At 66.0% G+C, this 43,065-nt stretch carries 24 protein-coding genes, 1 tRNA gene and 1 pseudogene (1 of these 26 running past the window's edge); 16 read left to right on the top strand and 10 right to left on the bottom strand.

Annotated features, from left to right (window positions below):
• Positions 1-72: 72 nt before the first annotated feature.
• The 3 genes and pseudogenes from ACIQCN_RS09035 to ACIQCN_RS09025 form a co-directional block, all read right to left on the bottom strand.
• Positions 73-1,650, bottom strand: a pseudogene (locus ACIQCN_RS09035) (DUF3488 and transglutaminase-like domain-containing protein); the annotation flags it as partial.
• Positions 1,647-3,038: a DUF58 domain-containing protein gene (locus ACIQCN_RS09030; protein ID WP_400610511.1), complete on the bottom strand. Its 1,392-nt coding sequence runs from the start codon at positions 3,036-3,038 to the stop codon at positions 1,647-1,649. The gene ACIQCN_RS09030 and the pseudogene ACIQCN_RS09035, both read right to left, overlap by 4 nt.
• A gap of 8 nt (positions 3,039-3,046) precedes the next feature.
• Positions 3,047-4,120 carry an AAA family ATPase gene (locus ACIQCN_RS09025; RefSeq protein WP_400605897.1) on the bottom strand — a complete coding sequence of 358 codons (1,074 nt, stop codon included), beginning with the start codon at positions 4,118-4,120 and terminating at the stop codon, positions 3,047-3,049.
• 161 nt (positions 4,121-4,281) lie between these two features.
• Between ACIQCN_RS09025 and ACIQCN_RS09020 the strand changes: the two genes are divergently transcribed.
• The 5 genes from ACIQCN_RS09020 (at position 4,282) to ACIQCN_RS09000 (ending at position 10,447) form a co-directional block, all read left to right on the top strand.
• The gene (locus ACIQCN_RS09020; RefSeq protein ID WP_400610509.1) at positions 4,282-5,196 is read left to right on the top strand and encodes a TatD family hydrolase; all 915 of its coding nucleotides are present in this window, start codon (positions 4,282-4,284) and stop codon (positions 5,194-5,196) included.
• A gap of 257 nt (positions 5,197-5,453) precedes the next feature.
• Complete coding sequence (locus ACIQCN_RS09015; protein WP_400610507.1) at positions 5,454-6,632, top strand: transglycosylase family protein; 1,179 nt, start codon at positions 5,454-5,456, stop codon at positions 6,630-6,632.
• 115 nt (positions 6,633-6,747) lie between these two features.
• The gene (gene rsmA / locus ACIQCN_RS09010) at positions 6,748-7,620 is read left to right on the top strand and encodes a 16S rRNA (adenine(1518)-N(6)/adenine(1519)-N(6))-dimethyltransferase RsmA (RefSeq protein ID WP_400605903.1); all 873 of its coding nucleotides are present in this window, start codon (positions 6,748-6,750) and stop codon (positions 7,618-7,620) included.
• A complete protein-coding gene (locus tag ACIQCN_RS09005) occupies positions 7,617-8,579 on the top strand; it encodes a 4-(cytidine 5'-diphospho)-2-C-methyl-D-erythritol kinase (protein ID WP_400605906.1) in 963 nt (320 codons plus the stop codon). Before rsmA ends, ACIQCN_RS09005 begins: the two co-directional genes overlap by 4 nt.
• A 35-nt stretch (positions 8,580-8,614) precedes the next feature.
• Complete coding sequence (locus tag ACIQCN_RS09000; RefSeq protein WP_400605909.1) at positions 8,615-10,447, top strand: ABC-F family ATP-binding cassette domain-containing protein; 1,833 nt, start codon at positions 8,615-8,617, stop codon at positions 10,445-10,447.
• A gap of 157 nt (positions 10,448-10,604) precedes the next feature.
• Here the strand turns inward: ACIQCN_RS09000 and ACIQCN_RS08995 are convergent, their stop codons facing one another.
• The gene (locus tag ACIQCN_RS08995; RefSeq protein ID WP_400606412.1) at positions 10,605-11,204 is read right to left on the bottom strand and encodes a TetR/AcrR family transcriptional regulator; all 600 of its coding nucleotides are present in this window, start codon (positions 11,202-11,204) and stop codon (positions 10,605-10,607) included.
• A gap of 175 nt (positions 11,205-11,379) precedes the next feature.
• Here ACIQCN_RS08995 and ACIQCN_RS08990 point away from each other — a divergent pair.
• The 10 genes from ACIQCN_RS08990 (at position 11,380) to ACIQCN_RS08945 (ending at position 26,177) form a co-directional block, all read left to right on the top strand.
• Positions 11,380-11,451: transfer RNA gene (locus ACIQCN_RS08990), tRNA-Gln, on the top strand.
• A gap of 98 nt (positions 11,452-11,549) precedes the next feature.
• Positions 11,550-13,028, top strand: coding sequence for a bifunctional UDP-N-acetylglucosamine diphosphorylase/glucosamine-1-phosphate N-acetyltransferase GlmU (gene glmU / locus ACIQCN_RS08985; protein ID WP_400605912.1), 1,479 nt, complete (start codon positions 11,550-11,552; stop codon positions 13,026-13,028).
• 2 nt (positions 13,029-13,030) lie between these two features.
• Positions 13,031-14,011 (top strand): ribose-phosphate diphosphokinase, encoded by a 981-nt coding sequence (locus tag ACIQCN_RS08980; protein WP_400605913.1) that lies wholly within the window; start codon positions 13,031-13,033, stop codon positions 14,009-14,011.
• A 254-nt stretch (positions 14,012-14,265) separates the two neighbouring features.
• Entirely contained in the window at positions 14,266-14,892 is a 627-nt protein-coding gene (locus ACIQCN_RS08975; RefSeq protein ID WP_400605915.1) for a 50S ribosomal protein L25/general stress protein Ctc, read from the top strand.
• A 90-nt stretch (positions 14,893-14,982) separates the two neighbouring features.
• Entirely contained in the window at positions 14,983-15,570 is a 588-nt protein-coding gene (pth, locus tag ACIQCN_RS08970) for an aminoacyl-tRNA hydrolase (RefSeq protein WP_400610505.1), read from the top strand.
• 123 nt (positions 15,571-15,693) lie between these two features.
• Entirely contained in the window at positions 15,694-18,429 is a 2,736-nt protein-coding gene (locus tag ACIQCN_RS08965) for a LuxR C-terminal-related transcriptional regulator (protein WP_400610503.1), read from the top strand.
• A 70-nt stretch (positions 18,430-18,499) separates the two neighbouring features.
• The gene (locus tag ACIQCN_RS08960; protein ID WP_400610501.1) at positions 18,500-21,070 is read left to right on the top strand and encodes a LuxR C-terminal-related transcriptional regulator; all 2,571 of its coding nucleotides are present in this window, start codon (positions 18,500-18,502) and stop codon (positions 21,068-21,070) included.
• Between the two features lie 348 nt (positions 21,071-21,418).
• Positions 21,419-22,744, top strand: coding sequence for a cysteine desulfurase (locus ACIQCN_RS08955; protein WP_400605923.1), 1,326 nt, complete (start codon positions 21,419-21,421; stop codon positions 22,742-22,744).
• A gap of 24 nt (positions 22,745-22,768) precedes the next feature.
• Positions 22,769-23,218: a Fe-S cluster assembly sulfur transfer protein SufU gene (gene sufU / locus ACIQCN_RS08950; RefSeq protein ID WP_400605925.1), complete on the top strand. Its 450-nt coding sequence runs from the start codon at positions 22,769-22,771 to the stop codon at positions 23,216-23,218.
• 238 nt (positions 23,219-23,456) lie between these two features.
• On the top strand, positions 23,457-26,177 hold the full coding sequence (locus tag ACIQCN_RS08945; protein ID WP_400610500.1) for a LuxR C-terminal-related transcriptional regulator: 2,721 nt from the start codon (positions 23,457-23,459) through the stop codon (positions 26,175-26,177).
• An 88-nt stretch (positions 26,178-26,265) separates the two neighbouring features.
• Here the strand turns inward: ACIQCN_RS08945 and ACIQCN_RS08940 are convergent, their stop codons facing one another.
• Positions 26,266-34,785: a malectin domain-containing carbohydrate-binding protein gene (locus tag ACIQCN_RS08940; RefSeq protein WP_400610498.1), complete on the bottom strand. Its 8,520-nt coding sequence runs from the start codon at positions 34,783-34,785 to the stop codon at positions 26,266-26,268.
• Between the two features lie 374 nt (positions 34,786-35,159).
• On the bottom strand, positions 35,160-36,671 hold the full coding sequence (locus tag ACIQCN_RS08935) for a polysaccharide biosynthesis tyrosine autokinase (protein ID WP_400610496.1): 1,512 nt from the start codon (positions 36,669-36,671) through the stop codon (positions 35,160-35,162).
• Between the two features lie 382 nt (positions 36,672-37,053).
• Here ACIQCN_RS08935 and ACIQCN_RS08930 point away from each other — a divergent pair, with 382 nt between their 5' ends.
• A complete protein-coding gene (locus ACIQCN_RS08930; protein WP_400610494.1) occupies positions 37,054-38,295 on the top strand; it encodes a hypothetical protein in 1,242 nt (413 codons plus the stop codon).
• A 36-nt stretch (positions 38,296-38,331) separates the two neighbouring features.
• Here the strand turns inward: ACIQCN_RS08930 and ACIQCN_RS08925 are convergent, their stop codons facing one another.
• The 4 genes in view from ACIQCN_RS08925 to ACIQCN_RS08910 are tightly spaced (at most 44 nt apart) and all read right to left on the bottom strand, a layout consistent with a single transcriptional unit that may run on beyond the window.
• Positions 38,332-39,210 (bottom strand): glycosyltransferase family 2 protein, encoded by an 879-nt coding sequence (locus tag ACIQCN_RS08925; protein WP_400610492.1) that lies wholly within the window; start codon positions 39,208-39,210, stop codon positions 38,332-38,334.
• Positions 39,149-41,134 carry a WecB/TagA/CpsF family glycosyltransferase gene (locus ACIQCN_RS08920; protein ID WP_400610490.1) on the bottom strand — a complete coding sequence of 662 codons (1,986 nt, stop codon included), beginning with the start codon at positions 41,132-41,134 and terminating at the stop codon, positions 39,149-39,151. The genes ACIQCN_RS08925 and ACIQCN_RS08920 overlap by 62 nt, the downstream gene beginning before the upstream one ends.
• 6 nt (positions 41,135-41,140) lie before the next feature.
• Positions 41,141-41,983 (bottom strand): glycosyltransferase family 2 protein, encoded by an 843-nt coding sequence (locus tag ACIQCN_RS08915; protein WP_400605941.1) that lies wholly within the window; start codon positions 41,981-41,983, stop codon positions 41,141-41,143.
• Positions 41,984-42,027: 44 nt separating this feature from the next.
• Positions 42,028-43,065 carry the 3' portion of a lipopolysaccharide biosynthesis protein gene (locus ACIQCN_RS08910; RefSeq protein WP_400605943.1) on the bottom strand. The gene runs 195 nt beyond the window's last position, so 1,038 of the gene's 1,233 nt are visible here — the last part of the coding sequence; its start codon lies beyond the right edge, outside the window; its stop codon occupies positions 42,028-42,030.

The raw sequence follows: 43,065 nt of genomic DNA, 5'->3' as shown, positions 1-43,065 counted from the left end.
GATGGGCAGTGTGAGAACTTCCATCCTGGAAGACCTCGACGTCTATCCACGAACCAGCCGCCGACCCTCGACTACACCCTCAACTGCGAAGAGCCCCATTACCGCCATAGCCGACGCGTAGTGGACGCAGTAGCCACTTTTCCGGTCCAGGAAATCCGCCAGGACCGAGAGCCCGTTGCCGTCGTAGCCGCCCTGGACCGGGGACTCCAGCGAGTAGGTGAACGCGGCCGAGCGGAGATAGCGCTGGATCGCCATGGCCTTCTCGTAGGGGCTTTCTACCGGCCCGGCCACTTCGGTGGCAGTGGCCCGCACGATGTCCGGCACGTTGCCCGGAACGCGGATGAAGTCCTCCGCGATGCCTTCCACCCGCCGCGGTGAGCCCGCCAGCAGCGCTGCGGTGACGGCCGGAGCGGTGGAGACCACCACGTACTCCTGCCGGCGGGAAGTGGTGTCTGTCCCTTTGATGCTCAGCGTGGCGGGGTCCCAGGTCCAGCGCCCGCTAAGTCCCAGCACCGCTTCGGGTGCGTACGGAGCCGGCAGGTACGGGCTGGTGAAAGTGCCGGCATCAACTGCGGTAATCACGCGCCGCTGCTCTCCGGCCAGGACGTCGTAGCCAGGGTCGATGCGCCCGGACAGGGGCACACGGGAGGCGGTGCGGTCGTCCGGGCCCCAGGACTCGCCGTCGAAATGGTCAACCGTGACCGAGCGCAGGTACACAGGTGCCGTGGCACTGGTGGCGTAGGTGATCCTGCCGCTTCCCTCGGGGGTGCGCAGGCTGGTTCCCAGTGTGATCATGGGGTTCAGCCCCGTGGATGCGCCCCACGGGTTCAGCCGGGAGCCCTGGGGAAAGGTGCCCTGGTCGAATCCCGGCATCACGGAAGAAAGCACCAGCGTGGCGGCCAGGGCCGCGGAGCCGGTGAGCGCCGCGCGGCGCGCCTGGCCGGGGGTGCGTGCCATGCCCTCCCCGGCCAGCGGTTGCGGGACGAACCACTGGCTGAATGCCAGGATCATCAGATATCCGGCTGCGGTCACTGCGAAGGACCACGGGCCTACGCTTTGGGGTTTGATCACCGCCGGCACCACCATCAGGGCCAGGAGCCCAACCCCCGTGGCCGCGGGCATGCGCAGGGGAACTGCGAGGGCGTCCACCAGGATCACGGCAAGGCCCAAAATGGCGCAGCACACCATCACGATGCCCGGGTTCGGGGCCACGGGGGCGGTTTCGGCAAGGACGGTCTCGCTGGCCCGGCGCAGCAGCCGGTCCAGTTCGTCCATGGTGGCCCCTGCCGGGATGAAGCCGGCGATGCTGCTGCGGCGGAAGAAAGTGAGCGTGAGGACGGCGCCCAGGGAAAGGAATCCGCCCGCAGTGACAAGGATGGGCTGGGCCCGCAACGAGCGCAGCGCTGCCAGGGTGAAGCACACGGCCAGGACCGTGGTGAGCGCCGGCAGGTACCAGCCCCAGCCGCGGAGTACACCGTTCAGGGAGAGGGCAGCACCGCATACTGCCACGGCCACGGCGGCGGCCATCGCCCAGGGAAACGCTCCCACGCGGGGCCGCAGGGCAGCGGGGGGTGCAGCTCCGGGTCCGCTCCCGGAACCAGCCGCCGGATTCCTTCCCTGCCCGCGGTTCCGGGCGGGTGCGATGGTCATAGCCCGGCTCCGGCTCTCCGGCGCGCGTCGGATCCCGGTTCCGTCCGGGCTGCCCGGCCGGCGTCCAGACGGCCCCACGCGTCGGCGACGGAAGTCCTAGGCGCCGCCGCCACGGCACGCCAGCCGGCGGCGCGCAGGAGTTCCAGCGCCTCAGCGGCCTCCGCCGGTACTTCCGTGACCACCACCGCCATGGCTGTGGTGGCGTATGTGGCCGCGGGTGCCAGGGCACGCGCGTCCGCGGCGCTGATCCGTCCCAGTACTGCAACGAGCGGACCCCGCATGCGGTGCGCCGACAGCTTGTCCATCAGGCCGTCGTCGAACGGTGCGGGCTGGGATTCCGGATCGGGACGCCGCGGCAGCGCGGTTCCCCGGCCATCCCGGTGCGCGGCGGCGGGCAGAATGGCGGCCAGGCTCTCGGCGATGGACTGCAGTCCGGACGGTCCCGCGTATTCCTCTGTCTCCGGTTCCGGCGCGGACGGCGAATGCCGGAACGCCGGTGCGCCGTGCTGGTCCAGCAGCCTGAGCGCGTAGCTTCGTCCGGCCAGGTGGGAGCTGAGGGACATGGCGGCCACCACTGCCCACTCGAACGCCGGGCTGCCTGCTTCCACGCCTTCGTCATGGTTCCCGCCGGGAAAGGCTGCCGCCCGCAGATCCAGGAGGATAGTGGCCTCGGGAGTGGTGACGGATTCCTCCTGCCGCACCATCAGTTCGCCGTGGCGCGCCGTCGCGGCCCAGTGGACCCGGCGCATGGGATCGCCGTGGCGGTATTCCCGGGTCATGACGTCGTCGTCGCTGGGGTTGGCGCGGCTGCGGGTGGCGGTGATGCCGTCGTGGCCCCGCGCTCCTGCCAATACGGTCCGCGGAAGCACGACGGCGGCCGGAGTCACGGTCAGCGTCTCGCCGTCGTCGATCGCCTGCCTGTGCAGGGAGAGGCCGAAGGGGTCGGTGAACTCGGCGGTGACCGGGCCGATCAGGAACTGGCCGCGCTGCGGCGGGCGCAGCCGGTACTCGTACCGGCTGGCGCCCCCCGTGGCCGCCCGCGAGGGAAAACGAAAGGACGGGGATTCGCCGAACCGGGCCGGCAGGCGTTCCTCCATCACGGCGCGTCCCGTCCCGGGACCGGTCCGGGCCACCATGAGGTGCACCCGGACCGGAGCGGAGGTCTCCACCGGGGAGGGGGTGAAGGTCCTTGCCACCCGGAACCGGGGATGGACCAGGCGGAGGCCGGCCAGCGAAGCCAGGGGCAGCATGATCAGCAGGATGGCCAGCGCCAGCAGATCCCGGCGGCCCATGATGTGTGCGGCCGCGAGGGACGCTGCACCCGCTGCAAGCATGCCCCAGCCGCGCCGGGTGAACAGGTGTCCGGGCAACCAGCCCTGCTGCGCCATGGCTGGCCCTAGCGGTTCCTGGTGGCTGGAGCGGCGCCGGCGGCTACCGGCAACCGGGACAGGATAGCGCGCACCACGCTCTGCGGCGTTTCGCCGGCTGCCGCTGCCTTACGGTCAAGGATGATGCGGTGCGCCAGCACCGGCTCGGCGACCTGGCCCAGGTCGTCCGGAAGCACAAAGTCCCTGCCGTCCAGCGCGGCCGTGGCCTTCGCCGCCCGGAGCAACTGCAGCAGGGAACGGGGGCTTGCGCCCAGGCGCAGGAGCGGGCTCTCCCGGGTGGCCCGGCCCACCGACACGGTGTACTCCTTGATCGCCTGCGAGACGTACACCTGCTGCACCGTGGTGATCATCGAGGCCACCTCCGCAGCGGTAACCACCGCAGTGACGCTGTTCAGGGGCGACGCCGCCTGGTGGGTCTCAAGCATGTCGATCTCGGCCTCCCGGTCCGGGTACCCCATGGAAATACGTGCCATGAAGCGGTCCCGCTGGGCCTCCGGCAGGGGATAGGTGCCTTCCATCTCGATCGGGTTCTGGGTGGCCACCACCATGAACGGCTCGTCGAGGTGGTAGGACGTGCCGTCCACCGTGACCTGGTGTTCCTCCATGCATTCGAGCAGGGCGGACTGGGTCTTGGCCGACGCCCGGTTGATCTCGTCCCCGATGACGATGTTGGCAAAGACCGCGCCCGGCCGGAATTCGAAGTTCCTTGATGCCTGGTTGTAGACGGACACGCCAGTGACGTCCGACGGCAGCAGATCCGGCGTGAACTGGATCCGGTTCACCGTGCAGTCCACGGTGCGTGCCAGCGCTTTGGCGAGCAGGGTCTTGCCTACCCCGGGGACGTCCTCCACCAGGAGATGGCCCTGGGCCAGCAGCACCGTCAATGCCAGCTGGGCGGCATCGGGTTTGCCGTCGATGACCGTATTGACCGTGTCCAGGATGCGGCGGGTGGCATCGTGGAACGGGCCGGCTTCCATCGGGACCGGCCGGTGCCCGTTCAGCCGGACGGCCGCACCCGCGGGGACCGCCACCGGGCGGCTGCCGGAGCCCGGCGTGTCAGCAGTGCGTTGGTGGGACTCCATCGGCAACCTTTCAACGGGTATTACCTGGACGGGTCAGCAAGCCTGCCGTTACCAGCCGTAGGCGCTCGCATCTGTATCTTCCAGACTACTAACACAACTGCTGCGGCCGGGAGTGAGTTCCGGTAAATCTGGCGGACCGCCGGCGGCATTAAGCTGGACGAATGTGTGATGACGCTGTTCCCGCCGCCTACCGCGGTGCGGGCACCGAAGAGACTGCCGGTCCGGGCCCCTCCGGGGTGGCCAAGGCGCGGGCCTTCCCGCCGGCTCCGGAGCCCCTGCCGGTTCCGGTGATGGACAACCATACCCATTTGGATTTCCCGGACGGAAACGCCCCGGTGGGCATTGCCGCCGCGATGGATGCCGCCGCAGCAGTAGGGGTGCAGGGTGCCGTGCAGGTAGGCTGCGACCTGGAGTCCTCCAGGTTCACCGCTGCCGCCGTCGACCTGGATCCGCGGCTGCTCGGTGCCGTGGCGCTGCACCCGAACGACGCGCCACGGTACGCGGAACGCGGCGGGTTGGAAGAGGCTCTTGCGGAGATCGAACGGCTCGCAGCGCATCCGCGCATCCGGGCCATCGGGGAAACCGGGCTCGACTTCTTCCGCACGTCCGGGGAGGGCCTGGCGCACCAGCGCTATTCTTTCCGCCGCCACATCGATATCGCCAAACGCCTGGGCCTGACCCTGCAGATCCACGACCGCGACGCGCACCGCGAGGTTGTCCAGGTCCTCCGCGAGGAAGGGGCACCCGAGCGCGTGGTGTTCCATTGCTTCTCCGGCGATGAGGAACTGGCCCGGATCTGCAATGAAGAAGGCTGGTGGATGTCCTTTGCCGGGACGCTGACCTTCAAGAACGCCGCCAACCTGCGCGGTGCGCTCGCCGTGGCGGATCCGGGGCTGCTGCTGGTGGAAACGGATGCGCCGTTCCTCACTCCCCACCCGCACCGGGGCCGGCCGAACGCGAGCTACATGGTCCCCTACACCGTTCGGACCATGGCGGAATTGACAGGTTCGGACCTCGCCGGGCTGTGTGCGGCAATCAGCGAAAATACCCTGCGGGCCTACGGATCCTGGGACTGACCGGCAACGCTGCGGAGCGCCGCTTGTGCATACCCGGTATGTATATTTGTTGGTCCGTTTATAACGCTACGGTTACAGTGGATAACTGTTAGCCGGGGTCGGGGAAGGCCAGCGGGTAATTTCACTCCTTATTGCACCGTGTGGTGCCGGGCCTGGGCCCGGCCTGTCCGAGGGGCAGGAGTGTGGCGGCGCAAGGGTGCCCGGACAGCCCCGTGAGTGGTGCTTCCGGGAGTTTAATGCGCTATCCCCGTGCCCGGATGGACCAAAAGTTACGGGCAATCGTGGTCAAGTTTTTTACGTCGGACGGCAAGTTCAGCTTCTTGAAGGTTGGTGCACAGCTCCTGGTGCTGTGCGGTCTGGTGGCAGGCCTGGTGGCCTTCGTCGGCAATAACAAAACCATCACGCTCAACGTTGATGGCAAAGTCTCTTCCGTCCAGACGTTCGGTGGAACCGTGGGGCAGGTGGTCAAGAGCGCCAGCCTGGAGCTGTCGCCCGAAGACCGGGTGACCCCGGCCATCGACGAATCCGTCCGCAACGGGACCGTGATCAACGTCAACAAGGCCAAGGAAGTTCAGGTCAGCCTGGACGGCTCCGAACAGACCGTTAACACCACCGCGCCGGACGTGGCAGGACTGGTGACCCAACTCGGCGTGGCCAGCGCCTCCTCGGTCTCGGTGCCCAAGGACTCCCGGCTCGCCGTGGAAGGGTCCTTCGTTTCCATCTCGACGCCCAAGAAAGTCAGCATCGTTGCCGATGGCAAGGTGGACACGGCCACCACCACTGCAGCTACCGTCCGGGAGGTCCTGGATCGAGCGGGTGTAAGCCTCGGTGCCAATGACCGCTCTTCCCAGCCGGGCAGCGCGCACGTGGTGGACAACATGGTCATCAAGGTCTCCCGCGTGCAGAAGGGCAAGACCGTGGTGGCCACCGAGGAAGTTCCCTTCGAGACACTCACCACCCGAAGCGCAGAACTGCCCAAGGGCGAAGAGGAAGTGACCCGCGAGGGCACCCCCGGCAAGCTGCAGAAGACGTTCAAGCTGGTCCTGGTGGACGGCCGCGAAGCTTCCCGCGCCCTGGTGGCCGAAACCGTCCTAGCCAAGCCCGTGGCCCGCAAGGTCACCGTGGGAACCAAGGAAGCCCCGAAGCCTGCTGCCGCCGCCAGCAACACCGGTGCAGCGGCTCCGGCCATGATGAATGAAGCCATGTGGGACGCGATTGCCCAGTGCGAGTCCGGAGGCAACTGGAGCATCAACACCGGAAACGGCTACTACGGCGGGCTGCAGTTCGACATCCAGACCTGGATCGGCGCCGGCGGCGGTGCCTACGCCCCCAACGCCAGCCTGGCCACCAAGGCCCAGCAGATCGACATCGCCAACCGCGTCTATGCCCAACGCGGCCTGCAGCCCTGGGGCTGCGGATGGGCCGCCACGGCCTGACCCGTTGCACCGCCTGCCCGGCTGAGGGCACCGTGGCCGGACCCGGACTCCCGGGCCCGGCCACTGGCGTTAAGGACGACGGCGGCCCGGTCACGCCCCGGGATAGGATACCTACGTGACTGAACCGACCCCTGCCGCGCCCGCACCCCTCTTCGGTGCCTCCGACATCCGCAGGCTGGCGGAGGAAATCGGTGTCAGGCCCACCAAGACCCTGGGCCAGAACTTCGTGATTGACGGCAACACCATCCGCAGGATCGTGGCCGCCGCCGACATCGGACCCGGCGAGGCGGTCCTGGAAGTCGGCCCGGGCCTGGGCTCGTTGACGCTGGGGCTCCTGGACGCGGCCGGCACCGTGGTCGCCGTCGAAATCGATCCGGTGCTGGCCGCCAAGCTTCCGGAAACCGTGGCCCACTGGCGCCCCGGGGCCGTCGATGCCTTCCACCTGGTCCACGCAGACGCCATGAAGGTCACCGAACTGCCTGTGGAGCCCACCGCGCTCGTGGCGAACCTGCCCTACAACGTTGCCGTGCCCGTAGTGCTGCACCTGCTGCAGCACTTCCCGACCCTTCGGCACGGCCTGGTGATGGTGCAGGACGAGGTGGCAGACCGTTTGGCCGCCGGCCCGGGCTCCAAGACCTACGGGGTTCCCTCGGTGAAGGCCGCCTGGTACAGCGACATGCGCAAGGCCGGAGTGATCGGCATGAACGTCTTCTGGCCTGCGCCGAAGATCCACTCCGGGCTGGTGGCCTTCACGCGCCGTGAACCGCCGGCAACCACCGCCACGCGCGAGCAGGTCTTCGCCGTGGTGGACGCCGCATTCGCCCAGCGCCGGAAGACTTTGCGCGCTGCACTCGCCGGCTGGGCGGGAGGGGCACCGGAGGCCGAACGCTGCCTGGTGGCTGCCGGTGTCGACCCCACCGCCCGCGGCGAGGTCATCGACATTGCCGCGTTTGCGCGGATCGCCGAGGCCAGGGAGGCCGCCCGGTGAACGCCGTGCCCGGGCGGTTCGCGCCCCGGACGGTCCGGGTCAAGGCGCCGGGCAAGGTCAACGTCGCCCTGGATGTGGGGCCACTCCGGCCGGACGGCTACCACTCCGTTGCCAGCGTCTACCTGGCCGTCTCGCTTTATGAGGAAGTAGCGGCCACCAGCACGGAAACGCCGGGTATCACGGTGTCGGTCAGCGCAGAAAGCACGCTGGATCTGGACGGTGTGGACATCCCCCTGGACAACCGGAACCTGGCCTATAAAGCGGCTGCCATCATGGCCGATGTTTCCGAGCACGCCACCGGAGTCCATCTTGAAATCACCAAGAGGGTGCCTGTTGCCGGCGGCATGGGCGGCGGGTCAGCGGACGCCGCGGCCACCCTGCTGGCCTGTGACGCCCTCTGGAACAGCGGCCTGTCCCGCGAAGAGCTGGCCCACCTCGCAGCCGAGCTTGGCGCGGACGTGCCCTTTTCGCTTCTGGGAGGCACCGCCGTCGGCCTCGGACTGGGCGACGACCTGTCCCCGGCCCTGGCGAAAGCGCAGACACACTGGGTGCTGGTGGCCGCCGACTTTGGCCTCTCCACTCCCGAGGTGTACCGCACCCTGGACCGGATGCGGGCGGCCGAAGGCGTGGAGGCCGCCGAACCTGCAGGGGTTGATCCCCGGATCCTCACGGCCCTGCGCGGTGGCGACGCCGACGCCCTGGGCACGGTGCTGGTCAATGACCTGCAGCGCGCCGCCATCGAGTTGGCGCCTTCCCTGCGGGATACGCTGGGAATCGGCGAATCCCACGGAGCGGTGGCCGGCATCGTTTCCGGCTCCGGCCCCACGGTGGCCCTCCTTGCCGAGGACTCCATAGCAGCCGAAGGACTGGCTGCGGACCTGCGCCGCTTCGGCCTGACCGCCCTGCCGGTCCACGGCCCGGTACCCGGCGCGCGCATCATGTCCGACACCCTCCTCTAGTTTTTCCGAACCCCCGCAGCAGAAAGCAGCTCCCTTTGGCACACCTTCTTGGCGGCGAGAACCTCACCGTCTCGTACGCAACCCGCACTGTCCTGGACGGCGTCACCCTGGGACTGGAAGAGGGCGACCGGATCGGCATGGTGGGCCGCAACGGCGACGGCAAATCCACGCTGATGCGGCTCCTGGCCCTGCGGTCGACCCCCGATTCAGGGCGTGTCACCAAGCGCGGCGACGTCAACATCGGCTACCTGGACCAAAGCGACGTGCTCGACGGCGACCTGACCGTGGGTGCCGCAATCGTGGGGGACCAGGCGGACTACGAATGGGCGCGCAACCCCCAGATCAGGGAAATCATGGGCGGACTGGTGTCCGACGTGGACTGGCACGCCAACGTGCACGCACTCTCCGGGGGCCAGAAGCGGCGCGTGGCCCTGGCCAAGCTGCTCATCGAGGACCACGACGTCATCATGCTGGACGAGCCCACCAACCACCTCGATGTCGAAGGCGTCGCCTGGCTGGCACGGCACCTGAAGAGCCGCTGGCGTGCCAACCAGGGTGCGTTCCTGGTGGTCACGCACGACCGCTGGTTCCTCGACGAAATCTGCACCAGGACCTGGGAAGTCCACGACGGCATCGTCGACCCGTTCGAAGGTGGCTACGCGGCCTACGTGCTGGCGCGCGCCGAGCGGGACCGCATGGCGTCCGTCGTCGAAAGCAAACGCCAGCAGCTCGTGAAGAAGGAACTGGCGTGGCTGCGCCGCGGCGCCCCGGCCCGCACGTCCAAGCCGAAGTTCCGCATCGAGGCGGCCAACGCCCTGATTGAGGACGTTCCGGCGCCCCGCGACTCGATGGCCCTGAGCAAGATGGCGACGGCGCGGCTGGGCAAGGATGTCCTGGACCTGGAGAACGTGTCCCTGAACTTTCAGGATGACGACGCCGGCCGGAAGCTTTTCGACAACATCACCCTCCGCCTGGCCCCGGGTGAGCGGTTGGGCCTGGTGGGCGTCAACGGTGCCGGCAAGACCACACTGCTGAAGCTGCTCAACGGGGAGATCACCCCGGATGCGGGCAAGGTGAAGCGGGGCAAGACCGTGGTGACGGCGGTCCTCACGCAGGAGGTCAAGGAACTCGACGACGTGGCCGACCTGCGCGTGATCGAGGTCATCGAGCGGGAAAAGCGGTCCTTCAATGTGGGCGGCCGGGAATTCACAGCCGGCCAGCTGGTGGAGCAGCTCGGGTTCACCAACCAGAAGCAGTGGACCCCCGTCCGCGACCTTTCCGGTGGCGAACGCCGCCGCCTGCAGCTCCTCCGGCTCCTGGTGGGCGAACCCAACGTCCTCATGCTTGATGAACCCACGAACGACCTCGACACGGACACCCTCGCCGCGGTGGAGGACGTCCTTGACGGCTGGCCCGGAACCCTCGTGGTGGTCAGCCACGACCGGTACCTCCTGGAACGCGTGACGGACCACCAAATGGCACTGCTGGGGGACGGCAAGCTCCGCGGCCTCCCCGGCGGCGTTGACCAGTATTTGGAACTCCGCGAGTCCGCGCTGGCCGGTTCCACGGTGGCTGGCGGCGGCAACCCCGTCACCAGCGCCGGCGCCGGCAACGCAAGCGCCGCGGCAGCAGGCGGCCCGTCGGAGGCAGAGAAGCGGGACGCACGCAAGGCCCAGAACCGGATTGAACGCCAGCTCAAGAAACTGGACCAGCAGGAAAAGAAGCTCCACGACGACATGGTCAAGAGCACGGAGAAGTCCGACTTCGACGCCCTGGCGGAACAGAACAAGCAGCTCAAGGACCTGGGCGAGGAAAAGGAAGCACTGGAAATGGAGTGGCTCGAAGCCTCGGAGCTCCTGGGCGACTGACAAAGACGACGCGGGCACCAGCGGTGCAGGAGTCCTTCGTGTAGTCGCGCATCGCGGCGCATCGTGGCGTGGAGGTCGCCCAGCGACCGGAACCTCACCTATGCGATGTGTCTAAGCGACGGCGAAGGGCTCCTGTGCCGCGGACGGAACCAGGGAGTTACCCTTCGGACTGCAGTTCCGGGTCCTTCTTGAGGCCGGTGAGGCCGTTCCAGGCAAGGTTGACCAGGTGCGCTGCGACGGTTTGCTTGTCAGGCCGCCGGCTGTCCTGCCACCACTGGCCCGTCATGGCCACCATGCCCACCAGCATCTGCGCGTACATTGCACCGTCCTCCCCACTGAGCCCGCGGCGGGAAAATTCGTCGGCCAGCATATGTTCCACGCGGGCGGTGACGTGCGAGAGCAGGGTGGAGAATGCGCCTTCGGGCTGGGACGGCGGCGCGTCCCGCATGAGGATGCGGAAGCCTTCCGTGCGGTCCTCGATGTAGGTCAGCAGGGCCAGGGCGGCGCGCTCGACGAGGACGCGCGGTTTCGCCTCGTCGCCGAGGGCGGCATTGATGGCGTCCAGGAGGATGCGGAACTCGAAGTCCACCACCTCGGTGTAGAGGCCTTCCTTGGAACCGAAGTGCTCGTAGATGACGGGTTTCGACACCCCCGCGCACACCGCAATTTCCTCGATGGTGGTCCCGTCCAGCCCCCGTGCGGCGAAGAGGCCGCGTCCGACGTCGATCAGTTGGCTCCTGCGCTGGAGCCCGGTCATGCGCGTCCGGGGGAGGGGGTTGTTGCTCACATTTCCATCATGCCCTACCGCTTCCCCCCGGAATTGCAGGCGGTGGAGCCGCTGAAGGGGCGGGGGAGGTCCCGCCATGTCGCGCACCGCACCGAAGCCGTGGCAAAATAGGGACTTGTGCCCGGGCCTCGAGACTTGGGCATGGTCCGCTCTGGTGTAACGGCAGCACCCCGGCCTTTGGAGCCGTGGAGTATAGGTTCGAATCCTATGGGCGGAACTGCCGGGGCGAGGAGCGCCCCGCAGGATGGCATGCGGTGCCCGCTGGAATCCGGCGGACACGGCCGGCCAGCGAACCGAAGCAAGGAGAGCCCGTACGTGATCCCCGAGAATGCCGGCCCCGCCGCAGTAATCGTTCTGGCAGCAGGCGCCGGTACCCGGATGAAATCGCGTCTCCCCAAGATCCTGCATGAAATCGGCGGCCGTTCCATGGTGGGCCACGCCCTCCTGGCGGCCCGCAGCATTAACCCGCAGCAGCTGGCCATCGTGGTGCGGCACGAACGCGACCTGGTGGCGCGCCACGTCAGCAACCTGGACCCCGCCGCCGTCGTGGTGGACCAGGATGAGGTGCCGGGTACCGGGCGCGCCGTCGAGGTGGCGCTGGAAGCCCTGGACGCACGGGGGCTGCTGGACGGCACCGTGGTGGTCACCTATGGCGACGTTCCGCTGCTGACCGCAGGTCTTCTGGCGGAGCTGGTCTCCACCCACGAACGGGACGCGAACGCGGTGACTGTACTTACCGCCGTCCTGGACGACGCCACCGGTTACGGGCGGATCCTGCGCGCCGCCGACGGCACGGTGACCGGCATCCGCGAGCACAAGGATGCCACGGACGCCGAACGTGAGGTCCGCGAGGTCAACTCCGGCATCTACGCTTTTGACGCAGCCGTGCTCCGCAGCGCCCTCGCCAAGGTCACCACGGACAACGCCCAGGGCGAGAAGTATTTGACGGACGTCCTGGGGCTGGCGCGGGAGGCAGGCGGCCGCGTGGCCGCCGTCGTCACCACCGACCGCTGGCAGGTCGAAGGCGCCAACGACCGCGTCCAGCTCGCCGCGCTCGGGGCCGAACTGAACCGCCGCACGGTGGAAGCATGGATGCGCGCCGGCGTCACGGTGGTGGACCCTGCGACCACTTGGATCGACTCCTCCGTCACGCTGGAGGAAGACGTCCGGATCCTTCCCAACACGCAGCTGCACGGCGCCACTGCCGTGGCGCGGGACGCCGTCGTGGGCCCCGACACCACGCTGACGGATGTCACCGTCGGCGAGGGTGCCAAGGTGACCCGCACGCACGGTTCCGGCGCGCGCATCGGCGCGGACGCCGCCGTCGGCCCCTTCACCTACCTCCGCCCGGGCACCGTCCTGGGCGAGAGCGGCAAGATTGGCGCGTTCTACGAGACCAAGAACGTGACCATCGGGCGCGGCTCCAAGCTCTCGCACCTCGGGTACGCCGGGGACGCCGAAATCGGCGAGGACACCAACATCGGGTGCGGCAACATCACGGCCAATTACGACGGCGAGAAGAAGCACCGCACGGTCATCGGCTCGGGCGTCCGCACGGGTTCCAACACGGTCTTCGTTGCTCCGGTCACCGTGGGGGATGGCGCCTATAGCGGTGCCGGCGCGGTGATCCGGAAAGACGTGCCAGCCGGCGCCCTTGCGTTGAGCATCGCCGCCCAGCGCAATACCGAAGGCTGGGTTCCCGCCCACAGGCCGGGAACCCGCTCCGCGGAACTGGCACAGGCGGCCACCACAGATTCCTCAAGTACCCCGGCATCTACAGAAGAGGGCAAGTAACCATGAGCGAAATTACGGCGCACGGCGAGAAGAAGCTGGTGCTCGCCTCCGGGCGGGCCCATCCGGAGCTGGCACGGGAGATCGCCAAGGAGCTCGGTACGGACCTGCTGCCCGTCGACGCCTACGACTTCGCCAACGGGGAGATCTACGTGCGCGCCGGCGAGAGCGTGCGCGGCACGGATGCGTTCGTCATCCAGGCGCACCCGGCCCCGCTGAACAACCACCTCATGGAACAGCTGATCATGATCGATTCGCTGAAGCGCGCCTCCGCCAAGCGCATCACCGTGGTCTCCCCGTTCTACCCGTACGCCCGGCAGGACAAGAAAGGCCGCGGCCGCGAGCCCATCTCCGCCCGCCTTGTGGCCGACCTGTACAAGACTGCCGGCGCCGACCGCATCATGAGTGTCGACCTGCACACCTCCCAGATCCAGGGCTTCTTCGACGGCCCCGTGGACCACCTCATGGCCATCCCGCTGCTGGCGGACTACATCCGCACCCGCGTGGACGCCGAGAACATCACCGTGGTCTCCCCGGACACCGGCCGCGTCCGGGTTGCCGAGCAGTGGGCCGAACGCCTGGGCGGTGCACCGCTGGCCTTCGTGCACAAGAGCCGCGACCTGACCGTGCCCAACCAGGCCGTCTCCAAGACCGTGGTGGGCCAGATCGAAGGCCGCACCTGCGTGCTCATCGACGACATGATCGACACCGGCGGAACCATCTCCGGGGCTGTCCAGGTTCTGAAGAACGCCGGCGCCAAGGATGTCATCATCGCCGCCACCCACGCCGTGTTCTCCGAGCCGGCCGCGCAGCGCCTGTCCGAGTCCGGCGCCCGGGAAGTTGTGGTCACCAACACGCTGCCGCTGTCCTCAGCGCAGCGCTTCCCGCAGCTGACGGTGCTGTCCATCGCACCGCTGATTGCGCGCGCCATCCGTGAGGTGTTCGACGACGGCTCCGTCACCAGCCTGTTCGACGGCAACGCCTAGCCGCTTTCGGCCGGTTTCAGTTATGGGGGCGGGCGCTGGTAAGCTGGTCAGCGATACCTTGGCGAGGGAGAGCAGCGCGGCAACCGGTATAAACCGGACGTCCGGCTGGCAGTTCTCCGTTATCGACTGGGTCTGAACTGCCCTTCCAGCGGAAGGGTGCCTTCTTGAAGGGCCGCCTCCGGGCCGTCCGGCGTTGAAGGTCGTACAGACCTCCGCCCTTGCTGAACACCGTTTCATCTTCAAGGAGATAATCCATGTCTGAGCAGAAGCTCGCAGCAGAACTGCGCACCGAATTCGGCAAGGGCTACGCCCGCCGCGCCCGGATGGCCAACCTGATCCCCGCCGTTATCTACGGCCACGGTGCAGAGCCCATCCACGTCACCCTGCCCGCCAAGGCCACCACCCTGGCCGTCCGCACCCCGAACGCCCTGCTGTCGCTGGACATCAACGGCGAAGGCCACCTGGCACTGGTCAAGGACGTACAGCGCGACCCGATCAAGCAGATCATCGAGCACATCGACCTTCTGACCGTCCGCAAGGGCGAAAAGGTCACCGTTGACGTTCCCGTCCACGTCGAAGGCGAAACCGCTCCCGAGACTGTCCACAACCTCGAACTGACCTCCGTGTCCGTCGAAGCAGAGGCAACCCACCTGCCCGAGTCCGTTTCGGTCAGCATCGAAGGCCGTGGCGCCGGCGAGCACATCCACGCTTCCGACCTGGTCCTGCCGAAGGGCACCGTCCTGCTGACGGACGCCGACGCGCTTGTGGTCAACATCTCCGAAGCCACCGTTGTTGCCGAGGAAGAGACCGAAGGCGAAGAAGCAGCTGCCGAGGAGACTCCCGCAGCCGCCGAAGAGGCTGAAGAAGCAGCAGCCGAGTAATCACCCGGCGCAAGTCAATGGCCGGACCCTGCGGGGTCCGGCCATTGCCGTGTCCGGCCCTGTCCGCCTCCAGCACCCTAGGATGGATCCATGACTGACACCTGGCTGATCGTTGGCCTCGGCAACCCCGGCGCCCAGTACCAGGGCAACCGGCACAACGTGGGACAGATGGTCCTGGACGAGCTCGCAGGCCGCATGGGTGCCGGGTTCAGGACACACAAGGCGCGGGCACAGGTCCTCGAAGGACGGCTCGGCATCGGCGGTCCCCGTGTGGTGCTCGCCAAGCCGATGAGCTACATGAATGTCTCCGGCGGGCCGGTGTCAGCACTGGCGAACTTCTACGGGATCGAACCCGGCCACGTGGTGGCGGTGCATGACGAGATCGACATTCCCTTTAATACAGTGAAGCTGAAGATCGGCGGAGGCGAGGGCGGGCACAACGGGCTCCGCGACATCTCAAAGGCCCTCGGCACCAAGGATTACCTGCGCGTGCGCGTGGGAGTGGGCCGGCCTCCGGGCAGGATGGACACCGCCGATTATGTCCTCCGTGATTTCGGCACCGCAGAGCTCAAGGAGCTGCCGTTCCTGCTGGATGAGTCTGCGGACGCCGTGGAATCGCTGGTACGGGAAGGGCTGCCGGCCGCCCAGCAGCGGTTCCACCCCGCAAAGTCCGGGTAAGGGTCCGGCGAAACTTTAAGCCCATCGGCCCTGTCGTGTTGTCAGGGGGTGGGAGTACTCTTCTTCCTATGCGGGGGAGCAATGGAGCTACATTCCGCTACCGGGGACGTAGGGGATAAGTTCATGTCAATCGAGCCACTCAGCTGGGGACGTGGGTCAGCACCCCACAGTGTTGGGCCGCACGGCCGTGCGGCCGCGGTGCCGGAGGCCCCGCGCTGGTCAGCACCCGCACGGAGCGCCAACCTGGACGCCGTCCGGGCGGCACTCACGCGCGAGGGATCGCTGGGCGCGGTCATCACCGGCCCCCGCGGGGTGGGGAAATCCTCGCTGGCGCGTGCAGCTGTCGCCGACCTGGGAGAAGAGGCCTGGCCGCTCCAGTTGAGGTGCGGCCCCGCCGGCGCGGCCACACCGTACGGCTGCCTGTCCTTCCTCCTGGCACGGCTCCCGCAGGCGTATATGGGCTCGCCCACCGCCATCCTTCGGGGCATCACCTCGCTGATCCGTTCCGATGCCGCCGGCCGCCAGTGCATCATCACGCTGGACACCTGCGGGGCCATTGACGACATGAGCGCCGGCGTCCTGCTGAATGTTCTCATGACCGGAACGGCCAGGATCATTGCCGTGGCACCCAGGAGCAGCGACCTTCCCGTGGATTTCCACTGGCTGCTTGCCGACCGCCGGCTCAGCGAGGTCCGGTTGGACAACCTCAACGAACTGCAGACCCGGCAGGTCCTGCTCTCCCTGCTGGGCCACAAGGTCTCCGCATCCCTGGTCAGCACCTGCCACCACATGGTGGGCGGCAACCCGCTCCTGCTCAAGGCCCTTGTTGCCGAGCAGCAATTGTCCGGCAACCTGGTGCTCTCCGATTCGGTCTGGACCCTCCGCGACAAAGTAGTCCTGGACGGGGCCGCCAGCCTGGAGGACATAGTCCGGTCGCGCTGGTCCAGGGAAACCCCGGAAACCCGCAACGTCATTGAAATGCTCTCCTGTGCGCGGAGGGTGGAGTTGACCCGGCTCAGCGCACTCTACGGCGCGGACGTGGTGGCTGACATGGAGGATGGGGGACTCCTTGGGATCGATGGTTCCGAACACCGCTGGGTCTCGCTGCGGGAAAAATACATCGGGGACGTGGTCCGGACCTGGCTGGGGATAGGCCGCCGCCGCGAACTCCGCGCGTTACTGCTTGAAGGTGCGGAGCCGGACCCGGCCGGGATGACTGTCGAGGAACTGATGGTGTTCGCCGCCTGGACTCACGAGTGCGAGGCGGAGCTGAGCCCGGCACTGGCACTCGCCGCAGCCGACGCCGCAGTGCAGTTGTTCGATCCGAGGTTCGCACTCACCTATGCCGATATGCTGCGCAGGACGGACCCCCAATGGGTGCCCGGGCAGCGCCGGAAGGCTGCCGCCTACCTCCAGCTTGACCTGCCGCTTCAGGCCATGGCGGCCCTGGAAGAAATCTCCCCGCCGGAATTGGATGCCCTGGACGAGGTGGAGTACGCGGAGATCACCGCTGCCAAATGCCGGACCATGCTCTGGCTCCCCGAGCGCACGGCCGGGATCCCCGCGCTCCTGGAACGTGCCGGGCAACGAATCACCAGCGGCGGCGGGCGCCCCCGGTGGCCCGAACCTGTGGCGGTGGCAGCGAACCGGATTGCCCTCAGCAGCCTTGAATACCGGGCCTTCACCGGCGACTACCCGGCCATGATCCCGGACCTGGAAGCCGCCGCGGATCCCGCCCTGAACCCGGACACGGCATACCGGATGCATGCCGCAGTCCTGCTCATGACCGCGCTGGCTGTGTCCGGCCGGGAGATGGACGCGCTCGGCCTGATGCGCCAGCTGGGCGGCCAGCTCAGCGACGCTTCCGAGGTGGTTGGGCTGCGCGAGCGGTACCACCGGGAGTCCTACCTCGTGCTCCTGCTGGCCGGCCAGTGGCGGCGGTGTGCGGACCTCCTTCCCGCCGAAGGAAGCCGGGAGCCCAGTTACCTGCCCTACCGCACCGCCACTGCGGAACTGGCTGCCGGGATCGCCAACACCTTCGCCGGCCGCGGCGCAGAGGCACTGGATCCGCTCGTGTCCGCGGTGGCGCAGCTCGAGCACCAGCCCGTCCAGACGCCCCTGCGGACGGCCTACGCTGCCACCGCACTCGCCTCCGCCCAGACGGGTAACTCGGCACAAGCCCGCAAATACCTCGCCAAGCTGCAGTCCGCCCCGGGCCGAAGCAGCTTCATCGCGGAGACCATCATCGGGTTTTGTTCCCTTGTGGCCCGCCGTTGGCTGGGTGAACCCGACGCGGTGAAGGGGTTGAAGGAACAAGCCCGGCTTAACGCCGAGGCCGGCCGGTACACCATCGCCGGGATCCACCAGCTGGCCGGCACTGTCAACGGCGGGGATGCCGACTTCCGCCTCCTGGAGGACATTGCCGGACACCGGCAAGGGCCGCTGGCGGAGGTGTCGCGCCTGATCGCCGCCGGCAGCCGCACCAAGGACGCAAAAACCCTGCTTGCCGCCGGCGAACTTGCGGCCACCCTCGAGCTCGACGCCGTCGAGGCGCGCTGCATGGCCCTCGCGGTGGACTTTGCCCGCCACGACGGCGACGCCGCCACTGCCCGGACCGCGCAGGCCCGCCTGGACATCCTCGCGGCGACCGTAGCCCACCTTCCCATTGTTCCCACCAGCGGCAGCCCCCTGCTGACCAGCAGGGAACGTCAGATAGCCCGGCTGGCCGGAGGCGGTGCATCCAACCGCGACATCGCCCTGGAAATGGGTGTTTCCGTGCGGACTGTGGAGGGACACCTGTACCAGGTGTTCACCAAGCTGGGCGTGACTTCCAGGGGTGATCTGACTGGACTCGTCTAACGGCCGCAAACCTGCCAGCACGCGCCGCCCTTTGGCCGGCCGTCGTGAGTCTCTTGACCGGATCTGCGCCATGATCCGCAACGGCACCAGCCATGCCGCCTTCATCATGGCCGGCCCCGGCGTAGGGAAATCATCCCTCGCGGATGCAGTGGCGGAGCGGCTGGAGGGGGAGCTCACGGTGGTCAGGGTCCACGGCAGCGCGGCGCTCTCATCGGTGCCGTTCGGAGTCCTCACCCCCTACACCGGAGAGCTGACCGCCGAGGAATCAGTGTCCCCGGTGGCGGTCCTGCGTTCCATCTGGAGCTACTTTGAGGAGCTGAGGGCCGGCGGCAGCGCGCCGGTGCTGCTGGTGCTGGACGACGCCCATTACCTCGATGAGGCATCCGCCGCGGTAGTGGCCGACCTGATCGCAGCGGGGTGGGCCAGCGTGGTGGCGGCGGCGCGGCCGCGTCCCGGCCTCCCGCAGCCGATGAGCCAGCTGTGGTTCGACGGGCTGGCTGAACGGGTGGATCTCAGGCCACTGGACAGGAGCCACGTCCAAGAGGTGCTGGGCCATATCCTCGACGGGACCGTCCCTGATGCCACCGTGGATGCCATCTGGAATGCCACGGGCGGGAACCCGCGGATCCTCGATGCCTTGCTCCACGACGCTGCCGAGGCCGGGACGCTTGCCAGGCGGAACGGCATCTGGATCCTGATGGGCCCGCTGCCGGCTGACGGTCCCCGACTCAGAGCCGTGGTGGCCAAAGACCAGCTCCGTCGCCCGCCGGAAGAACAGGAAGCGCTGAAACTGATCGCGCTGGCCGGACCCGTGGGCCGCAAGGCGATCGAGGAGGCCACCGGGGCGGCGGTGGTCCGGTCACTCCTGGACCAGCAGCTGATCGTGGAGAATACGGGCATCCCGGCGGAGCTGTCGCTGTGGAATGAACTGTATGCACGGGCCATCCGGAACACGGTCTCCGTCTCGCGCAGCCTCCAGCTGTTCGAAAAGACAGCGGCGTACCAGGACACGGCCGGACTGCACGGGGAAGGCCTCCTGCGCCACACCGAATGGGCCCTGGAATCCGGGGTTACCGTGGCGGAACCGGACCTCGCCGCAGCTGCCCAGGAGGCCGTGGACCGGTTCCGCGACGGCAGCGCGGCAGCCATCGCCGCCCGGGTGCACGACCCCTCCCTGGCACCCCTGGCCCGGGCCATCCAGGGCCGTGCCCTTTACAACCAAGGGGCCTATGCGGACGCTGCGGCCTTACTGGACGCCTGTGCTGACAGCCTGGCCGACCATCCCCAGGGTCCTTCCGTGCTGCTGCTCCGCGCCTGCGCCCACCAGGCGGCGGGCCACCCGCCGCCTCCGGAGGCCGCGGGCTCCGCCGCGGACGCCGGCGGGGTGGACGGGCATGAATGGCGGGACGCCCTGCCATGGCTGCTGCACCTCGGGGACAAGGCCCAGCCCCGTGCGCTGGAAGAGGCCATGGACCAACTCCGGGCCGTCCCGCATCCTGGCCCCGGCCATGCGGCCGTCATTGCCATGGGTGATGCGCTGCTGGCCCAGACCCTGGACGCAGCGGGCCGGGCAGTGGACGGGCTTGAGGCTGCCCTGATGGCGGCAGCGGAACTTCCTGGCCTGCAGGACAGCCTCTTTTTCTTTCCCGAGTTCGTACTTGGCAGGCTGGCTGCCAGCTACGTCGCCCTGGGTGAATGGGAATCCGCCGAGCAGGAAATCAGCAGCTACGCCGACACCCATGCCGCCGGCGCAGCCACGTTCAACGGCAGCCTGCAGATCCTCCGGGGCTACGCAATGCTGCGGCAGGGCCGGATGGAGCGTGCGTACCAGTTGCTGCTGCCTGCGGTTGAGGCGCTGCGGTTGAACGATCCACTGCTGCTGTTCCGGTTGGGCTCCGCGCTGGGATTCTACGCTGCAGCGCGACTGGGGGACACCGCCCAGGCCAAGCGGCTGGAGCAGGACTACAAGGATACGTCGGCGGGCGGCCCGGCCTACGACCTGCTGGCCTCCGGATATGCCGCCGCAGCTGCCGAATACCTGGGGCGGGACGGAAAGGGACTTGCGTCGCTGCATACGCTGGCCACCGCAGCTGAGGCCTCGGGCAGGATGGGGACGCTGCTGGAGATCCTTGCGATGTGCTGGGACCTCGGCGACAGCTCGGTTATACCGCAGGTGCAGGCCGTTGCCGGGACGGTGCAGGGCGGCTGGGCGGAGGCGCTGCACAAACTGGCGGCGGACTGGGACCAGGCAGGCGGGGACGGCCTGATGGAAACCGCAGCCGCCCTGGAAGTCGCGGGATTCCTGAACCTCGCCCGGGAAGCCTATGCGCGGGCCAGCACGGTCCTTGACGCGGAAGGCGAACGCAGGCGTTCGCGGCAGGCCGTAGCCCAGCGGGAACGGTGCGACCACGAGTTGGGCGAACGGTTCCGGGAGGGCCGCTTCATCGCTGCGGCACCCAGCGTCCACCTCACGCGCCGGGAACAGGACATCGTGGAACTGGCCGTGCAGGGCTTGACGGACCGCGAGATAGCCCAGCGGCTGATGGTCTCGGTCCGCACAGTGGAGGGCCACCTGTACCGCACCTACGTCAAACTCGGGGTGCGCAGCAGGGAAGAGCTGGAGTCCGCCCTGCCAAACTAGCGGTGTGCCCCCGCCGACGCTGCCGCAAAAGGTGCGCTGCCGCCGCCCCGGGTAGCCTGCGGGGGTGCCGGTAGTCCGTACCGGATGATTAGAGTACTTCCTACTCGTGTGCCCGCCGGCTTCCCGGTCTTTACTTAAAGCGGAAACGATCTTCCGGCTCCCGGGCCGGTCAAGACGGGGCCGGCGACGACAGAGTCTTCTGAGACCGAGACTCTCCCCCCAGCCGCCGCCGGCCCTCCGCTCCGCGGGGTGAAGCCCGGAGCGGTTGTGGCGGCTGCTCCGGGCGGCCGCCACAGCCGTGCTGTGGGACAATTGAATGTCATCCATTGGCAGTTCAAGGAGTTCGTTTTGGCCGTAGTATCAACGCCAGCCACCCTCTCGCCTGCCCTGCCGGCGATGGATAACAGTGAGGTCGCCCGGATCCGGAACGACTTCCCGGTCCTGGACCAGCAGGTCAACGGCCAGCCCCTGGTGTACCTCGATTCCGGTGCCACCTCGCAGAATCCGTTGAGCGTCATCGAAGCCGAGCAGGAATTCTACGAACAGCGCAACGCGGCCGTCCACCGGGGCGCACACCACCTGGCAGTGGAAGCCACGGAGGTTTTCGAGGCTGCCCGCGAAACCGTGTCCGCGTTCATCGGTGCGGACTTCGCCGAGACCGTCTGGACCTCGAATGCCACCGAGGGCCTGAACCTGGTCAGCTATGCCCTGTCCAATGCCGGCCTGTGGGCTGCACAGGGCCGCGGCGACTCCGGGCTGAAGGAGCTGGCACCCGGCCCCGGTGACGAGATCGTGGTCACCGAAATGGAGCACCACGCCAACCTGATTCCATGGCAGGAGCTGGCCTTCCGAACGGGAGCCAAGCTCCGCTACATCCCGATTGACGACGCCGGCCGCCTGCGCATGGACGAGGCCGCCCGGATCATCAACCCCCGCACGCGGGTCCTCGCCTTTACGCACGCATCGAACGTCCTGGGTACCATCAACCCGGTCCATGACCTCGTGGCGCTGGGCCGGAAGGCGGGCGCGCTGGTAGTCCTGGACGCCTGCCAGTCCGCCCCGCACATGCCCCTGGACGTGAAGGAACTCGACGTCGACTTCGCCGTCCTGTCCGGCCATAAGATGCTGGCGCCCACCGGGATCGGTGTGCTCTACGGCAAGCAGGAGCTCCTGGACATCCTGCCGCCGTTCCTCACGGGCGGTTCCATGATCACCACGGTTACCATGGAACGTGCCGAGTACCTGCCTGCGCCCCAGCGCTTCGAGGCCGGAACGCAGCGCATTTCGCAGGCCGTAGCTCTGGCCGCGGCCGTGAACTACCTGACGGAGACGGGCCTGGACCGCATCCACCAGTGGGAGTCGGCGCTCGGCCAGCGCATGGTCGCGGGGCTCGCGGAGCTGCCCGGGATCAGGGTCCTTGGCCCTGCAGCGGGGGAGGACCGGATCGGACTGGCTGCGTTCGACGTCGAAGGCGTGCACGCGCACGACGTCGGACAGTTCCTTGATGCGCGCGGGATCGCCGTCCGCGTGGGCCACCACTGTGCCCAGCCGCTGCACCGCCGGCTTGGCCTGACGGCCACTACCAGGGCGAGCGCCTACCTGTACAACACCACCGACGACGTGGACCGCTTCCTGGACGCCGTGTCCGGCGTGCGGGGATACTTCGGTGCCTAGCAGAGCAGATTCGAAGGTATAACCATGAGCCTTGACCAGCTGTACCAGCAGATCATCCTGGACCACTCCAAAGCCCGCCACGGCAGCGGCCTGGCGGAAACCGCCGCACCGGAAGGCGCCAGCACCGGGCAGTCGCACCAGCTCAACCCCGTATGCGGCGACGAAGTTACCTTGCGGCTGGCCGTCGCCAACGGAAAAGTGGCGCAGGTGTCATGGGACGGTGCCGGCTGCTCCATCTCCATGGCTTCGGCCTCGGTCCTCAGCGAAATGGCCGAAGGCATGACCGTGGCGGAACTGCATGAAGTCATCGACAGTTTCCGGGAAGTCCTGCGGTCCCGCGGGAAGGTGCCGGCGGACGCCGAACTGCTCGGCGATGCCGCGGCCTTTGAAGGAGTGGCCCGCTACGCCGCCCGTGTTAAGTGCGCCATGATCTCGTGGGTCGCCGCCGAGGATGCCTTGAACCAGGCTGCGTAGGCGGAACCGCACCCGGATGAAGCCCGGAAACTACTTGGGCTGCGGGGTCAACAGCCCCGGGCGGCGCGGCCGACTACCTGGTTTTGAATAACAACCCCCTGCCCCTTTACCAAGTACAGGCAAGTACGTACGCGTAACAGCGCGGATTCGAATCGAGTAGTCGTTACGCATGCGTTCCGTCCCCCTTCTCCATAGGTTGATGTGATCATCGATCCAGCTTTCATCGAGAAGGTTCGCTATGTACCAGATGTCCGGGCCGCCACCTGACGCCGAAAAAACCGCAGCCTGCCGGGGCGACTGTATCCGGCATGACGCGATCATGGGCATCGCCTCCGAGCTCGCGTCCGGAACCGGCTGCGGAGTGTTGCTCGTTGGCGGACCTGGATCCGGTAAGTCTTTTATGGCGCGAAGGGCGTTGGAGCAGCTCGGGCAGAACTACTTTGTGGTGCAGGTCAGGGGCACTGCCGCGTCGAAGACGCTCCATTACGGGGCGCTCAGCGTTCTCCTCAACGATCTGGAACCGGTGAACACCCAGCAGCCGCTCATGGTCCTGCGGGGCCTGACCCAGTTGCTGCATAAGAAAGCCCAAGGCAAGGGCATCGTACTTTTTGTGGATAATGCGCATGAGCTCGATGAGCTGTCGGCGATGACGATCGCCCATCTCAGCTCCGGGGGTCACGTGCGTCTCCTGGCAGCCTGCGCAGACCTGCAGTTGGCCGGCGGAGAGATCCAGGCGTTATGCAAGGATGACCTCTTGCGCCGCATCAACGTGTTGCCGTTCGATTTCGACGAAACTGCGGCACTTCTCCGGCTTCGGTTCGGTGGTACTTTTTCGCAAACGGCCGTGCGCGCACTATGGCATGCCAGCGGAGGTAACGCCCTCTTCCTGACGACTGCGGCGAAGGAACAGATCAGACAGGGCACCCTGGTCCGGCAGGACGATACCTGGTTGCTTGGCGATGAGCACGCCGTTCCCGGAGACGAAATAAGGGAGATAGTGAAGGCGAGGCTTAACCTGCTTTCCGCCGGCCAGCGCGATGTCTTCGAACTGCTCGCTCTGGCCGGCTCGGTCCCGCTTCGGGCCCTCATGAGCGTCTCCGACCCTCGGGACATCGACTCCCTGCAGGAAGCATCCGTTATTGCCGTCGGCAGTGACCACCTGCAGACAGTCACCATCGCCGATGCAGTCTCCGCCGGCATCGCTGCCGGAGTCGTGCCTCCCGGACGAAGCTCCGAGTTGCGCCGCCGACTCACTGCCGTCATGGATCCGGACAGGATGCACGAGCAGGAACTGATGGACGCCGTATGGGCCTTGGACTGCGGAGAGCACCTGACTGCCGGGTCGGCGTTGTCCGCCGCCAGGGCTGCAAACAACGCCTCCGATCCCGCGACCGCGCTGCGCTTCCTCACCGGGGCCACGGCGCATGAAGTGCAGACGGCGGCTGCCCTTGAAACCGCGCGGGCGCACCTGGCATTGGATGACCGCGAAGCGGCATTAATGACGTTGCGGGGGCTGGACAGGTCCCTTCCGTCCGGGATGTCCGCCGGCGAATGGACCGACGTGCAGCTGGCCATCGCTGAACTGTCCACGCAGGCCGGGGCAACAACGGACGGTGCGCATCTTCGCCTCCGGGAGGTGGAGGCCAGGCTCGACCGGCAGGCACCAGGCACCCATGGTGACCCGACCCTTCGGGCCCGGCTTCGCGTGGCGGAAGCGGACCTGGCTGCCATGCAGGGCCGCTACCAGGATGTTGTGACGTTGCTGGGGGGCGTCGACGCCTCCGAGCTTGGGCGTGAGCGGCAGATCCGTGCAACTGCGCTGCAGTGTATGGCGTGGGCTGTTCTCGGAGACAGCCGGCGCGCGCTCGGCCTCGGCGCGCAGATCGCCCAGGCAGCCGCGGACACGCACCTGCCGGACCGTGTGGTGCGGGAGGTGCGCGCCCTCCTGCTGCAGGTATGGCTGCTGCTCGGTGAACTGGCAAAATGCCAGGAGTATCTCAAGGAGATGTCCGCTGCCAACGAGCCTCCTTCCCGGCTCGGCGGAATGTTTGAAATTGCTCCGGGTGTCCTTCTCTTCCACCGGGGCCACGTGAAGTCCGGGCTACACGCACTGGAGGCTGGAGCGCGGCAGCTGTTGGCCAGGGACCACGACGGCGTGGCTGTCCTGGCGCTCGCCGCGGGCGCTTATGCAGCCGCGCTGCTCGGCAAGAAGCAGAAGACGGAAGCCCTCCTGGCCGGGATGGACGGACTGCCGGCCGGTACCTGGATGGTTTCCCGGCTCGCCGCCTATTATGCGGCCTCCGCCCGGGTTGAATCCCGGGAACAAGGGGACCTGACCGGGCTGCTTCTCAGCGAAGCGCTTTGCGATGCGCAATCAGGCGCCGTCGCGCCGGCGCTCCACTTCCTCTCCGCGGCCGCGAGGCAGGGCAGCCAGCCGCTCGCGCGGGAGCTGAGGCTCCATGCCGACCGGAGCAGCGGCTCTTTCGCAGTCCTCTGCGCTAAGTTCGCAGACGGGCTGGCTTCAGGCGACAGCGAGGCGCTGCTGGCCGTCTCGCGGGACGCCGAAGCCGCGGGCAACGTCCTCATGGCAAGGGATGCGGCGCGAAAGGCTGTTCTGTGCGCCGGGGAATCGGGCAACAGGCTTATCCTCCGGGTCGCACAGCGGGCACAGCAATCGTTCGAGGACAGATTCTGCGGGGCCAGTCAGGGTCTTCATTCGCTGGTTACCTCTGTCCTCACCACGAGGGAGCGGGAGGTTGCCAAGGCCGCCGCCGCAGGGATATCAAACCGGCGACTCGCCGAACAGATGCACGTCTCCATTCGTACGATCGAGGGGCATCTCTACCAGGTCTACGCAAAATTGCATGTGGCGAGCAGGGCCGAACTCAAGGAAGTGCTGCTGGCTACATCGGCGGGACCCTCCACCCGGACCGGGGAACTGCAGCGGAGGCTGCCTTAGGGACCGCAGTGTTGGCGCCCATCCGGACCCTGCTTCAGGTGTCACAAACCCATCAGATGCTGCCCTTGCGCCCTGCCCTCCGCTGCCCTCACACGCTGCCGGGGATGATTTCGATGGCGGCGATGGTGGGTTCGTCGGTGGTGGCGGTGAAGTCAATGTTGAGGGTTCCGTCGGTTACCGTGAGCTGTTGGGTGCGGATGTAGGCGGTCATGGGTGCTACGACGGCGTTGAGGTCCAGGTTGGTGATTTCCGGGGTGCCGGCTTCGAGGTTGACGGTGAAGATGCGTTTGCCTGTGCCGCCGGGTCCGCCGCCGGTGGCTCCGTGCCAGATTTCGGCGAAGTGGAGTTTGACGGTGTAGGTGCCTGAGGGGACGGGTATTGCGTAGCCGAAGGCGGTTTTGCCGCTGCGTTCGTTGAGGTAGAGGGAGTCGTCGGTGGTTCCGGCGATTTGGGTGACCAGGGCGTTGGTGTAGGTTTTTCCGCCGGTGAAGTAGGTGTCTGCGAGCCAGTTCAGGCCTCCGGTGGTTACGGCGGGTCCGCCGGTGTTGATCCTGGTGGCCGGCGGGGACGTGGCGGTGGTGTTGGCCTGTGCCGTGGCCGAGGGGGCGGAGGCGTTGGCTGAGGTGTCGAGGGCGATGATGCGGTAGTAGACCGCGGACGCCGCCGGTGGTGCGGTGTCGGTGTACGCAGTTGCGGTGACGGGTGTTGTACCGGTGAGCCTTGTCCAGGGCCCGGCGAGTGCCGTGGCGCGTTCGACGTGGTAGCCGGCGAGGTCGGGTTCGGTGTTCGCCGACCAGTTCAGGGTGACCTTGTTGGTGCCGACGGTCGCAGTCAGGCCTGTCGGTGGCGCCGGCGCAGTCGTGTCAGCCGTTCCGCCGGGGATGATTTCGATGGCGGCGATGGTGGGTTCGTCGGTGGTGGCGGTGAAGTCAATGTTGAGGGTTCCGTCGGTTACCGTGAGCTGTTGGGTGCGGATGTAGGCGGTCATGGGTGCTACGACGGCGTTGAGGTCCAGGTTGGTGATTTCCGGGGTGCCGGCTTCGAGGTTGACGGTGAAGATGCGTTTGCCTGTGCCGCCGGGTCCGCCGCCGGTGGCTCCGTGCCAGATTTCGGCGAAGTGGAGTTTGACGGTGTAGGTGCCTGAGGGGACGGGTATTGCGTAGCCGAAGGCGGTTTTGCCGCTGCGTTCGTTGAGGTAGAGGGAGTCGTCGGTGGTTCCGGCGATTTGGGTGACCAGGGCGTTGGTGTAGGTTTTTCCGCCGGTGAAGTAGGTGTCTGCGAGCCAGTTCAGGCCTCCGGTGGTTACGGCGGGTCCGCCGGTGTTGATCCTGGTGGCCGGCGGGGACGTGGCGGTGGTGTTGGCCTGTGCCGTGGCCGAGGGGGCGGAGGCGTTGGCTGAGGTGTCGAGGGCGATGATGCGGTAGTAGACCGCGGACGCCGCCGGTGGTGCGGTGTCGGTGTACGCAGTTGCGGTGACGGGTGTTGTACCGGTGAGCCTTGTCCAGGGCCCGGCGAGTGCCGTGGCGCGTTCGACGTGGTAGCCGGCGAGGTCGGGTTCGGTGTTCGCCGACCAGTTCAGGGTGACCTTGTTGGTGCCGACGGTCGCAGTCAGGCCTGTCGGTGGCGCCGGCGCAGTCGTGTCAGCCGGAAGGGGGTTCAGCAGGTTCGGGCCCTTGATGGTGACCCAGTTGATCTTCGTGTTCGTCCCGGTCGGCGTCAGCGTAAGCTTCCCGTCAGTGACGTCCACACTTGCGGTCCCGGAGGCGAACGGGCTTGTTCCGGTAGGCGTGAAAGGCGCAATGAGTTGCGTTTCCTCTACCTTGAGGGCATGAACCGAGTCGAGATAGCCGGAGTCTCCTACGGACGCCGTTACTTCGTAGGTTCCATTCGGAATGGCCCGCTGCCATATTCCATCCGTCCCGCCCTTGGATGCCGTTTGCATCTGGACGAGCGACTGCAGCAGCGGATCTCCCGCCGGATAAGTGATTCCGGGCGTCGCCGACGGCCGGTTCCTCGCTTCAAGCGTCCGGTCAGTCGGGGTGCCATTGACGAACCAGCCGTACCCGTCGCCGTCGTACATGCCTCCGTAATCGGCGATCCACCCGGTGGGCGTGACGGCACTGGGCAAAGTGAAGTTGTACTTTGCCGTCGGTACCGGGTCCGGCTGGGTGTCCAGGCCTGCGCCCTTGATCGATACCCAATTGATTTTGGTGTTGGTTCCACTGGAACTCAGCGTGAGCTTGCCGTCGGCAACAGTGATTTGCCGTGAGCCGGTCTGGAAAGGCGTGCTGCCCGTCGGGACGAAGTTGGCGATCAGTGGTTGGCCTTCGGCAAGGATCCCGTGGGCGGAGTCAAGGTAACCGGCGTCCCCGGCTGAAGCTGCCACCGTGTAAGTGCCGTCCGGGACGGCATACTCCCAAACGCCGGTGGACACATTGCTTGCGGGCCCCATGATATTCAGTGTCTGCAGCAGCGGGTCGGCAGGATAGGCAATGCCCGCAGTTGCGGCAGTCCGGTAACGGGTGGCGGAGCTGCGGTCAGCGGGCGCGCCGCCCGCCAGCCAACCGAACTTGCGCTGCGCCAGGAAGGCCGCACCCGTGTCCGGTATCCATCCGGTCGGCGTCGGAGCACCTGCCGTCTGGAAGTTGACCTTCACCTGGGCGCCCACCGTGGGATCGCCGCCCGGGTCGGTGGGCGCCGGAACGACGTCGATGTAGTCGATCTTGGTGTTGATTCCGCCCTGCGCATCCACCGTCAAAAGACCGTCGGTCACGGTGACACGCGTTGCCGCCGTCTGGTGCCGCGTAGCCGACCCGGAATCCCCGGACGGGGCAAACCGGTCGATGATCTTCCTGCCTTCGAGGTTGATGGTGTGTAATTCCGTGGCTGTTTGAGGGACGGGATCCCCTACGGTGATCGTCACGTCGTAATCGCCGTTGGGGACGGCTGCTTCCCAGAAGGCGTACGCAGGGACGCCGTTAAACGATGGAACGTCCGCACCCTGCATATGCATGAGGGTGTTCAGCCGCAGGTCGGGCTGGCTTGTGGTGCGCAGGCGTCCGTTGCCCGGCCCCGCTGTACCGGCGGTGGACAGATCGATGGGCGCTCCCGTGGCCTGGTTTTTCCATCCGTAGCTGAGGCCTGTGCCTTGATCGGTCCGGGTACGTGCACCGAACGGCTCACCGAAGTCCCGGAAATACCCGGTGGGAAGCCCTGCCGCGAGGTTGGAGAAGTTGACCTTGAACGCACCCGTGGCCGGAGGAGTGGCACCGCCGGAGGCCGGCCGGACACCCTGCACAAGAAAGACATAGTCCTGGTAGTCGCCGTTGGAGGCGTCCTCGAAGGCCACAATGAAGCTGTTGGCCATTGGCGTTCCCGTCCGGTCCTTGGCCGGGTAAACGCGTGCACGGTGGGCGACGCCTCCGGAGTTTAGGCGGTCCTCCGTATAACCCGTCCGCTGGAAGGCGTTGGAGTAGTAGTAGAACCCGAAACTTTGGGTGCCGGGGTCGAAAGTCTGCAGGGTTCCCGGGGACGACGGCGGCAGAAGGGACTGGTATCCGGAAATGTCGATTGAGCCGAGTTTATGCAGTTGCGCCGGCGTTCCGTCGCCCGTGTACCACCCGAAGGGCAGGTCCTCCCTGGGCGCGTATTGGGCGAGGGGGACCATCGAGACGGGCTGTGTGCCGGCCTTGAGGAAAAGCGGTTCCAGGAGTTCATCTCCCTTGGCCGTGGCCTGCGTACCCCCCTCCAGGGTGCTCCAGCCGACATTGATCTTGTAGCCGAGGGTACCGGCAACGTCCTGGAAGGGCGGCTCATTCAGCCCCTCGAGGCCGTTCATCGTCAGGCCGTAGAGTCCGACGTCGAGGGTGCTCCCGGCCGCTGCGATGCGCAGGACGGCCTGTCGCTGCCCCACCGTGGTGCCGGGCTTGAAAGTGACCTGGATGGTGGTGGTGGCGCCCGGGCTGAGCGTGGTCCCGTTGCCCCCGTTAAAGCTGAATTCCGCCGGGTTGGTTCCGGCGATCGACGTGCTGAGGGTGGCTGAAGCGGAACCGGTATTGGTGATAGTCACGGACTTGGTCGGGCCGACGGTGCTCTTGACGGCCGAGAAGACCATTTCGGACACGGACGACGTCAGCGGGGCTGCCTGCTGCGCCGAGGGAACCTTCAGGAGGAACATCGCCTGGTTGCTGCCGCTCCGGTCGTACTGGTTCACGTACAGATTTCCGGTCTTAGGGTCCTCTACGACTTCCAGCGGGTCGTTGAAACCATCAACGCCGCTGATCGCGGAGTTCGGTACGCCACTGATGCCCAGTGACGTTTGTTCGCCGAGCACTTTGCCTGTGGCGGGGTCCACCTGGAGGAACAAAAGGTCGTTGTTGTTGGAGAACCGGGTAACAATGAGCCGGCCCTTCAGTTGTCCGCCAAAAGTGCTGCTCTTGTATTCGATGGAGCCGTTAGGAGACTTGTTGAAGCCGAAGTCGTAGGAAAAGCCCCGGTAATTAGGGTCGGCCTTCGTCCCCGAGGGGTATTTACTTCCGCCCTGTCCCGGAGCGGTGGGCGGGTTCAGGGGGTCGTTGCCTTCATTCAGTATCCATTCGCACCGTTCAGGGTTGGGATGCCCGTAGTAGCCGCCTTCCACCACATCAAACAGGAAGTCCCGCTGGGTCGGCTGGTTTCCCACGGCCGGTGCCGTGCCTCCCGTGTAAGAGCGGCGCTGGCACTGCCGGGTAACGTCCTGGCCGTTCACGGAGCTGTAGCCGGGGATCCCCTCGGCCGCCACGCGGGTGTAGGTGCCGTCCGGATTCTGTGTTACCCCGGGGGAGTTTGCACCTCCGGCCGTGCCGTTGGTGGGGACGTACAGATGGCCGTTGGAGTGCCAGACCAGGTCGTAGGCGTTCCGGATGCCGGTGGCATAGATCTTCAGGGGCGCCCCGGGAGCATACGGGTCGTAGGTTCCTCCTCCGGAAGTTTGGACGTTGATCGGCGTCCCGCTGGTGATTGCCTGCTGCACAGCCGGATCTGCGGGGTCGAAGACGAGGGCAGCGGCCGTCAGGAGTTTTTCGCCCCGCTGGCCCCAGGAATTGTCCAGGTCGCCGGCCCCCTGGTTGGAGCCCTGCATGAAGTAGAGGCGGCCGTCGCGGCCGTAAGCCATGGAGTTGGTCAGGTGGTCAGCCTGCGAGCGGGGCAGCCCTGTAAAGACCCGGGATTCGGTCTGCAGCGCCGGGCCGGAGAGCATGCTTACGCCCGAGATCCATTCGCCCTGCTCGTTGTACGTGTTGGCGCTCGTGGAGGTGATCCACAGCTTGGGGCTGGCTGCAGTCCCTGTCCTGTCAAAGACCAGGCCGATGATGGCCCGGCCGGCATAGCCCAGGTCCTCCATGGCAGAGAGCGAGCCGTCCGCGGCCACGGCAAACCGGAAGAGTCCCTGGCCTATCGTGGAGGCATACAGCTTCCCGTCGGGGCCGAAGGCCATGGAGGACCAGTACTTCCCGGAAGCTGCCGGCTGTTCGACTTTGGTGAAGGAGACCCCTGTCAGCGGCGTGTAGTCCGCTCCTGCCGAAATTCCCCCGTGGCCCGTGGTGAAGATCGAGGTGAAGGGAATGAACGGGGCCCCGTAGTTGTCTTTGACGCCGCTGGTCACTGTAAACCGGTAGGTGGTGTCCGGTTTCAGTGGCGAAGTTGGCTGCGTGGCAATCACGTCGTTGCCCCCGGACGTTCCGGTGGATGACGGGACTTCGCTCCCGGAGGCAACCTCGTAGATATGGACGTTGCCGGGCAGGGTGCTCGCGTCCACGCCTACTCCGGCGTAAGGGACGCGGATTGTCGCCGATACGCCGTCTGTGGGGTCCTGTCCGGTGGAGCGGTTCTCAGGGCGCATCGTATCGATGTGCGGTGCGCGTTCCATACCGACAATGTCGATGTAGGCCAGCTTGGTATTGGTGCCGCCGGAGGCGGTGATGGTCAGGGCGCCGTCCCAGACGCCGGCAATGACAGTGGTGGTCTGGTACTCCTGTGCCGCCGAACCTTGGAACTTTTCTATGCCGACGCCGGCCTCGACGTTGATGGCATGCACCGAGTTGTACCCCGCGGAGAAAGCCTGGTCTCCTACGGCGACGGTGACCCGGTAGAGTCCGTCCGGCACTGCAGCTTCCCAGATACCCTCGGTTTTCACGCCGTTTGTTCCCGGATCATCGCCGTACTGCATGTGGATGATGGAATCGAGTCTTGCGTCTACTCCGGTACGGTTCCGGTCCCGCCCGTTTCCGACCAGGCTTAGCGGGTTTCCGTCCGGTGTCTTCCAGCCGTATGTGAGTCCGGTCCCTTGGTTCGGGCCGGTCCGGGCGGAGAACGCTTCGCCCCAGTCGGCGGCATACCCGGAAGCAGGCACGCCGGATGTAACAGTAAAGTCCACCCTGATGTTGGTCGAGTTCGGGACTACGGGGACGGCGTGGACCTCATTGGAGACGCCTGACTCGTTGCCGGACAGATCCACGGCTGACACCACATAGAAGTAGGTGGTGCCGTTTGTCGCAGTGGTGTCCTCATACGCTGGTGCGGTAACCAGGGCCGGACCTGAATGGAGGGATCCCGTATCTTTGACCACGGGCTGGAGGGAGCGGTAGACGCGGTATCCCGCGATGTCCGCTGCGGACGGCGCGGTCCAGGACAGGCTTACCCGGGTGTCCCCGGAGGCTGCCGTCAGCCCGCTTGGTGCAGGAGGAGGCGTCGTGTCCGCTGCTGCGAGCGAACCCGCCGCTTCGTTGGACGCGGACGAGTCATTGCCGGCGGCATCAAGGGCCACGACGGTGTAGTAATAGGTGGTCCCTGCCTGGGCCGAAGTGTCGCTGAAGGATGTGCCTGTCACCGGTTCGTCGCCGGACAGCGGATCCAGCGTGACGTCGACGCCGTGCCGGGTTCCCCGGTAGACGCGGTACCCCGCGACATCCTTGGAGCCGCTCGCTTTCCAGCTCAGGTGCACAGCGGAAGGTCCTCCGCGGGTGGTTAATCCCGACGCCGGGATCGGCGGTTCGGTGTCTGCGCCGTCCTTGCTGTAACCGGCCTGGACTGAGGCAGCGCCGCCGGCTTGAAAGTATTCCACCGCCACGACGTGCGCCCCGCCGTCGAGGCTCACCTCGGCTGTATGGGGCCCGCCGACAATATCCTGCTTCCATGCGTCGATCAGGAGGTCGCCGTCGATGGTGATCCTGACGCCGTCGTCGGCATTGGCTGCGAACGAGTAGTCGCCTGCCCCCGCGTGCAGGACCTTTACCCAGCGTGTTGAGTAGTTCTCAGAGCCGACCCCCTCCGGGCCGGCGCCGGGCAGGAAATCCTGGTCTATCGCCGCATCGCATCCGGTCACGACAGGGGACCCTTCAAGGGACGTGCCGAAGAAGTACTCAACGCGCCACTCTCCCTCAAGGCAGCCGTTGTTCGGGGACGCGCCTTCTTTGGTCGCGGGGCTTGAATCGATTCCGTCTGCCGGGCCGGCGCCGGTGGTGGATTCGGCCGGGGCCGGACCCGGCCCGCTGCCGGGGGGAGCGGCCGGCCGCGTCGCCGGCAACGACCCGGATGGAGCAGGAGCGTCCTCAAGCGGAGAGGCGATGGCCGGCGGCGAGGGTGGTTGTGAGGTCGACGGCGGGGCCGACGGCGACGGCGAGGGTAGCTGGCCGGGGTCCGGGGCCGGAGAGGATGACGGCTTGGCGCCGGGTTCTGCCGTCGGTTTTGCCGGTGAGCCGGGGCTGGCCGGGGCTGGTTTGGCGGTGGACGGCAGCTCTTTGGCGCTGAAATCGTCGAAACTGACTGTGGGCCGCTCGCCTGCCGGTTCCCCGGCTGCCGTGGCGAAGATTCCTGCCAGGGACTTTGCACCGCCTGCGCCGGATGCCGTAAGCAGGGTTCCGTCGAGGAAGTTCGCGGGAACCTCCATGCGTCCGATGTTGACAGGAGCATCTGCACCGACCTGGTACGAGGCCAGGACGGCTTCCGCCGCGGGATCAACGTCGAGCACCAATTTCACGGCCCGACCCTGTGGCACAGCATGCAGTGGAACCGAGATAAGGTCCTGGGATGCCGCCTCCGATTCGCCGTCCCGTTCACGTTGCAGCTTCATCTCCCAGGTTCCGGCATCATCCGAACCTGTCAGGAACAGTCTGACAAGATTGTCGTCGTCGGGTCCAAGCCACACGCCGGCCTCCGTCGCGGGCTGCAGCCGCCGGGGGGCGTCGAGCGTGGCGGATATCCGAATTGTGGCAGCGGCCGGTACAAGCCCGACACCCAGCGCATTGTCCTGCGAGTTGGAGTCCAGAAGCGTGCTTCCTGAAGATGCGGTGACATGGAGGAAGCCGGAGGCAACTGTGAGGTCCGCCGGCACGAAGAAGGGGCCGCCGTCGTGTGCGGTTGAAGGCTGGAGGAGTGTGAATCCGGTGCCCCTGCCATCAGCGGCCGGAAGGCCCGCCTGGCTTTCGAAGGTGAGGCGCGTTGTGTTGTTGGTGACCACGAGATCTGCCGGGCCCAGCGGCGAATACGGCGATGACTGCCATGTGCCCGGCTCGTCCGGGTCGAACGGATCCAGGGACCGGGCGGGGGAAGCGGAGACGAGAGCCGCAGTCATCACGGTGATGCTGGTGAAGCCTGCGACAGCTGCCCGCAAAGATCGGGAGCCGGTGGATGTTCCTGATGATCCGCTACTGCGTGACATATAAGTCCCTTCCCCGGGAAGCCTGTGGTGAGCGCGGGGTGCCGGACTGCGGCCCCCTGCGGTGGCTTGAACGCGGCGGGGCCGATCCCACGGGTCCGCGCCGGCAATGTTCCGGCCGGGGGACCGCGCCCACATAGCGTTGTCCCCTCAATGTGCCATTCGGGGAAAGTTATCGATACCGCTTCCGGGCAAAGACAAGTAAGCACATTTCGGCGGGCAAGTAGCCCTCGGGAGAAGACAAGTAACCGGGTGCCGGTCCTGGAGCGGGCGACGGTACAGGCGTCCCGTTAATGCCGCACCGCACGTTCCGTTGTCGGATCAGCCATCCGTTCTTCGCCTTTGCCCTCGGGGCCGCCCGGCCCGTACACGCGCGGGGAAGGGTGGAGCTGCGTCACAACCCTCAGCTGCGTCCGCAGGGCCTCGGCATCCGCTGCCGTTCTGGCCTCTTTTTCAGAAAGCTGGTAGCTGCCGTAGCCGTAGCGTTGGGAATCGGGGCCCCGTCCCGGCAGCCGGTTCAGGACGATCCCCAGAAGCCGGGCATCGACCATCGACAGTGACGCGAGGGCCTTGCGGACCTCGGCCAGGCGGACCTGCCGGGCGCCCACAACCAGCACCACACCGCCGACACGCGGGGCCAGGACAGCGGCATCCGTGACGGGGAGCAATGGGGGCGCGTCGAGAAGTACGTGGTCGAAGCGGCCCTCCAGGTACCGGATCAGCTCTGTCATTTCCTTCGACCCGAGCAGTTCACTCGGATTGGGTGGAACGTGCCCTGAGGCCAGGACGTGAACGCCGTGGGCCCCATACGGCTGGAGCAGGTCATCCACTTCGGCTCGGCCGATCAGGGCAGTGGTCAGTCCCGCTGTCTGTTCCAGTCCCAGGTAGCCGGCAACGCTGGGCCTTCGCAGGTCAGCGTCCACAATGACGACGGACTGTCCGGTTTCAGCCAGGGTGAGTGCGAGATGAATGCAAGAGGTCGACTTCCCTTCCCCTGGAATCGCAGAGGTCACCAGCATGGAGTTTGCACCCTTACCGAAGTGCGCATATTGAAGATTCGTGCGCACCTGCCGGAAGGCTTCAGCGCGGGCCGATTTCAGTACGGAATGGGTGATCAGCGACTTCTTGCCGGTCGCCGGGTCATGCGGAACCCCGCCCAGGACGGCGCCGTCAGTGATGCGTTTGAGGTCCGCTTCACACCTGATCTTCGTATCAAGGACCGTCCCGAGCACTGCGGCGCCGATCCCCACGGCAAGCCCGACGATCAGGCCAATGACGAGATTGAGCAGGATGTTGGGGGAAGCCGGGCCCAAAGGAATCTCCGCAGGGGCCACGACCGTGAGTTTCAGGGGAGTCTTTTCGGCCGTTGACTCCAGGTTTCCGATGACTCCCATGAGGCTTTCGGCGACGCCGGACGCGATCCGTGCAGCTCCTTCAGGCGTGGCGTCACTGGCGGTGATGGCAATGACTACGGTGTTGAGTTCCGCGCTCACTTGGAGTTTGTTTGCCAGCTGGCTGGAATTCAGGGGCAGTCCGAGGTTGTCGATGACGGGCTGAAGAACCAGGGGCGTGGACGCTGTCAGCACATAGGACTGGACGCGCTGCTGCGTGAAGTTGTTGCCCTGCTGCAGTTCCAGAACGCTGCCCGAGCTTTGGGTGGCTACGAAGAGCTTGGTTGTCGATTGGTAGACCGGCGCCATCAAAGCTGACGCAGCCGCCGCGGACACAAGGCCAAGCAGCAGGCAGCCGACCAGGAGCTTCCAGTTGCGGCGGATGTGCTGCCCATAGTCGCTGAATTCCATGTCGTTATCCCCCGGACGTCTACGCAGCTGAGCAACTGATAGTTCGGAACCGTTCGGGCCCTCTCCCTCTTGCCCCGAACTTAGACCTGCCGGATGGCGTATTCAATCGATCCCGCCGAAAACGGAGGGAAACAGGTATCTTTGCCGATGTTTCAAGGGGAAAAGCAAGTAGGCGATGCCTGAACTACTCGTGCCCCTTCCCGTCCGGGCCGATAGGGTTGGCGCAAAGGCTCCCTCGCGGTGGGAGCAGCACGCCTCGGGGGTGATGATGGCTAAGCGGACCGGCGGGCGGGTCAGCAGTGTCGGCGGGTCCCGGACCGCTTCGAGCTTCCTAAGCCGTGACTGGTCCAGTCGGGCAGGGGTCGCAGGAACGCTCCTGCTCGTGTCCGCCGTCACGGTAGCAACAGTGTGGTGGCCGCCGGCCGTCCTTGTTCCCCTTGCTGCCCTTGCCCTGGGTATCGCCATCCGGTACCCCCAGCCGGCAGCCCTGGCGCTGCTTCTCGTCGGGCCGCTCCTTACCTCGACCTTCCAAGTGGGTGCCCTGACCGTGGACAACATCGCGGTACTGGCGGGTTTTGGCATGGTGGTCCTGCTGGCCATCGCGCGCCGGGAGCTTCCCTTCACAAAGTGGTCGCTGCTGCCCCTGGTCCTTGCGGCAGCGATCTTCGTTACGGGCGGCATTAATGGGAGCCCCAACTTTGAGGCCTGCCTGCGGTTCATCTCACTGGCCACCGTTCCCTGGGTAGTTTCCCGCTTTCCAGGGCAACGGGGTCCTAACGACCAGTTGTTCATGATTGTCCTCAGCCTGGGCGCGGGTTCCGTCCTGGCCCAGCCGATCATCGGCTATCCATTGCCGTTCAAGGACGTTGAGAATACAGGCCTTCGGTTCGGAGGGCTGTTTGGTCATCCCAACTTTGCGGCCTATTCCTTGTCGCTGGCCATTCTGTACGTCGCATCGATGAAACTCAATGTATGGCGGGCGGTCTTCCTGTTGTGCGCTGCCGGCGCGCTCATGATGACGGGAAGCATCACGGCAATCCTCATTCTGGCCGCGTGTCTGGGGCTGGCGCTGGCCCACAGTTTCAGGAGGCTTATCCTGGCGGCCCTGGCAGCAGCGTTCTTTCTCGCTCTTGCCGGTCAAACACTTCTTAATCGCCTCGACTTCGCTGCTGAGACTGCGTTGGGTGCGGCGTCCGGTGCAAACTCCGGCGCGTGGCGGCTGGGGCAGTGGGGCCGCGCCCTGCGTTTGCTGGACGGGCACGAGGAAGCAGGCATCGGATGGGGGCAGATACCGCTGCGCATTGGCAATGGGCTGGGCGCCCATAATGCGTATGTGCAGCTTGTCGTTGAACTGGGCTGGGCAGGAGCACTGGCGGCAGGCCTGGCTGTGGTGGCTACGGTGTTGATGGCCGGGAGAAGAAACCGCACCGTGCTCCTGGGTTGGAGCTATGTGCTGCTGACTTCGATGAGCGACCCTGTTCTGTTCTACCCATCGTCCATGACAGTTCTGCTTTTCATCCTGGCCGCCATCGGCGGCCCGCAAAAGGACCGGCCAGGCCTTTCCGGCACCCACCCCCTGAAGCACCGCGGACTCGTGGCCAAGAGCGCGGGGCCACGGGTGTAGGCAGTCGGATCGGCCGTTATGCCGGCGGCTGAATCCCTAGGCATACATGGTTCCGCGCCCGGATATCTTTGCGCGGAGTACCTGGATGAACTGGGTTGGGCTCGACAGCAGCCACATCACCACAAAATGATATGCGCGCAGCGAAAGTGCCTGTCCTTTGTATCTCTTGGACAGATGGATCTCGCGAAGCAGCCGCCTGCGCTGGTGCCAGCGGAGCTCGGCCCGGTGCTTTTCCATATACATCCGGACGCCTCGGGCCCTTCTTTCATTCCTTGATGAAAGGTGTCCTGCGCCGTCCGCGGTCTGGATGAATCGCGGAGCAGTCAGGACGGTGTACTTGTAGTTTCGGGCAAGGAATCGTACGAAGAGGTCCAGGTCGTTGAACACGGGCAGGCGTTCGTCAAACCCCCCGATTGACCGGAAGCTTTCGGCCGAGATAACGAAACTGCTGCCCGTTATCCCAGGGTTCCACGCCAGACACTCCCGGTGGGTCAGTACTCGTTTGGCGAGCCACGGCCGTTCCGCGAATCCACTGCCGAATTCAACAGTCCCAGGCGCGGTGGCGAGGTCGGCACCGGAATACCCGATTGCCGCCAGGGATTCTTCAAGAAATTCCGGCTCCCAGCGGTCATCGTCATCGAGGAATGCCAGGAAATCTGATTCCGCGGACCAGGCGCCTGCGTTCCGGGATGAGGAGGCTCCAGGGTGCTCTGCGCCTGAGTTGTCCAGGTAGGCGATGCATGGCAGGCCCACGAAGCCCGAGACGAGGACTCTGGTGGATTCCGATCCTGTGTCGTCAACGACGGTCACCCGTTCCGGCTGACGCGTCTGGAGCCGGACCGATTCGAGTGCCTTAAGAAGCAGATGGTCCCGGCCGTGCGTGGGAATGACGCAATTGATAGTCGGCTTTTCCACAGTGTTTTCCCCCTTGCGAGGTATGTGACGTCCTTTGATGTGATGTGTAGATGTGCTGCAACCGCAGTGCTATCCGTTCATTGGAGGAGTTCTCGGCAGACCAGCGGATCGCTTTTTCGGACCTGGCCTGTTTATCCGCCGGAGTTGACTCGAGCACGCTTGTTATGGCTGCCAGCAACGCGTCCGGTGTGGGATCGCAATAGGTAACGGCTGCCGATCCTGCCAAGGAATCCATTTCGCCGGCATGGGAGGCAATTACGTGGGTGCCCAACCTGAGTGCCTCCAGGGCGCTCATGGGCAGAACTTCCTTCCTGCTTGGCAGCAGAAGGCACTCCGCCCCCAAAAGGAGCTCCGCCACCTTTTCGCGGGCAACCGTTCCGTGGTACGTACATCGGGGGAGCTCGATTGGCGCCGCCACATCGGTGACGGGACCGCAGACGTCGAGCGTAGCGCCCGGATACTTGGCTATGACCTCCGGCCACACAGTCTGGATGAGGTCGAATCCCTTGCGGGTGCCGACATCACCGGCGAAGACAAAGTGGGGGGCTGAGCCGGCAGCAGCCAGGCGTTCAGGCAGTCCCGCGGAAGTGCCGGGACCGCTGGGATTCGGAACGATATGGGTTGTCACACGGGGGACCAGCCTTGCAACCATGGCCTTCTGTTTGGGACCGAGACAGATTATGCCGGATGCTTTGGAAAGGACGTTTCTGGTGATCCCGGGGTATCGCGCGACAGTCTCGCCAAAGTCAGCGCCGTGCAGTGACACCAGGACCGGGACCGCCCGCATATGGGCTGCAAGAACAACAGCGCCTTCCCTAATGAAACTGCCGAATTCGCTCATGTGGACATGGAGTGTGTTGCGGTCGTGCTGCCCAACGAGAATCTGAAGGCAGAGCCGTGCTGCGTTCCCGAGCGAGCGAAAGCGGGATCGGGGCGCCCACGTCGGAATACTGCTGCTCGTGAAAGTTTCGCCCGTGAACGTGAGGTACTCGGCAATAACCGATGCCATTCCCCCCTGGGTTTGCGGATCCGGACCGACATGGACTATTCGCATGGAGGCGTCTTTGCCTTGCTGCGAAGCCGAACCTGAAGAACCGAAAAGGTGGACTCCGGAAGAAAACACGGCTGTCGCGCCGACGGTGCGGGCTACCAATGCAAGGGCGCTTGATGTCACGCCAGCTGCGGTGGACCTGGCCACGTACCCGAAGATCCGAGTATCGTGCAGATACCGTTTCCACAGCCGCCGGGGCTCCTGGCCGAGCCGGTAGAGCCATTCGAGGCCGGCGTCTTGGACAGCACGTGGTGCCCGCCGGACTTCGCCGGCCGCGAAGTCGATCGCTGCGCCAACCCCGAGGTAGCACCCTGTGGTGTTCCCGTCTGCCGTGAGTGCCCGGAAAAGTTCCTCCTGTTTCGGTGACCCCAGGCATAGCGCCACGACTTTGGCGGGCTCGCGTCCCAACCGAGACCGAAGATCTGCAACATACGCCGGGTCGGCAAGTTCTTCGGGATTGGGGGATTCGGTAAGGAAGACCCTGAGTCCGGGCATGACCGCTGCCAGGTTTTGGGCTGCTTTTCCTGCTACTCCCTGTTTGCCGCCGATCAGACCAACGGGTATGCCTGTTTGGGCTGCCAGACGCATTGAAGCGTAGAACAGGTCAACGCCTGGGATCCGTTGTACAGATCTCCGGCCCTCCAGATGGGCCATCAGTACCAGGGGAAATCCGTCCGGGACCACCAGCGCAGCAAGGCCGTAAAGTTCCCTAAAAGCTGGTGAATCCTGCCAGCGGAGGTAATGATCCGAATTCGGCGTGACGACAAGATTCGCGCGGCCGTCAGCGGCAAAGGAAACTACGGCGTCTGCGGCCTCAGGCATCGAGACATCGTGTATCTTCAGCCCGTGGAGGCGATAGGAAATTCTTTGCACGCGTGCCTACCTTTTGAGTTTGCCAAGTTGATATTTCAGGTGTTGCTGCTCGACGGAGGACAAATGCCGGCAGCGTGTTGCGAAAAACCTGGCCAGATCTTCGAGGGTCTTGCGGTCCGCCGGAGTTCGGGCGCCTTGAACGGCAAGATCAAAGAAATCCGGGCCCTCCCATCCGACCGAATGGCTAAGTGCGCGGTGACTGGAACGCAGCTGCGGATCCCGGGCTACGCGGACACGCCAATCCGCTGCCTTGGTGATCTGTGTGCGGTGATGCCGATACGCGATCAGCGGGGCAGCGGTCCGGCGAAGACGGTGCCCGGCGGCCACCAGTCGCATCCACAGGTCGTAGTCTTCGGCCGGTCCGGCGACGTAGCCATGGTTGGTCCGCAGCGCTGGCGCCGAGCCGTACATCGCCGAATGGCCCAACGGGTTGCCGATGAGGAGGAAGAATGGCATGGCCTCGGGGCTGATCCCTATGGGAATTGCGGGCTTCCAGCCGCGGGGAGAGTCACCAAAGTTGATGACTGTCGAAAAGGTCAGGTCGCAGTCGTCCCCCAGGTGTGCCCGTTGGCTGACAAACCGGTGCGGAAAGGAAACGTCGTCGGCGTCCATGCGGCTTACGTGCTGCGTTACCGCCCGGTTGAGGAGCGAGTTCAATGTGGCGGCCACGCCCAACGGTGTGCTGTTCCGAAATACGGTTAGCCGGGCGTCTTGGAATCCGGACAGAATCTCTGTGGTGCCGTCTGTACTGCCGTCGTCGGTCACCAGCAGCCGACCGTTGGGGGGAAGCGCCAGCAACGTCGATCTGACCGCCAGCTGTATCGTGCTGCGCGCGTTCAAGGCCGGCATCAGGACTGAGACGCCTTCGACGTGTGCATGCGGGCGCATCACGGTCAGGCCGTTCTGAGCTGGACGGTCTGACCGTGCAGCTGTGAGGGTTCATCCGGGCGGCGTGCCGTCTCGAGACGGATCAACAGGGACATGGATTTCCCGGCGTAGGTTACGGCGACGCCGGCAGCTGCACCTGCCGGCCCCCAGAACGTCGCCCCAACGAATACGAGCGCCAGATTGAGGGCCGCGAACGTGACTCCATTTACGGCAACGAACCGTTCGAAGCCTTGGCTCTGAAGCAGCCCGCCCAACGGGGGCGCCAGCGAAAGGAACGGCAACGCTGCGATGGCGAGAGCGAAAGCCGGAGCCGCGGCCGCGAACTCGCGACCGAACAGGAATTCCATGACCTGGCCCGCGTTGCTAATCACCGGGATCATTGCGACGCACAGGATGATGGCCCCACAGGACAGAACCCGGCCGATCCGCCGGGTCTGCCTGAGGTCCTTCCGGGATGCATGGGGGAGGAGCACAGCGACGAGTGATGAGGAAACCAGCATCAGCGGATTGACCAGGCGAAAGGCTGCCGAATATAACCCCGCCGAGGATAACGAGGAAACTGCGCCGACGACGGCCGTGTCCAGGGTTCGGGACTGCGCGCTCAGGTTGGCGAGGAGGTACGGGATGAGACGCCGGTAGAGTTCAGCCGAACTGCTCCGCGTGCGCATTCCCCCGAGCCGGTTGCGCAGGACCCCCACCACGTGAAGGAAACCTACGGCGGACGCCGTCAGGACGGCGATGGCATAGGACGCGACTGCCTCGAATGCGAGCAGATGAAGAGACACGAAGATGACAACGGAGACAACGCGCCGGAGTACCAGCGAAAAGACGAATGAACGCTTGTTCTTGTCAGCGATGGGGACAGTGAGGGCGACCTCGACGAACTGTTCTATGGCGAGGCCGAGGGGGACGAGGATGAACCAGGCACTTATCCCGAGAGGAACGGACAAAGCTCCGATAACGGTAGCCGCGAGGGTCCCCGCAACAGCGTTTCCAACGAAATCCATCCTGATGCCGGCAACGACGTCGTCGTTTTTGCCCAC

Origin of the sequence: Pseudarthrobacter sp. NPDC092424, from assembly GCF_044754925.1 — a bacterium.
Classification (GTDB): Bacteria; Actinomycetota; Actinomycetes; order Actinomycetales; family Micrococcaceae; genus Arthrobacter.
Note: the sequence above shows the minus strand (reverse complement) of the source record. Positions and strands in the feature narration are given on the sequence as shown.

Bases quoted from the DNA above. Each gene is read 5' to 3' on its own strand.
- ACIQCN_RS08980 (WP_400605913.1), top strand. From the start codon at position 13,031: ATGAGCGAAATTACGGCGCACGGCGAGAAGAAGCTGGTGCTCGCCTCC.
- ACIQCN_RS08975 (WP_400605915.1), top strand. From the start codon at position 14,266: ATGTCTGAGCAGAAGCTCGCAGCAGAACTGCGCACCGAATTCGGCAAG.
- ACIQCN_RS09025 (WP_400605897.1), bottom strand. From the start codon at position 4,120: ATGGAGTCCCACCAACGCACTGCTGACACGCCGGGCTCCGGCAGCCGC.
- ACIQCN_RS08935 (WP_400610496.1), bottom strand. From the start codon at position 36,671: ATGGAATTCAGCGACTATGGGCAGCACATCCGCCGCAACTGGAAGCTC.
- ACIQCN_RS08965 (WP_400610503.1), top strand. From the start codon at position 15,694: ATGTCAATCGAGCCACTCAGCTGGGGACGTGGGTCAGCACCCCACAGT.
- ACIQCN_RS08960 (WP_400610501.1), top strand. From the start codon at position 18,500: ATGATCCGCAACGGCACCAGCCATGCCGCCTTCATCATGGCCGGCCCC.
- ACIQCN_RS08995 (WP_400606412.1), bottom strand. From the start codon at position 11,204: ATGACCGGGCTCCAGCGCAGGAGCCAACTGATCGACGTCGGACGCGGC.
- ACIQCN_RS08915 (WP_400605941.1), bottom strand. From the start codon at position 41,983: ATGCCGGCCTTGAACGCGCGCAGCACGATACAGCTGGCGGTCAGATCG.
- pth (WP_400610505.1), top strand. From the start codon at position 14,983: ATGACTGACACCTGGCTGATCGTTGGCCTCGGCAACCCCGGCGCCCAG.
- ACIQCN_RS09030 (WP_400610511.1), bottom strand. From the start codon at position 3,038: ATGGCGCAGCAGGGCTGGTTGCCCGGACACCTGTTCACCCGGCGCGGC.
- ACIQCN_RS08940 (WP_400610498.1), bottom strand. From the start codon at position 34,785: ATGACTGCGGCTCTCGTCTCCGCTTCCCCCGCCCGGTCCCTGGATCCG.
- ACIQCN_RS08945 (WP_400610500.1), top strand. From the start codon at position 23,457: ATGTACCAGATGTCCGGGCCGCCACCTGACGCCGAAAAAACCGCAGCC.
- sufU (WP_400605925.1), top strand. From the start codon at position 22,769: ATGAGCCTTGACCAGCTGTACCAGCAGATCATCCTGGACCACTCCAAA.
- ACIQCN_RS09020 (WP_400610509.1), top strand. From the start codon at position 4,282: ATGTGTGATGACGCTGTTCCCGCCGCCTACCGCGGTGCGGGCACCGAA.
- ACIQCN_RS09015 (WP_400610507.1), top strand. From the start codon at position 5,454: ATGGACCAAAAGTTACGGGCAATCGTGGTCAAGTTTTTTACGTCGGAC.